The sequence below is a fragment of the Delftia sp. genome, from assembly GCF_059499305.1.
In genome coordinates this window covers 1-57671 of record NZ_JCABYI010000001.1, presented here as the reverse complement: position 1 = coordinate 57671, position 57671 = coordinate 1, and the positions used below count along the sequence as shown (strand labels likewise).

Genomic DNA, 57671 nt, shown 5'->3' with positions numbered 1-57671 from the left:
TGGTGCTGTCGCGTGACATCGCTTCGCTGGGTATCTACCCCGCTGTCGACCCGCTGGACTCCACCAGCCGCCAGCTGGACCCCCAGGTCGTGGGTGAAGAGCACTACAAGGTGGCCCGCGAAGTGCAGGGCACGCTGCAGCGCTACAAGGAACTGCGCGACATCATCGCCATTCTGGGCATGGACGAGCTGGCTCCCGAAGACAAGCTGACCGTGGCCCGCGCCCGCAAGATCCAGCGTTTCCTGTCGCAGCCTTTCCACGTGGCCGAAGTGTTCACTGGCGCTCCCGGCAAGTACGTGTCGCTGGCTGAAACCATCCGTGGTTTCAAGATGATCTGCGCCGGCGAGTGCGATCACCTGCCCGAGCAGGCCTTCTACATGGTTGGCACCATCGACGAAGCCTTCGAGAAGGCCAAGAAGCTGGCGGCTTGAGCCTGCGGCACCCCCTGAGCGACTGCGTCGCCTCCCCCTCTCTACCCGCTTTGCGGGGGAGGGGGACGACACCCTCGCCGAGGGGCGGCCCTTGCTCGGTGTCCCCGATCTGGGCCCTGCCGGTTCCAAGTTCCAGTCCTACCTTTTCTGAGGAGCAAAGATGAACACCATCCACGTTGATGTGGTCAGTGCCGAAGAGTCCATCTTCTCCGGTGAAGCGCGCTTTGTCGCCCTGCCCGGTGAATCCGGCGAACTGGGCATTTTTCCCCGCCACACTCCGCTGATCACGCGCATCAAGCCCGGCTCGGTGCGTATCGAGATGGCTGACGGCAGCGAAGAATTCGTCTTCGTGGCCGGCGGCATCCTGGAAGTGCAGCCCAACTGCGTGACCGTGCTGTCCGACACCGCCATCCGCGGTGCCGACCTGGACGCCGAGAAGGCCGAGAAGGCCAAGCTCGAAGCCGAGGAAGCGCTGAAGAACGCCAAGAGCGAAGTCGATCTGGCGCGTGCCCAGTCCGAGCTGGCCGTCATGGCCGCCCAGATCGCGGCCCTGCGCAAGTTCCGCCAAAAGCGCTGAGCCCTCCCGGGACCAGTCGCAAGAAAGCCGCCCTCGGGCGGCTTTTTTCATGGTGCGCAGGCGTCTCAGTCGCCGCAGCGGGCCTGGTAGACGTAGGTCACGGCGTTGTCCTTGGGGTCGACCGTGCGCGACTTGTGCGTCACGGCCTTGGCTGGCACGGGGCACAGCGCGCGGATCTGCTGCTCGCATCGCTTGGGGTCGTCCTCGCGCAGCTTGCAGCTGAGCACATAGTCGTACTCTTGCGAGTCATCGAGGACGGGGCTTGCGCAGGCGCTCAGGGCCAGCACGGCGGCCAGCAGGCCCAGGCGGGCCAGGGTGTTCTTCATGGTGTGGATGCTCCTTGATGAAATGGCGTGACGCTATCACAGCCTCCGTGCCCGCGATAGCTCGATGAAGGGGGGCGCTCGGTCTGAGGGCCGTTTTGCCTCAGTGCCGCTGTATCACGACGGTATCGGGAAGATTGTCGCCACCTTCGTGCACAGGCTGCAACGGGTCACGCGGGAAGTTGGTTTCCAGCAGCAGGCTCACGCGCTCCAGGGCTGCTGTCATGCCCATGGCATAGTGGCCGCCCTGGAAAGCGGCCTGCATGTCACTGATCAGCGTCTGCCACTGCTGCGCAGGCAGGGTGCGCGCCAGGGCGCGGTCGGCGACGATCTCGATGGCGTGGTCGGCCAGCAGCAGATAGATCAGGGCGCCGTTGTTGTGCTCGGTATCCCAGACGCGCAGCTTGCCGAACAGCGTGATGGCGCGCTCGCGCGGCGTGGCATCGCGCCAGATGTAGCTGGGCGGCAGGCCGGGCTCGACGCAGATACGGATCTGTCCTGTATGGCGCTGCTCGCTCATGGTGATCAGGCGCTCCAGCTCCGCCAGGGTCTCGGGTGGGAGTGCACGCCGCAGCTGCCCTTCGGCCCAATGGTGGCGCAGCAGCCGGACCAGACGCTGAACAAAGCCTGTGATTGCAGCCGCCATCTCACCAACTCCCCGAGGCGCCGCCGCCCCCAAAACTGCCGCCTCCCCCGGAGCTGAAGCCTCCGCCGCCACTGCTTCGTCCGCCGCCTCCGCCAAAACCACCGCCGTAGCCACCCCCTCCGCCCCATCCACCGCCACCCCTGCCGGAGCGGCCGCTGCCCAGCAAGGTGAACAGCAGAGCGACGATGCCCGCTCCGCCAGCCACCAGCAGACTGGTGGTCACCACATAGGCGGCAATGCCGGCGCCTGTGCCTGCCAGCACCGAGGCCAGGGGCCGGCCCAGCATCGAGCGCAGGATGGGGCCCGCGATGACCACACCGAAAAAGAAGAACAGCATCAGGTCTTCCATGTCGAAGCCACGGTCCGGGCTTTTGGAGGAAGGGGCATTGGGGGAGGGGGCCGGCAGCTGCTCGCCCGCAATGCGTGCCGCCACCTGGTCCAGCGCAGCGGCAATGCCGCCTGCATAGTCGCCCTGGCGAAAGCGCGGGGTCATCTGCTGGTCGATGATGCGAGCGGCCGCCAGGTCGGGGATGGCGCCTTCCAGCGCGCGGGCCACTTCCAGCCGCATGCGCCTGTCGTTCTTGGCAATCACCATCAACAGCCCGTCGCCCACGTCGCGGCGGCCTATCTTCCAGTCGCTGGCCACGCGCCAGGCATAGGCGGCGATGTCCTCGGGCGCCGTGGTGGCCACCATCAGCACAACGACCTGCGAGCCCGACTTCTGTTCAATGCTGCGCAGCCTGTCTTCAATGGCCCGTGCCTCGTCGGGCGACAGCGTGCCCGTCTGGTCGATGAGCCGGGCCGTCAGCGGGGGGACGGGTTGCGGAGCCTGCGCCAGCGCGCTGCCTGGCAGCAACAACGCTGCCAGGAGCAGGGCGCAAAGCATGCGCCAGAGCGGCGCCAGGGATGTGGTCACGGTTTACTTGTTGCCGAAGTCCACCGTGGGCGGGCGAGAGATTTCGGCCTCGTTCTGCACGCTGAAGGTGGGCTTGGGCTCATAGCTGAAGACCTTGGCTGTCAGATTGGTCGGAAAGCTGCGCGCCAGCACGTTGTAGGACTGCACGGCCTGGATGTACTGGTTGCGCGCCACGGTGATGCGGTTCTCCGTGCCCTCCAGCGTGACGCGCAGGTCACGGAAGCCTTGATTGGCCTGCAACTGGGGGTAGCGCTCGGCCACCACCATCAGCCGGGACAGCGCACTGGACAGCTCACCCTGCGCCTGCTGGAACTTGTTGAAAGCCTCGGGGTTGTTGACCAGCTCGGGCGTGGCCTGGATGGAGGTGGCCTTGGCGCGTGCCTCCACCACCTTGGTCAGGGTCTCCTGCTCGAAATTGGCCTCGCCCTTGACCGAGGCCACGATGTTGGGCACCAGGTCGGCACGGCGCTGGTACTGGTTGAGCACCTCGCTCCAGGCCGACTTGGTCTGTTCGTCAAGGCGCTGGAAATCGTTGTAGCCGCAGCCGGTCAGTACCAGAACGGTGGCAAGTGTGGCGATTAGACGTTTCATGAGATGACAACCTGAAAGCGACAATGGAAGACAGTATCGTGCACGATGCTGCGCATCGCTGGCGATTGTGCTGCGCACCTGGCCCGCCGCCCTGTAGGGCAAAGGCCATTCGCAGCGACTGGGACAAGGACTGCAAACGGGCTCTATGCATCAATTCAACGCGGCGCGCTGGCTGCCCGGTGGCCACGCACAGACCATCTGGCCGGCGCTGTTCGCGCACCGTCGGCCGGCCGGCCATGCGGCACCCCGGTGGCGGTGGGAGCGCTGGGATACCCCGGATGGCGACTTCATCGATGTCGCCTTCGGCGGTGCTCCCACTCTGCCTGCCGATGCGCCATGGCTGGTGCTTTTCCATGGCCTTGAAGGCTCGGCGAACAGCCACTATGCCCAGGCCATGGCCTGTGTGGCCGAACAGCGTGGCTGGCACATGGCCGTGCCGCACTTTCGCGGCTGCAGCGGCGAGGTCAACCGGGCGCCGCGCGCCTATCACTCGGGCGATGTGCAGGAGGTGGACTGGATACTGCGCCGCCTGCGCGAGCGGTCTTCTCGCCCGCTGCATGCGGTCGGTGTCTCCCTGGGCGGCAATGCGCTGGCACGCTGGGCGGGCGTGCAGGCGGACAAGGCTGCCGAGGTGGTGCAGGCCCTGGCGGCGGTGAGTGCGCCGCTGGACCTGGCCGCTGGGGGAACGGCGTTGGGGAAAGGGCTGAACCGCTGGATCTACACGCGCATGTTCCTGCGCACCCTGGTGCCCAAGGCGCTGCTCAAGTGGGCGCAGTTTCCCGGTCTCTTCGATCGTGATGCCGTGCTGCGTGCACGTGATCTGAGAGAGTTTGACGATGCGTTCACTGCGCCGGTCCACGGCTTTCGTGATGCGCAGGACTATTGGCATCGGGCGGCGGCCAAACCGCTGCTGGGCAGCATTGCCGTGCCTGCACTGCTGCTCAATGCGCTGGACGATCCCTTTGTCCCTTCGTGCAGCCTGCCGGCGCCAGGCGAAGTCGGCCCGCGGGTTACGCTGTGGCATCCGCCGCTCGGCGGTCATGTGGGTTTTGCACAGGGGCGTTGGCCGGGACATGTACTGGCCATGCCGCAGGCCGTCACGCAGTGGCTGGCACACAGCGAAAAAGGATGAATGCAATGGACGATATCGTGAAGCAGGCCATGGCCAAATGGCCCCATGTGCCTGCCTGCAGCGGCTGGCTGGGGCTGGACGAGCGCGGGCGCTGGTATCTGCGCGATGAACAGGCCCAGGCCAGCGGCGCTTTCGACAGCGGAATCCCGGGAGCCAAGGGCGCGGAGGTGCGCAACGAAAAGCTGGCGGACTTCATCGCCCGCAACTACCTGGCCGAGCCCGATGGTCGATGGTTCTTCCAGAACGGTCCCCAGCGCGTGTATGTGGAGCTGGAGAATGCTCCCTGGATATGGCGGTTGCGCTGGGATGGCGAGGGCCTGCAGATGCACAGCCATACAGGAGCCGAACTGGATGCCGGGGCCATCACCGAAGCGCTGATGGACGAGACGGGGCGCCTGTACCTGGCGACGCCTTCCGGCCTGGGCCTGGTCCATACGCAGGACATGATCGATGCCGCGGCTGCGCTGGAGGCGGGCGCGTTGCCGGCCTGTGAAGAGGTGCGGGCCGAGGCGTTGCCGCAGCGCTACGGTTTCGTGCGCAGTCCTGCGCGGGCATGAAAAAACCGGCCGAAGCCGGTTGGTTCCAGAAGTCCCGCGTGTTGCTCAATTGGCGGGGGCTGCTGCGCCTTCTGCGGCAGGGGCCTTGGGTTCTTCGAACTTGCCGCCCGCCGCGTTGGCCATGTAGACCACGCCGCGTGCAATTTCGGTGTCGTTGAAGTCGCCGCCACCCTGAGGGGCCATGGCGCCCTTGCCCTTGAGTGCCGAGTGCACCAGGCCTTCCAGTCCCTGTGCAAGGCGAGGGCCCCAGGCCGCAGCATCCTCGAACTTGGGTGCTCCTGCAGCGCCCGTGGCGTGGCAAGCGGCGCACTGGCCCTTGTAGACCTCTTCGCCCGCGCGCAGGGGGCGGTTGGCATCACGGATCTCCACAAGGCCGATCTTCTGCAGGCGCTGAGCCTTGGCCATTTCGGTCTGGGAAGCGCCGGCACCGGACTTGTCGGCCGAACTCACGTACTGCACGAGGCCGATGATCACGAACACCGGAACCACGAACGAGAAAAACACCGCTATCAGCAGTTGCCTGGGATTCTTGATCGGGCCCGTATGGGCTTCTTCGGTGTGGGTTGCGCTCATGAAGTCCTCTTGTGTTGTGGGGGCGTGAGTCAACAACAAATTATATCGACGGCCCTCTTGCAGACACTGCGCGCAGACCCGGGTTGACCTGGGACGCACATATGCCATGAGATGGATCAAGCAATTGGCAAATGCTTGCCGCACTGAATGACAAAGAGGCGTTCACCTTGCGGTGAACGCCTCTTTGCGGTTGGCGCGGCAGATGCGGTTATTGCTGCGCGGGAGTTTGCGTGGTTGCAGCCGCTGTCGCCGTCCTGTCGGTCCAGCCGCCGCCCAGGGCCTTGTACAGCTCGATCTGATTGAGCAGTTGCGCCAGGCGCACGCTCACGGTGGATTGCTCCAGCGCGAACAGGGTGCGCTGTGCGTCCAGCAGGTCCAGGTAGCTGGCCACGCCGTTGCTGTAGCGCAGGTCGGACAGCTTCAGGCGTGCCTGCTCGGCTTCGAGCTGGGCGCGCTGGGCCATGATCTGGTCACGCAGCGTGCCTTGGCTGTCCAGTGCGTCGGAGACTTCGCGGAAGGCGCTCTGGATGGATTTCTCGTACTGCGCAATGGCCACTTCGCGATCGACCTTGGCCGCAGCCAGATTGGCCGAGTTGCGGCCCGCATCGAAGATGGGCAGCAGGGCCGAGGGCGCCAGGGTGAAACCCCAGCTGCCGCTCTTGAACAGGCCCGACAGCTCGTTGCTGGCCGTGCCGAACTGCCCGGTCAGCGTGATACGCGGGAAGAAGGCCGCACGCGCCGCGCCGATGTTGGCATTGGCGCTGATCAGTTGCTGCTCGGCCTGGCGGATGTCGGGGCGCTGCGTGAGCAGGTCAGACGGCAGGCCGGCCGGCACGGCAGGCAGGTCGGCCGTGTCGCGCAGGCCCTGGCTGGAGCCCAGGCTGGCGACCACGTCCGCAGGCAGCGCCTGGCCCAGCAGCAGCACCAGGGCGTTCTCGTCCAGGGCACGCTGGCGCTGCTGCTGCGCCAGGGTGGCGCGCGCAGCTTCGGTCAGCGAGACGGCCTGGCGGTAGTCCAGCTCGGAGGCCACGCCCGTGTCGAAGCGCAGCTTGGTCAGCTTGATCGACTCTTCGCGCGTCTGCAGCGTGTCGCGCGAGATCTTCAGCAACTGCTCGTCGGCCAGCAGCGTGTACCAGCCGCTGGCCACGGCGGCCACCAGGCTGGTCTGCGCGGCGCGGCGCGCTTCCTCGGTGGCCAGGTACTGGGCCAGGGCCGCTTCCTTCAGGCTGCCGATGCGCCCGAAGAAGTCCAGCTCCCAGGAGGTCACGGCCAGGCCGACCTGGTAGCTGTTGACGTACTTGGTGCCGGAGCCCGTGGTATTCGGGGCGCGGCTGGCGTTGACGCCTGCACCGACCGTCGGGAACTGGTCGGCGCGCGTGATCCGGTACTGCGCCTGGGCGCGCTCGATATTGAGCGCGGCCACGCGCAGGTCGCGGTTGTTGTCCAGCGCGGTGCGCACCAGTTGCTGCAGGCGTGCGTCCTGGAAGAAATCCTGCCAGGGCAGCTGTGCGGCAGCCGTTCCGCCTTCTGCCGCAGCAGTGGCGTTCGCACGGGTGTATTGGGCCGCGACCGGAGCGGCAGGGCGCTCGTAGGTGGGGATGAGCGAGCATCCCGCCAGGAGCACGGCGGTGGCGATGGCCACCGGGGTACTGCGATTAATCATGGCTCAAGGCCTCCTTGCCGGCCGGTGTGGACGGCGGGTTGTGCGTTTTGATCTTGCCCTTGAACAGCTTGCGCACCACGACGAAGAAGGTGGGCACGAACAGCACGGCCAGCACGGTGCCGGTGATCATGCCGCCGAGCACGCCGGTGCCGATGGCACGCTGGCTGGCGGAGCTGGCGCCGGAGGCGATCACCAGAGGCACCACGCCCAGGCCGAAGGCCAGCGAGGTCATGATGATGGGCCGGAACCGCAGGTGTGCGGCTTCCAGCGCGGCCTCGATCAGGCCCTTGCCTTCGGCCTGCAGGTCCTTGGCGAACTCCACGATCAGGATGGCGTTCTTTGCCGACAGGCCGATCACCGTCACCAGTCCGATCTGGAAGTACACGTCGTTGGAATAGTTGCGCAGCAAGGTGGCGAGCACCACGCCCAGCAGACCCAGCGGCACGACCAGAATCACCGACAGCGGAATCGACCAGCTCTCGTACAGAGCGGCCAGGCACAGGAACACGGCCAGGATGGCGAAGGCGTACAGGAAGATGGCTTGCGAGCCCGCCAGCTTTTCCTCACGCGACTGGCCGGTCCACTCGAAGCCGAAGCCTTCGGGCAGCTTGGCAGCCAGCTTTTCCATCTCGTCCATGGCATCGCCCGAGCTGAAGCCCGGAGCAGCCGAGCCTTCGATGCGCACGGCCGGGTAGCCGTTGTAGCGCACCGTCTGCTGCGCGCCCTTGACCCACTTGGTGGTCGCGAACGTGGACAGCGGCACCGGATCGCCCTTGGCATTGCGCGCGTTCAGGCGCAGCAGATCGTCGGGCTGCATGCGGGCCGGAGCGTCGGCCTGCACGATCACGCGCTGCAGACGACCCTGGTTGGGGAAGTCATTGACGTAGGACGAGCCCAGTGCCGTGGACAGCGCCGCATTGATCGAGGTGAAGTCCACGCCCAGTGCGTTGGCCTTGTCGCGGTCGATCTCGATGCGCAGCTGCGGCGCGTCTTCCAGGCCGTCGGGACGCACGCCGGCCAGCACCTTGCTCTGCCCGGCCATGCCCAGCAGCATGTTGCGCGCATTGATCAGCGCATCGTGGCCGTGGCCGGCACGGTCCTGCAGGCGGAACGAGAAGCCCACGGCATTGCCCAGTTCGGGAATGGGCGGCGGGTTCACGGCGAACACGAAGGCGTCGCGTATGCCCGCCGTCATGCCCATGATGCGGCCCGTCATGGCATCCACCGTGGAGTCCGCTCCCTTGCGTTCAGACCAGTCCTTGAGCGGCACGAAGGCGAGGGCGGCGTTCTGGCCCTGGCCGGAGAAGCTGAAGCCCAGCACGCTGACCATGTTGGCCACTTCGGGCTGCGGCAGCACGGCCTCCTCGACCTGCTTCATGACTTCCAGCGTGCGCTCCTTGGCGGCGCCAGGAGGCAGTTGCACGTTGACGATGAAGTAGCCCTGGTCCTCGGTCGGCAGGAACGAGGTCGGCAGGCCACGGAACACCACCACGGCACCGGCGATCACGGCCAGGTACACGCCGATCATCAGCACCGAGCGCTTGAGCAGGCGAGCCACCCAGCCTTCATAGGACTTGGCCGAGCGTGCGAACGTGCGGTTGAACCAGCCGAAGAAGCCTTTCTTCTCGTGGTTGTGGCCGGCCTCCACGGGCTTGAGCAGCGTTGCGCACAGAGCCGGTGTCAGCGTCAGCGCCATGAAGGCCGAGAAGCTGATGGAGGCGACCATCACGATGGAGAACTGCCGGTAGATATTGCCGGTGGACCCCGCGAAGAAAGCCAGCGGTATGAACACCGCGATCAGCACCAGCGTAATGCCCACGATGGCGCCCGAGATCTGGCCCATGGCCTTGATCGCGGCCTCGCGCGGCGGCAGGCCTTCCTCGCTCATGATGCGCTCGACGTTCTCCACGACCACGATGGCGTCGTCCACCACGATGCCGATGACCAGCACCATGCCGAACATGGCCAGCACGTTGATCGAGAAGCCCACGGCCTGCATGACCGCGAAGGTGCCCAGCAGTGCAATGGGCACCACGATGGTCGGGATCAGCGTGTAGCGCCAGTTCTGCAGGAACAGGTACATCACCAGGAACACCAGCACGATGGCTTCCAGCAGCGTGTGGGCCACCTTCTCGATGGAGATGCTCACGAATTTGGAGCTGTCGTAGGGAATGGAGTAATTCACGCCCTTGGGGAAGAACTTCTTCAGTTCCTCCATGCGTGCATGCACGGCCTTGGCCGTGGCCAGCGCATTGCCGCTGGGCGTCAGCTGCACGCCGATACCCACGGCATCCTTGCCGTTCAGGCGGGCGGAGGTCGCGTAGGCCTGGCCGCCGATCTCGATGGTGGCCACGTCCTTGAGTCGCACGGTGGAGCCATCGGCATTGGCGCGCAGCACGATGTTCTCGAACTGGCTGATCGAAGACAGCTGGCCCATCACCGTCACCGTGGCGGCGATCTTCTGGCCCGTGATGTTGGGCAGGTCGCCGATGGCGCCGCTGGCCACCTGGGCGTTCTGGCTGCGGATGGCGGCTGTCACGTCCTCGGCCGAGAGCTTGTAGCCCTGCAGCTTGGCGGGATCGAACCAGATGCGCATCGCCTTTTCCGTGCCGAACAGCTGTGCCTGGCCCACGCCTGCCACACGCTGGATTTCGGGAACGATGTTGCGCGAGGCATAGTCGCCCAGGGCCACCGTGTCATAGGCCTTGGCGTCCTCGGACGACAGCATGATGAACAGCAGGAAGTTGGACGACGCCTTGTCCACGCGAACGCCCTGCTGCGTCACCGAAGCAGGCAGGCGCGGCGTGGCGCGCGAGAGGCGGTTTTGCACGTCCACCTGCGCCAGGTCCACGTTGGTGCCGGCCTCGAAGCTGATGGTGATGCTGCCCGTGCCGTCGGCCTGGGCCACAGACTCCATGTAGACCAGGCCGGGCGAGCCGTTCATCTCGCGCTCGATCACGGACAGCACGCTGTCTTCGAGCACCTTCGCGGACGCGCCTGGATAGGCCGTGTTGATGACGATGGCCGGAGGGGCCACCTTGGGGTATTGAGCGATCGGGAGCTTGGTCAGCGCGATACCACCGAGGACGATGATGAACAGCGCGACGACCCATGCAAAGATCGGTCTGTCGATAAAGAACTTGGCCATTGCTGAGCCCCTTGATTACTTCTTGTCTGCCTGGTCCGCAGGCTTGGCATCGGCTGCGGCTTGCGGGGCTGGCGCTGCCGTGCCGGCCGGCTTCTGGGCGCCTGCGGCCTCGGGCTGCCACGGTACGGGCTTGACCGGCGTGCCGGGTGGCAGCATCTGCAGCTTCTGGAAGCCGTCGACCATCACCTTCTCGCCCGCCTGCAGGCCTTCGCTGACCAGCCATTGGTTGTTCTGGGCCGTGGTCACCTTCACTTGGCGCTTGGTGATCTTGCCGTCGTCGCTGACCACGCTCACGGTGTCGCCGGTCTCGGTGCGCGTCACCGCCTGCTGGGGCACGGCAATGGCGTTGGACGCCTGGGCCTGCTCCATGCGCACGCGCACATACATGCCGGGCAGCAGCAATCCCTTGGGATTGGGCACCTCGGCACGCAGCGTGACCTGGCCGGTGGAGCTGTCCACGGTCAGGTCGGTGAACAGCAGCTTGCCCTTGAGTTCGTAGGCCGTGCCATCGTCCAGGCGCACCTCGACGCTGGCGGCTTCGGCGCCATCGGCCTTCTTGAGCTTGCCCTGCTCCATCGCGCGGCGCAGCCGGAAGGCTTCGCTGGACGACTGGGTGAAATTCACATAGACCGGATTGATCTGCTGGACCACGGCCAGCGGGGTCGCCTCGCCCTGGCCGACCAGCGCGCCTTCGGTCACCAGAGACTGGCCGATGCGGCCAGAAATGGGGGCGGTGACGCTGGTATAGCCAAGATTGATCTCGGCGGTCCGCACGGAGGCCTTGCCGGCCGCGACGTCAGCCTGGGCTTGCTTGTAGGCAGCCTCTGCATTGACGAAGTCCTGCTTGCTGATCGCGTTGGCGGCAACCAGCGGGCGGTAGCGTTCCAGTTGCGCCAGTGCCTGGGCCTGGTTGGCCTCGGCACGGGCCTGCGTGGCCTTGGCACTTTGCAGCGTCGCCTGGTAGGGCGCCGGATCGATGCGGTACAGCACCTGGCCGGCCTTCACGTCGCTGCCTTCCTTGAACAGGCGCTCCTGCACGATGCCGGCGCTGCGGGCCCGGATCTGGGCCACGCGGCGCGCGTCCACGCGGCCGGGCAACTCGGTCACAAGTCCCACATCGGCGGGGGTGGCCACCACCACACCTACAGGGACGGCGGGCATCTGCTGCTGTGCGGCAGCTTGTTCTTCGGGCTTTTTCCCGCAGGCGGCCATGGCCATTGCGGCGGTGACGGCCAGGGCCACGGTGGTGAGGCGCAGACTGTTGTAAGGGGACGGAGCGGCTGACACATTGCTGCGTGTGCTGGGCATGATGGGTCCTTGTGCTGAATCAAATAACGATGTTGACGTTCCGGTCAGCGCTATCCGGAACGCCCGTGTCCACGGGCAAGTCGCGGATTATACATACATACATGAATGTATAATGACCGCAGTTGCTGCAAGGCGGCGCGAAGCATGGCGTAGCGTGGCATGGCCGGGCTCAACGATGGAAGGAAATACATCTTGGCACGACGAACGAAAGAAGATGCGTTTGCAACGCGCAACAGTCTGCTGGACGCTGCGGAGCAAGTGTTCTACGAGCAGGGTGTCGCCCGGGCCTCGCTCAACGAGATTGCCCAGCGAGCCGGCGCCACGCGCGGTGCGGTCTACTGGCATTTCAAGGACAAGCTGGATCTCTTCTATGCCATGCTGGATCGCGTCACGCTCCCGCTGGAGCAGGCCGCTCAGGGCGACTGCGAAGATGACTCCGAATGCGATGCGCTGGAATATGTGCGGCGCCTGATGGCGGTGGTCTTCGGGCGCATTGCGGATGACGACAGCACGCGGCGCGTCTTCGAGATCCTGTTGCTCAAGGTGGAGTACGTGGGCGAACTCATGCCGGTGCAGGAGCGCAATCGTGCGGCACTGGACTCCTTTTCGTCCCGGCTGGAGTTGGCGCTGTGTGCCGCTGCCGAAAGCCATGCGGTCACCATGCCCATGTCGGCGCACCAGGCATCGATCGCACTGTGCGCCATGTTTGACGGGCTGCTGCAGAGCTGGCTGCTGGGGCGGGCTTTCGATCTCAAGCAAGTGGGTGCCCAGGCGGTGGATGTCTGCCTGCGCGGGCTGGGCTTCACGGTTTCGGAGGCTCCTGCCCAATGAGCGGGCGGGGCCGCGGGGCTTGTACGCGGTAGTGCAAAGTCATGCGACAATCATCGGCTTGTGCAGGGCAGCGATGCCTTGAGCGGCTGTAGCTCAGTGGATAGAGTATTGGCCTCCGAAGCCAAGGGTCGTGGGTTCGATCCCCGCCAGCCGCGCCACATTTTTCTTGGATCGCCCCGGTGGCCTGAGAAAAAATGCACTGAATTTTTTCAGACGAAAAAAACGGTGCTAGAATTCAAATCTCTTCGGAGGGGTGCCCGAGTGGCTAAAGGGGGCAGACTGTAAATCTGTTGGCTTACGCCTACACTGGTTCGAATCCAGTCCCCTCCACCAGTAATGGTGAAGAAGAGAAGTCATCTGAAAAGGTGGCAGCGTGCAGTCAATCTGTGCGGGAGTAGTTCAATGGTAGAACCCTAGCCTTCCAAGCTAATGACGCGGGTTCGATTCCCGTCTCCCGCTCCAGTTTGCAAGCAAAGTTTTTTGAGGTTGCTTCGGCGGCTTCAAGGCCCATGTGGCTCAGTGGTAGAGCACTCCCTTGGTAAGGGAGAGGTCGGCAGTTCGATCCTGCCCATGGGCACCATTCTCTCTGGTGCGCTCGCTAGATGGGGTTGCGCCAAATCCTGTTGTAGTGATTTAGATTTTTTTCGGAGTCGGAAAAATGGCTAAAGAAAAATTCGAGCGTACCAAGCCCCACGTCAACGTGGGCACCATCGGTCACGTGGACCACGGCAAGACGACCCTGACGGCTGCCATCGCCACCGTTCTGTCCAAGAAGTTCGGCGGCGAAGCCAAGGCTTACGACCAGATCGACGCAGCACCTGAAGAAAAGGCCCGCGGCATCACGATCAACACCGCCCACGTCGAGTACGAAACGGCCAACCGCCACTACGCTCACGTTGACTGCCCCGGCCACGCCGACTACGTCAAGAACATGATCACCGGCGCTGCTCAGATGGACGGCGCTATCCTGGTGTGCTCGGCCGCTGACGGCCCGATGCCCCAGACCCGCGAGCACATCCTGCTGGCTCGTCAGGTGGGCGTGCCCTACATCATCGTGTTCCTGAACAAGTGCGACATGGTGGACGACGAAGAGCTGCTGGAGCTGGTCGAAATGGAAGTGCGCGAGCTGCTGGCCAAGTACGACTTCCCCGGCGACGACACCCCCATCATCCGCGGCTCGGCCAAGCTGGCCCTGGAAGGTGACGCAAGCGACAAGGGCGAGCCCGCCATCCTGCGTCTGGCTGAAGCCCTGGACACCTACATCCCCACGCCCGAGCGCGCTGTGGACGGTGCCTTCGCAATGCCCGTGGAAGACGTGTTCTCGATCTCCGGCCGTGGCACCGTGGTGACCGGTCGCGTTGAGCGCGGCATCATCAAGGTCGGCGAAGAAATCGAAATCGTCGGTATCCGCGACACCCAGAAGACCATCGTCACCGGCGTGGAAATGTTCCGCAAGCTGCTGGACCAAGGCCAGGCTGGCGACAACGTGGGCCTGCTGCTGCGCGGCACCAAGCGTGAAGACGTGGAACGCGGCCAAGTGCTGTGCAAGCCCGGCTCCATCAAGCCCCACACCCACTTCACGGCTGAGGTGTACGTGCTGTCCAAGGACGAAGGTGGTCGCCACACTCCGTTCTTCAACAACTACCGTCCCCAGTTCTATTTCCGCACGACCGACGTGACCGGCTCCATCGAGCTGCCCGCCGACAAGGAAATGGTGATGCCTGGCGATAACGTGTCGATCACCGTCAAGCTGATCGCCCCCATCGCCATGGAAGAAGGTCTGCGCTTCGCTATCCGCGAAGGCGGCCGTACCGTGGGCGCTGGCGTGGTTGCCAAGATCATTGCCTAACTGATTCGTAGGGGTATAGCTCAATTGGCAGAGCGTCGGTCTCCAAAACCGAAGGTTGTAGGTTCGATTCCTACTGCCCCTGCCACCTGATGGTGGAATCGCAACGAGCCCGCCCCAAAGCGGGCTTCGGTGTCTTGGCGTTGCGCAAAAAATGCGCATTAGAAATGGATTATGGCCACTACTCAGGTTGAAACGGTCAGCTCCGGAGCTGACAAAGCCAAGCTTGCCGCAGTCGCGGCTTTAGTCGTTGCTGCGATCGCAGGTTTCTATCTGCTGAGCAAGCAAGGGCCCATCGTTCAGTGGCTGGTGCTGCTGGTCGGTCTGGCTGCGGCTGCTGGCACGTTCCTTGTTTCCGAGCCCGGAAAGCGTTTCGTCAGCTTTGCGCAGGATGCCTGGCGCGAAGTCAAGAAGGTCGTCTGGCCGACGCGCAAGGAGACCATGCAGATGACCTTGTACGTCTTCGGCTTTGTGGTCATCATGGCCTTGTTCCTGTGGTTCACGGACAAGACGCTGGAGTGGGTCCTGTATGACCTGATTTTGGGCTGGAGGAAGTAATGGATGCTGTCGAAACAGGTGTGAACGACGGAGGGGCAACGCCTGCCAATCCGGATCTGCGCTGGTACATCGTCCATGCCTACTCCGGCATGGAAAAGGCCGTGGAGCGCAACATCATCGAGCGCATCGCGCGTTCGGACATGCAGTCCAAGTTCGGCCGCATCCTGGTTCCCACCGAGGAAGTGGTGGAGATGAAGAACGGCCAGCGCCGTACCACCGAACGCCGCTTGTTCCCTGGCTACGTGTTCGTCGAGATGGTCATGGACGACGACACCTGGCACCTGGTCAAGCACACCAGCAAGGTGACGGGTTTCGTGGGTGGTGCCAAGAACCGCCCAGCACCGATCTCCGAAGAGGAAGTGCGCAAGATCGTCAGCCAGATGCAGGAAGGCACGGACAAGCCGCGCCACAAGATCGAATTCATGCCCGGCGAACTGGTGCGTGTCAAGGAAGGTCCGTTCACGGACTTCAATGGCTCGGTCGAAGAGGTCAACTACGAAAAGAGCCGCCTGCGCGTCTCGGTGATGATCTTCGGTCGCTCTACGCCGGTCGAGCTTGAATTTGCCCAGGTTGAAAAAACCTGAGTTACCGCTTACAATCTCTGGCTCTGCATTTTTAGGCTCGGTGCAGGGCGTGTCAGCAAGAGTCTTTTAACCCCCGGGGAGCTGCCGGCTGCAACTATTGTTGGTTGGGCCGGCGGCGCTATACCCGCAAGGAGCATTCAATGGCGAAGAAAATCGTCGGCTTCATCAAGCTGCAAGTGCCAGCTGGTAAGGCCAATCCCTCTCCTCCGATCGGTCCTGCGCTGGGTCAGCGCGGCCTCAACATCATGGAATTCTGCAAGGCGTTCAACGCCCAGACCCAAGGTGTCGAGCCCGGCCTGCCCCTGCCCGTGGTCATCACGGCCTTTGCCGACAAGAGCTTCACCTTCATCATCAAGACGCCTCCGGCGACTGTGCTGATCAAGAAGGCCATCAAGCTGGACAAGGGCTCCTCCAACCCCCTGAAGAACAAGGTCGGCAAGATCACCCGCGCTCAGCTGGAAGAGATCGCCAACACCAAGCTGAAGGACATGAACGCTGCTGACGTCGACGCCGCCGTGCGTACGCTGGCTGGTTCGGCCCGTTCGATGGGCGTGATTGTGGAGGGCGTGTAAATGGCCAAGTTGACCAAGAAGCAAAAGGCTCTCCAGGGCAAGGTGGAGTCCACCAAGCTGTACGCTTTCGCCGACGCCGTGGCGCTGGTGAAGGAAGCCGCCACCGCCAAGTTCGATGAATCCATCGACGTGGCCGTGCAACTGGGCGTGGACGCCAAGAAGTCTGACCAAGTGGTTCGTGGCGCCGTCGTGCTGCCCCACGGCACTGGCAAGACCGCCCGCGTGGCCGTGTTCGCCCAAGGCGCCAAGGCTGAAGAAGCCAAGGCTGCTGGCGCCGACGTGGTCGGCATGGACGACCTGGCTGCCCGCGTGAAGGCTGGCGACATGCCCTTCGACGTGGTCATCGCTGCCCCCGACGCCATGCGCGTCGTCGGTACGCTGGGTCAGATCCTGGGCCCGCGCGGCCTGATGCCCAACCCCAAGGTGGGTACGGTGACTCCCGATGTGGCCACGGCCGTGAAGAACGCCAAGGCTGGTCAGGTGCAATACCGCGTCGACAAGGCCGGCATCATCCACGCCACCATCGGCCGCCGCTCGTTCGACAACGAGAAGCTGCAAGGCAACCTGGCTGCGCTGATCGACGCCCTGAACAAGTCCAAGCCCGCCTCGAGCAAGGGCCTGTACCTGCGCAAGGTGGCTGTTTCGTCGACCATGGGTGTGGGCGTTCGCGTCGACACGCAAACCATCTCGGCCTGATAGCCAAGAAATCTTGAGGCGGCTTGCGGGCTGCCTCAGTGGTGGGCCGGCGCAGCGATGCGCCGGGTCATCCAAGACCGTTGGTGTGCCTTGCGGCACTTAAACCTCAGGGGCCAACGCAGATGGCGATCCCGCTGCAGATGGATGCATTTCCAAAACAGTTGGTCGCTGCAACAAGAGCGCGCATGAGGGGCCTGCCCCGAGTGTGCATTTGAAGGAGTAGACCTTGAGTCTTAATCGCAGTGAGAAAGAAGCGGTCATCAATGAAGTGACCAGCCTCGCCGCAAAAGCTCAAACGCTTGTGATCGCGGAATACCGCGGCATCACGGTCGCCGACATGACCAAACTGCGCGTTGACGCCCGCAGCAAGGGTGTGAGCCTGAGCGTGTTGAAGAACACGCTGGCCCGCCGTGCTGTGGCTGGCAGCCAGTTCGACGTTGTCGCCGACCAGATGACCGGCCCTCTGATCTATGGCTTCTCTGAAGACGCAGTGGCTGCCGCCAAGGTGGTGGCCGACTTCGCGAAAACCAACGACAAGCTGGTGATCCGCGGTGGTGCGTTTGCAGGCAAGGCCCTGGACGTGAACGGTGTGAAGCAACTGGCGAACATCCCCTCGAAGGAAGTTCTGCTGGCACAACTGTGTGGCTTGCTGATGTCGCCTATCTCGCGTACGGCCGTTGTGCTGGGCGCCCTGGCGGCAAAGAAGAGCGAAGGCTCTGCCGAAGAACCGGCAGCCGAAGCAGTCGCAGCCTGAGCGCGCGGCAGTTAACCAATATTGTTAGGAAATCAAAATGGCATTCGATAAAGACGCATTTCTGACCGCGCTCGACGGCATGACGGTCCTGGAACTCAATGACCTGGTGAAGGCCATTGAAGAGAAGTTCGGCGTGAGCGCTGCCGCCATGGCCGCTCCCGCTGCTGGTGGCGCTGCTGGCGGCGCTGCTGCTGCAGAAGAAAAGACCGAGTTCAACGTTGTGCTGACCGAAGCCGGCGCGAACAAGGTTTCCGTCATCAAGGCCGTGCGTGAAATCACCGGCCTGGGTCTGAAGGAAGCCAAGGACCTGGTCGACGGCGCTCCCAAGAACGTCAAGGAAGGCGTTGCCAAGGCTGACGCTGAAGCCGCTGTGAAGAAGCTGGTGGAAGCCGGTGCCAAGGCTGAACTGAAGTAATTCAGTCCCCTCAAGGGCTGGAGGCTCCGAAAAAGGGCCTCCAGCCTTTGGCGCTTGTGGAGAGCGTATCCATAGAGCACACTAGAAAGCGGTCTGGAGCAGCCTGTTTTCTAGTGTCTTCTGACAACCCGACAGCAGAAGATGCCTTGGTTCGGGCGATGTGCAACGCATCGCCGTCAGCCATGGTTGGTAGTGGCCAACCGCCAAGCCCGCAGGGAGCTTTCCATGTGGGGCAGTCGTCGCAGACCCAGGACTCATGTCTTTGCCCGGAGATCTCATGGCCTATTCTTACACCGAACGCAAGCGAATCCGCAAAAGCTTCGGGAGCCGCGACAGCGTGCTCGAAGTGCCTTACCTGCTGCAGATGCAAAAAGATGCATATACCGCATTCTTGCAGGCAGATGTAGCCCCCAAAAAACGCACCATCGAAGGCCTGCAAGCGGCCTTCAACTCTGCCTTCCCCATCGTCTCCCACAACGGTTTTGTGGAGATGAAGTTCGTCGAGTACAACCTCGCCAAGCCTGCTTTCGATGTGCGCGAGTGCCAGACCCGTGGTCTGACCTTCGCCTCTGCCGTGCGCGCCAAGGTTCAGCTGATCATCTATGACCGTGAGTCTTCGACCTCGCAGTCCAAGGTGGTCAAGGAAGTCAAGGAGCAAGAGGTCTACATGGGCGAAGTGCCCCTGATGACCGACAAGGGCTCGTTCATCATCAACGGTACCGAGCGCGTCATCGTCTCGCAGCTGCACCGCTCGCCTGGCGTGTTCTTCGAACACGACAAGGGCAAGACCCACAGCTCGGGCAAGCTGCTGTTCTCGGCACGCATCATTCCTTACCGCGGCTCGTGGCTGGACTTCGAGTTCGACCCCAAGGACCTGCTGTTCTTCCGCGTCGACCGTCGTCGCAAGATGCCCGTGTCCATTCTGCTGAAGGCCATCGGCCTGACGCCGGAATCGATCCTGGCCAATTTCTTCGTCAACGACAACTTCCGCCTCATGGATTCGGGCGCGCAGATGGAGTTCGTCCCCGAGCGCCTGCGCGGCGAGGTCGCGCGCTTCGACATCACCGACAAGTCGGGCAAGGTCGTGGTCGCCAAGGACAAGCGCGTCACTGCTCGCCACACGCGTGAGCTGGAGCAGTCGGGCACCAAGTTCATCAGCGTCCCCGAAGATTTCCTGATCGGCCGCGTGGTCGCCAAGAACATCGTCGATCCGGACACTGGCGAGATCATCGCCAAGGCCAACGAAGAGCTGACCGAGTCCCTGCTCAAGAAGCTGCGCAGCGCCGGCATCCAGGATCTGCAGTGCATCTACACGAACGAGCTGGACCAGGGCGCCTACATTTCGCAGACCCTGCGCACCGACGAAACCGTCGATGAGTTCGCTGCGCGCGTGGCCATCTACCGCATGATGCGCCCCGGCGAGCCGCCGACCGAGGACGCCGTGCAGGCCCTGTTCCAGCGCCTGTTCTACAACCCCGACACCTACGATCTTTCGCGCGTGGGCCGGATGAAGTTCAACGCCAAGGTCGGCCGCGATGGCGCCACCGGCCCCATGGTGCTGTCCAACGAGGACATCCTGGCCGTGGTCAAGATCCTGGTGGATCTGCGCAACGGCAAGGGCGAGGTCGATGACATCGACCACCTGGGCAACCGCCGCGTGCGTTGCGTGGGCGAACTGGCCGAGAACCAGTACCGCACGGGCCTGGCACGTATCGAGAAGGCCGTGAAGGAGCGTCTGGGTCAGGCCGAGCAAGAGCCGCTGATGCCCCATGACCTGATCAACAGCAAGCCGATTTCGGCCGCCCTGAAGGAATTCTTCGGTGCGTCGCAGCTGTCGCAGTTCATGGACCAGACCAATCCTCTGGCCGAAATCACGCACAAGCGTCGCGTCTCGGCCCTGGGCCCGGGCGGTCTGACGCGCGAGCGCGCAGGCTTCGAAGTGCGCGACGTGCACGTGACCCACTACGGCCGCGTCTGCCCTATCGAAACGCCTGAAGGCCCGAACATCGGCCTGATCAATTCGCTGGCCCTGTACGCCCGCCTGAACGAGTACGGCTTCATCGAGACGCCTTACCGTCGCGTGGCCGACGGCAAGGTCACGATGGAGATCGATTACCTGTCGGCCATCGAGGAAGGCAAGTACATCATCGCCCAGGCCAATGCCGAGCTGGATGCCGAAGGCCGCCTGATCGGCGACCTGGTGTCGGCGCGCGAAAAGGGTGATTCGACCCTGGTGTCGGCCGAGCGCGTTCAGTACATGGACGTGTCGCCCGCACAGATCGTGTCGGTGGCTGCCTCGCTGATTCCGTTCCTGGAGCACGATGACGCGAACCGCGCATTGATGGGCGCCAACATGTCGCGTCAGGCCGTGCCTGTGCTGCGTCCCGAAAAGCCCATGGTGGGCACGGGCATCGAGCGCGTGGCGGCAGTGGACTCCGGCACCGTGGTGACGGCAACCCGCGGCGGTATCGTGGACTATGTCGATGCAACGCGCATCGTGGTCCGCGTGAACGATGCGGAAGCCGTGGCCGGCGAAGTCGGCGTGGACATCTACAACCTCATCAAGTACCAGCGTTCCAACCAGAACACCAACATCCACCAGCGTCCCATCGTCAAGCGTGGCGACAAGCTGGCCAAGGGTGACGTGGTGGCCGACGGCGCATCGACCGACCTGGGCGAAATCGCCATCGGTCAGAACATGCTGATCGCCTTCATGCCCTGGAACGGCTACAACTTCGAGGATTCGATCCTGATCAACGAGCGCGTGGTGGCCGAAGACCGCTACACCTCGATCCATATCGAAGAACTCGTGGTGATGGCCCGCGACACCAAGCTCGGTGCAGAGGAAATCACGCGCGACATCCCGAACCTGTCCGAGCAGCAGCTCAACCGCCTGGACGAGTCCGGCATCATCTACGTGGGTGCGGAAGTGCAGCCCGGCGATGTGCTGGTCGGCAAGGTCACGCCCAAGGGCGAGACCACGCTGACGCCTGAAGAGAAGCTGCTGCGCGCCATCTTCGGCGAGAAGGCTTCCGACGTGAAGGACACCTCGCTGCGCGTGGACCAGGGCTCGCAAGGCACCGTGATCGACGTGCAGGTCTTCACCCGTGAAGGCATCCAGCGCGACAAGCGTGCCCAGCAGATCATCGACGATGAACTCAAGCGCTACCGCCTGGACCTGAACGACCAGCTGCGCATCGTCGAGGCCGACGCCTTCGACCGTATCGAGAAGCTGCTCAATGGCCGCGTGGCCAACGGCGGCCCGCAAAAGCTGGCCAAGGGCGCCAAGATCGACAAGGCCTACCTGGACGGCGTGGAGAAGTTCCACTGGTTCGACATCCGTCCTGCAGAGGACGAGGTCGCCACCCAGCTCGAGTCCATCAAGAACTCGCTGGAGCAGACGCGCCACAGCTTCGACCTGGCTTTCGAAGAAAAGCGCAAGAAGCTCACCCAGGGCGACGAGCTGCCCGCTGGCGTGCTCAAGATGGTCAAGGTCTACCTGGCCGTCAAGCGCCGCCTGCAGCCCGGCGACAAGATGGCCGGCCGCCACGGCAACAAGGGCGTGGTCTCCAAGATCGTTCCGGTTGAGGACATGCCCTACATGGCCGACGGCTCCACTGCCGACATCGTGCTGAACCCGCTGGGCGTGCCTTCGCGCATGAACATCGGCCAGGTGCTGGAAGTGCATCTGGGCTGGGCCGGCAAGGGCCTGGGCCAGCGCATCGGCGACATGCTGCAGCAGGAAGCCCGTGCGGCCGAAATCCGTGCCTTCATGGAAGAGATCTACAACTCGCGCGGCCGCAAGGAAGACCTGGCCCAGCTCGATGACAACGAGATCGTGTCCATGGCGCAGGCGCTGACTACGGGCGTGCCGTTTGCCACGCCGGTGTTCGACGGCGCTTCCGAGCAGGAAATCCAGGACATGCTGCATCTGGCATATCCGGAAGAGCTGAAGGAGCGCAAGGGCCTGACCGAAAGCCGCACGCAGGCCTACCTGTATGACGGCCGCACCGGTGACCGCTTCGAGCGTCCGACCACCATCGGCTACATGCACTACCTGAAGCTGCACCACTTGGTCGACGACAAGATGCACGCCCGCTCCACGGGTCCGTACTCTCTGGTGACGCAGCAGCCCCTGGGCGGCAAGGCCCAGTTCGGCGGCCAGCGTTTCGGGGAAATGGAAGTGTGGGCGCTGGAAGCCTACGGCGCCGCCTATGTGCTGCAGGAAATGCTGACCGTGAAGTCCGACGACGTGGTGGGCCGTACCAAGGTGTACGAATCCATCGTCAAGGGCGAGCACGCCATCGAGGCAGGCATGCCCGAGTCGTTCAACGTGCTGGTCAAGGAAATCCGCTCCCTGGGCCTCGACATCGAGCTTGAGCGTTCTTAAATATTGAAAAGGGAAAGAGTCTTATGAAATCTCTACTCGACCTGTTCAAGCAATTCACGCCCGATGAGCATTTCGATGCCATCAAGATCGGTCTGGCTTCTCCCGAGAAGATCCGTTCCTGGTCCTTCGGCGAGGTGAAGAAGCCCGAGACCATCAACTACCGCACGTTCAAGCCCGAGCGCGATGGTCTGTTCTGCGCCAAGATCTTTGGCCCCATCAAGGACTACGAGTGCCTGTGCGGCAAGTACAAGCGCCTCAAGCACCGCGGCGTGATCTGCGAGAAGTGCGGCGTCGAAGTGACCCAGACCAAGGTGCGCCGCGAGCGCATGGGCCACATCGACCTGGCTGCGCCCTGCGCCCACATCTGGTTCCTGAAGTCGCTGCCGTCGCGTCTGGGCCTGGTGCTCGACATGACGCTGCGCGACATCGAGCGCGTGCTGTACTTCGAAGCCTACGTGGTGACCGACCCCGGCATGACCCCGCTGAAGAAGTTCAGCATCATGACCGAGGACGATTACGAGGCCAAGCGCACCGAGTACGGTGACGAGTTCGAAGCCAAGATGGGCGCCGAAGGCATCAAGGACCTGCTCGAAGGCATCGACATCGACGTCGAGACCGAGCGCCTGCGCGGCGACCTGACCGGCTCCGAAGTCAAGGTCAAGAAGAACGCCAAGCGCCTGAAGCTGCTGGAAGCGTTCAAGAAGTCCGGCATCAAGCCGGGCTGGATGGTCATGGAAGTGCTGCCCGTGCTGCCCCCGGACCTGCGTCCGCTGGTGCCGCTGGACGGCGGCCGCTTCGCAACGTCCGACCTGAACGACCTGTATCGCCGCGTCATCAACCGCAACTCGCGTCTGCGCCGCCTGCTGGAGCTGAAGGCTCCGGAAATCATCGCGCGCAACGAAAAGCGCATGCTGCAGGAAGCAGTGGACTCGCTGCTGGACAACGGCCGCCGTGGCAAGGCCATGACGGGCGCCAACAAGCGTGCCCTGAAGTCGCTGGCCGACATGATCAAGGGCAAGAGCGGCCGTTTCCGCCAGAACTTGCTGGGCAAGCGCGTGGACTACTCGGGCCGTTCCGTGATCACGGTGGGTCCGTACCTCAAGCTGCACCAGTGCGGTCTGCCCAAGCTGATGGCGCTGGAACTGTTCAAGCCCTTCATCTTCGCGCAGCTCGAGCAGCGCGGCATCGCCACCACCATCAAGGCGGCGAAGAAGGAAGTGGAATCCGGCACGCCCGTGGTGTGGGACATCCTCGAAGAGGTCATCAAGGAGCACCCGGTCATGCTGAACCGTGCTCCCACGCTGCACCGCCTGGGCATCCAGGCCTTCGAGCCCATCCTGATCGAAGGCAAGGCCATCCAGCTGCACCCGCTCGTCTGCGCGGCCTTCAACGCCGACTTCGACGGTGACCAGATGGCCGTCCACGTTCCGCTGTCGGTGGAAGCACAGATGGAAGCCCGCACGCTGATGCTGGCCTCCAACAACGTGCTGTTCCCCGCATCGGGCGAGCCCTCCATCGTTCCTTCGCAGGACGTGGTGCTGGGTCTGTACCACGCGACGCGCGAGCGCATCAACGGCAAGGGCGAGGGCATGGTCTTCGCCGACATCGGCGAAGTGCAGCGCGCGCTGGACGCCGAGCAGGTCGAGCTGGCCGCCAAGATCAGCGTTCGCCTGACCGAGTGGACGAAGAACAAGGACTCCGGCGAGTTCGAGCCTTCGACCAGCCTGGTGGAAACCACCGTGGGCCGCGCCCTGATGTCCGAGATCCTTCCCAAGGGCCTGCCGTTCAGCCACATGAACAAGGCGCTCAAGAAGAAGGAGATCTCCAAGCTCATCAATGCCTCGTTCCGCAAGTGCGGTCTGAAGGCCACGGTGGTGTTTGCCGACAAGCTGCTGCAAAACGGCTTCCGCCTGTCCACGCACGCCGGCATCTCGATCGCCATCGGCGACATGCTGGTGCCGCCGCAAAAGGCCGAGATCATCGGCCGTGCCGAAGCCGAGGTGAAGGAGATCGAACAGCAGTACGTCTCCGGTCTCGTGACCGCTGGCGAGCGCTACAACAAGGTGGTGGACATCTGGGGCAAGGCCGGCGACGAAGTCTCCAAGGTCATGATGGCCCAGCTGGCCAAGGAAAAGGTCATCGACCGCCACGGCAACGAAGTCGAGCAGGAATCGTTCAACGCCATCTACATGATGGCCGACTCCGGTGCCCGCGGCTCGGCCGCGCAGATCCGCCAGCTGGCCGGCATGCGTGGCCTGATGGCCAAGCCTGACGGCTCCATCATCGAGACGCCCATTACGGCGAACTTCCGTGAAGGCCTGAACGTTCTGCAGTACTTCATCTCCACCCACGGCGCCCGAAAGGGTCTGGCCGACACGGCGTTGAAGACGGCCAACTCCGGCTACCTGACGCGTCGTCTGGTGGACGTGACGCAGGATCTGGTGGTCAACGAGGACGATTGCGGCACGAGCAATGGCGCACTGATGCGCGCCATCGTCGAAGGCGGTGAAGTCATCGAATCGCTGCGCGACCGCGTGCTGGGCCGTACCACGGCCGAGGACGTCGTGCATCCCGAGACGCTGGCCGTGCTGCTGCCCGCAGGCACGCTGCTCAACGAAGACGTGATCGACGAGCTGGAGTCGCAAGGCGTGGACGAGATCAAGGTCCGCACCGCGCTGACCTGCGAAACCCGCTACGGCCTGTGCGCCAAGTGCTACGGCCGCGACCTGGGCCGCGGCGGCCTGATCAACCTCGGCGAAGCCGTGGGTGTGATCGCCGCCCAGTCCATCGGCGAGCCCGGCACGCAGCTGACCATGCGTACCTTCCACATCGGTGGTGCCGCTTCGCGCGCTGCCATCGCCTCGAGCGTGGAAGCCAAGTCCAACGGCTCCATCAGCTTCAACAGCACGATGCGCTACGTCAGCAACACCAAGGGTGAGCTGGTCGTGATTTCGCGTTCGGGCGAAATCGTCATCAGCGACAACGGCCGCGAGCGTGAGCGCCACAAGGTGCCCTACGGTGCCGTGCTGACCGTCAGGCCCGACCAGCAGGTCAAGGCCGGTCTGATCCTGGCCAACTGGGATCCGCTGACCCGACCCATCATTACCGAGTACGCCGGCCAGGTGCGCTTCGAGAATGTGGAAGAGGGCCTGACCGTGGCCAAGCAGGTCGATGAAGTGACCGGCCTGTCCACGCTGGTGGTGATCGATCCCAAGCGCCGTGGCTCTGCCAAGGTCGTGCGTCCCCAGGTCAAGCTGATCGATGCCAACAACCAGGAAGTCAAGATCCCCGGCACCGACCACTCGGTGACGATCGGCTTCCAGGTCGGCGCGCTGATCCAGGTGCGTGACGGCCAGGACGTGGGCCCCGGCGAAGTGCTGGCCCGTATCCCTGTCGAAGGCCAGAAGACCCGCGACATTACCGGCGGTCTGCCCCGCGTGGCCGAGCTGTTCGAAGCCCGCACGCCCAAGGACAAGGGCACGCTGGCCGAGATGACCGGCACCATTTCCTTCGGCAAGGAAACCAAGGGCAAGGTGCGCATGCAGATCACCGATCTGGATGGCAAGGTCTGGGAAGAACTCGTGCCCAAGGAAAAGAACATCCTGGTGCACGAAGGCCAGGTGGTCAACAAGGGTGAGTCCATCGTCGACGGCCCGGCCGATCCGCAGGACATCCTGCGCCTGCTGGGCATCGAGGAGCTGTCGCGCTACATCGTCGATGAAGTGCAGGACGTCTACCGCCTGCAGGGTGTGAAGATCAACGACAAGCACATCGAGGTGATCGTTCGCCAGATGCTGCGCCGCGTCGTGGTCGAGAACACCGGCGACTCGACCTACATCGCTGGCGAGCAGGTCGAGCGTTCGGAGATCCTCAATACCAACGAGGCGCTGCAGCGCGAAGGCAAGATCCCTGCCACGTACTCCAACGTGCTGCTGGGTATTACCAAGGCATCGCTGTCGACCGACTCCTTCATCTCTGCCGCGTCGTTCCAGGAAACGACCCGCGTGCTCACCGAGGCTGCCATCATGGGCAAGCGCGACGAGCTGCGTGGCCTGAAGGAAAACGTCATCGTGGGTCGCCTGATCCCCGCTGGTACGGGTCTGGCATACCACCAGGCGCGCAAGGCCAAGGACGCCATGGACGACGCAGAGCGCCGCGCCATCGCCGACGCCGAAGCGGCCGAACTGGCCGGTGTGATGGCTGACGACGACGCTGGCGTGGCTGCCGTCGCCGGTGACGCTTCCGCTGACTGATAGGCGGTGTCACCCCCTGAGCGGCTGTGCCGCTTCCCCCTCTCTCGCTACGCGGGAGGGGGACGACGCCCTCGCTGCGGGGGCGGCCCTTGCTCGGCGTCCCTCTTGTTGGGACATGCTGTCTCTTAGAGCAGTGCATGGCGCAAGTGCTTGATGATGTGACGCTCCCGGCCTGCCCTGCGCAGGCGGGAGCGTTTTTCTTTGGGAATAACCAGAGTTCGGCCGGACCAGCTTCCGGCCGGGCCATTGCAGACGATGTGGTCCTTGTCTCTTGAATGGATGCTGCTGGCACTGCTGGTGTTCTGGGCCGTCGGCGCATACAACCGGCTGGCCCGGCTGCGCAGCGGCTGCGTGCAGCAGTTCGGTACGCTCGATGCATACCTGGGCCAGTGGCATGCCATGCTGCAGGCCTTCGAGGCACAGCCCAAGGGCGAAGGCCAAAGCCCCGCCCTTGTGCATGCCCAGGCCGCGCTGCACCAGACCGCCGCGCAGTTGCAGGCGGCGCTGGTCGATGCCCGTGGCCGGCCGCTGCGCGAGAGCGCGCTGGCCTCGCTGGAGCATGCCTGCTCGGCGCTGGAGGTGGCCTGGCAGGCCATGACCAAGGTCGCCGTTGACACCGGCACCGGCGCCGCTGGCACTGGCGCTGCGCCATCAGATACCCCGTCGCCGGACCCCGATCCGCTGCAGCCCTGGCAGCAGCGCTGGACCGAGCACCAGGTGCGCAACCGCCTGGGACTGCAGCAATTCAACGCCGCGGCCGAGCGCTACAACGCCGCCATCGCGCAATATCCGGCCAGGGTGCTGGCCTGGCTGCTGGGCTTTCGCCCGGTGCGCAGCCTGCTGGTCGAACCTGCGCCCAGCAAGGTGCAGGAAAGTGGAACATGAACCAACGCACGCATTCTTCCCCGCGCCGCGCTGCGGCGCCCTCGCAGGCGCATGCCGCACCGGCCGCACCTCCTCTTTGGCAGCAGCTCGACGCCGTCGCCCAATGCCTGCAGGCCGTGCTCGAAGGCCAGTCCAGCCGCAGCGTGCTGGCGCGTGTGCCGCAGCCGCTGCGTCCCGGCGTGCAGGCCCTGCTGTTCCAGGTGCTGCGCCAGCTGGGCCGTGCCCAGGCGCTGCAAAAGCAGTTGGCCTCGCGCAACCCGCCGCCGCGCGTCAGCGCATTGCTGAACACCGCCCTGGCCCTGGCCTGGGATGAATCTCGCGCGCCATACCCGCCGTTCACCCTGGTCAACCAGGCCGTGGAAGCAGCCAAGCAAGGGCCGACCCGCGCGCAGTCCGGCTTTGTCAACGCCTGCCTGCGCCGCTTTCTGCGCGAGCGCGATGCCCTGGTCGCCGCCACCGAAGCCCAGCCGCAGGCGGTCTGGAACCATCCCGCCTGGTGGATTGCCCGCCTGCGCAAGGACCATCCCGATCACTGGCAGGCCATCCTGCAGGCCAACAACGAGCAGCCTCCGATGACGCTGCGCGTCAATCGCCAAAGGGCAGACCGCGCGCAGTACCAGGCGGCGCTGCAGGCCATGGACGTGCCATCGCTTGCCGTGGCCGACAGCGGCCTGCAACTGCAGCAGGCCTTGCCCGTGCAATCCCTGCCGGGCTTCGACCAGGGCCTGGCCTCCGTGCAGGATGCGGCGGCGCAACTGGCCGCACCGCTGCTGCTGCAAGGGCTGGAGCAGCCCGCCGGCCGAGCGTTGCGGGTACTTGATGCCTGCGCCGCCCCCGGTGGCAAGACGGCCCACCTGCTGGAATACGCAGCGCCGCAGACCCTGCAGGTCACGGCGCTGGAGATAGACGCCGAGCGCGCCGCGCGCATCGAGGACACGCTGGGAAGGCTGCAGTTGCAGGCGCAAGTGGTCGTGGCCGATGCGTCCCAGCCTGCGCAGTGGTTCGAGGCGCAATGCGGTGGCCAGCTGTTCGACGCCATCTTGCTGGACGCGCCCTGCACGGCCTCGGGCATCGTGCGGCGCCAGCCCGACGTGCGCTGGCTGCGCCGCGAAAGCGATGTGCACCAGCTGGCCCAGATCCAGTCCCGGCTGCTCGACACCCTGTGGCCCCTGCTGCAGCCTGGCGGGCGCCTGCTGTACTGCACCTGCTCGGTCTTCAGGCAAGAGGGCGAGGCACAGGTTCAAGCGTTTGTTGCACGCAACAGTGAGGCGCGAACACTGCCGGCGCCGGGGCATTTAATCCCGGGCAAGGACTACAAAGCCGGCATGCTGGCTGACAATGCTTTGGGTGACCACGACGGCTTCTTCTACGCCTTGCTGCAAAAGACGCGCTGACCCCCGTCCCCGGACCAGGTCGCCAGCCTGGCTGCGCCTGCTGGCGCGGCTGGCCGGGGCACTTGTGCTGGCCGCCGTGCTGGCCGGCCTGGGCCTGCAGGCCAGGGCCGATGCGCTGACCGCCGAGATCGGATCCATGCAGCTCGAGCGCTCCGACGATGGTCTGCTGCTGTCCGCCAATCTCCAGTTCGAGTTGCCCTACCAGATCGACGACGCGCTGCGTCAGGGCATTCCCATGTACTTCGTGGCCGAGGCCCAGGTCCAGCGTGAGCGCTGGTACTGGTCCGATCAGCAACTGGCCACCGCCAGCCGCCACTACCGCCTCAGCCACCAGCCGCTGACACGCCGCTGGCGCCTGCACATCTCCAATACCCCCTTCTCCAGCGCCGGGCTGGGGCTGGCCCTGGGCCAGACCTTCGAGACCCTGGAAGATGCGCTGTCCTCCATGCGGCGCATCTCGCGCTGGAAAATCATGGACACGGCACCCACGCAGTCGGGTGTCTCGGTGCAGCTGCGCTTTCGCATCGACCTGTCCCAGCTGCCAAGGCCGTTGCAGATCGGTGCGCTGGGCCGCTCTGGCTGGAACCTGCAGCTGTCGCGCGCCCAGATGCTGGAAGACGCGCCATGAACCGGGACACCGACGCCGACGAACGCATGGCCCTGCCGGCCTCGGCCGGCCTGTCGCGCGGCACGCGCTGGGCCGTGGGCGTGGGCGCCGGCCTCATGGGGCTGGTCGGCGTGCTGCTGCTGTTCCTGCTGACCCTGGCCACCAACAACCGGCTGGACTACGAGCGCAACTACAACTGGCTGTTCGCCGCCAACGTGGTCGTGGCCGGCCTGCTGCTGGCCATCCTGGTCTGGGGCGGCATCCGCCTGGCCATACGCCTGCAGCGGGGGCGCTTCGGCAGCCGCCTGCTGCTCAAGCTGGCCGGCATCTTCACGCTGGTGGGACTGGTGCCGGGCCTGCTGATCTACATCGTTTCCTACCAGTTCGTCTCGCGCTCCATCGAGAGCTGGTTCGACGTGCAGGTCGAGGGTGCGCTGTCGGCAGGCGTGAGCCTGGCCAGCTCCACGCTGGAGACCGTGGCCAACGACATGGCCAACAACACGCGTACCGCAGGCGCCCAGCTGTCCCAGGTCTCCGATGCGGGCGCCGCGCTGATCCTGGAGCGCGTGCGCGACCAGTTGGGGGCCACCGATGTCGTGCTGTGGAGCGCCTCCGAAATCGCCGTCGTGGGTCCGGCGCCGGTGCCGCGCAGTGGCGAGCTGGCTGGCTTGCGCGCGGTTGCCAGCGCAGGTCAATCGCGCTTCAACCTGCAGCCCGAACGCCCCAGCGCGCAAATGCTGCGCTCGCTGCGCGAGCAGCGCGCCGTGGCCAGCATCGAAGGACTGGACGACGACGGCACGGCCCAGCCGGGTGCCACAGCGCCGAATGCCCAGGTTCGCACGCTGGCCGTGGTTCCCAACCCCAGCGTGGGACTGCTGACCGAGCCGCGTTATTTGCAGGCCACCATTGCGCTGCCGCAGGCGCTGGTGACCAACGCCCTTGCCGTGCAGGCCGCCAACCGCGAATACCAGGAACGCGCGCTGGCACGCGGCGGCCTGCAGCGCATGTACATAGGCACGCTCACGCTCAGCCTGTTCCTGGCGGTCTTCGGCGCCGTGGTGCTGGCCATCGTGCTGGGCAACCAGCTGGCCAGGCCGCTGCTGCTGCTGGCCCAGGGCATGCGCGACGTGGCGCGCGGCGACCTGCGGCCCAAGCCGGCGCTGCAGACGCGCGACGAGATCGGCGGGCTCACGCGCTCCTTCGCGCTCATGACCCAGCAACTGGCCGATGCGCGCGCCGAGGCCAACCGCAGCATGGGCCAGCTCGATGCCGCACGCGGCAACCTGCAGACCATCCTCGACAACCTCACATCGGGCGTCATCGTGCTGGACGCGCGGGGCGCCATCGTCCTGAGCAATCCCGGGGCCACGCGCATACTGCGCGCGCCCATGGCCGTCCATGAAGGACGGGCGCTGTCCCAGGTGCCGGGGCTGGAGCAGTTCGGCGAAGTCGTGCAGGAGCAGTTCGCGCTCTTCCTGGGCGAGCAGGGGCGCGATCGCTGGCAACTGGTGCATGAGCTGCATGCCTCCACCGATGGCGGCGTCATCCAGCACACCACCACCCTGGTCATGCGCGGTGCGGAACTGCCCGATGCGCAGCGGCTGCTGGTCTTCGACGACATCTCCGAGATCGTCTCGGCCCAGCGCGCCCAGGCCTGGGGCGAGGTGGCGCGCCGCGTGGCCCATGAGATCAAGAACCCGCTCACGCCCATCCAGCTGTCGGCCGAGCGCATGGTCATGCGGCTGACCGACAAGCTGCAGCCGGCTGACCAGGCGCTGCTGGCCAAGTCCGTCAAGACCATCGTCGATCAGGTCGGCGCCATGAAGCGCCTGGTCGATGAATTCCGCGACTACGCGCGCCTGCCTGCCGCCAATCTGCAGTCGCTGGACCTCAACGCGCTGGTGACCGACGTGCTGCAGCTGTACGGTGAAGAGAACGCCGAAGTGCGCGTGGAGTGTGTGCTGGACCCGCAATGCCCGCCGATTTCCGGCGATGGCCAGCAGCTGCGTCAGGTCATTCACAATCTTTTGCAGAATGCCCAGGACGCCACGGCCCAGCGTGCGCAGGAAAGCGGCCAGCCCCCCGGCCCCGTGACCATAGAGACGCGCTGGAACGAGTCCACGCGCCGCGTGCGCCTGAGCATCAGCGACAGCGGCACGGGCTTCGCGGCCAACATCCTTCAACGGGCCTTCGAGCCCTATGTCACGACCAAGGCGCGGGGCACCGGACTGGGCCTGGCCGTGGTCAAGAAAATCGCAGACGAGCATGGCGCCCGCATCGACCTGGGCAACAGGGACGACGGCGGGGTGATTCAAGGTGCGCAAGTGTCGCTATCATTTGCGCCTGAGCGTACAGGATAGGCCTGACGCCCCCCGCGCCTCAGCACATAGGCTTAAGACACATGGCAAACATACTGGTGGTCGACGACGAACTGGGGATCCGGGATTTGTTGTCGGAAATCCTCAACGACGAAGGTCATAGTGTGGACGTGGCCGAGAACGCCGGCCAGGCGCGCACGGCGCGCGCCTCCAACACCTACGACCTCGTGCTGCTCGACATCTGGATGCCCGACACCGATGGCGTATCGCTGCTCAAGGAATGGGCCTCGGCGGGCCAGCTGACCATGCCGGTCATCATGATGAGCGGCCACGCCACCATCGAGACGGCGGTGGAGGCCACGCGCATCGGTGCGCTGTCCTTCCTGGAAAAGCCCATCACCATGCAGAAGCTGCTCAAGGCGGTGGAGCAGGGCCTGGCGCGCAATGCCGCCAGCCAGGCGCCGGCTGCAGCGCCTGCCGCAGTGGCCGAGCCCGCCGACATCGCAGCCGTCGTCACGCCTGCGGCCAGCCGTGTGCCGGTGGACAACAACGTGCCGCATGCACACCAGGGTTTCGATCTGGACCGCCCCCTGCGCGAGGCGCGCGACGGTTTCGAGAAGGCCTACTTCGAGTTCCACCTGGCGCGCGAAGGCGGCTCCATGACCCGCGTGGCCGAGAAGACCGGCCTGGAGCGCACCCACCTGTACCGCAAGCTGCGCCAGCTGGGCGTGGACCTGGGCCGCAACAAGCGCGGATAGATTTTTTGAAGGAATTTTGGCTTTTTCGTTTTTGGGTCAAAAAATCCTGCATATAATCTAGTTCTCGGCCCGGTAGCTCAGTCGGTAGAGCAGAGGATTGAAAATCCTTGTGTCGGCGGTTCGATTCCGTCCCAGGCCACCAGATACAGTGAAAAAGATTACGGACTGCTTCGCAAGAAGCAGTCCGTTTTTCTTTGTGGCTCAGGCAATGCGTGATCCTGCCTGTGCGGCGGCTGCGGCCGCGTTCAGTCGTTCGCGCTCGCAATCGTCACCAGCAGCACGCAGCCCTGGTCGCCGCGCGCGTGCACATCGTGCAGCTCGCCGGCAGGCACCAGCACCACCGAGCCGGCCACCAGCCGCAGGCTGGCCAGGCGCGTGGCAATGCCGGCCTCGCCCGCCAGGCAGTGGATGGTGGCCTCGCCGGGGACCTGATGGCTGGGCAGGGCATGGCCGGGCGGCAGCACCAGGCGCAGCAGCTGCAGCTTCGGCGTTCGGATCAGGCTGGTGCTGATGGGCATGCCGTCGCGGGCGTGCAGGGCGATGACCTCCAGTGGCTTTGCGTGTTCGAGTGCCATGCTTGGCTCCTGCTTGATATGGGTCAGAAGGTGGTTGCGCCGCCGCCTCGCCGGTGCACTTGAAGATGTACGCTGGATGCATCTTATGCAGGCGCAGCGGGCCGGAAGGAGTGCACATCATGGCGCAATGGATGGAGCTGGAAGAACCCCTGAGAACCCGGGAGCCGGCGCCGCAATGGACGGCATTCCTCGAATTGGGATTTCGGCCGCTGTACCTGCTGGGCTGCCTCTGGGCCGCGCTGTCGGTGGCGCTGTGGGTCCATGCTCCGCAGTGGATCGCGGGGCGCATGCCCGGCGTGTTCTGGCATGCGCACGAGATGCTGTGGGCCTTCGTGGCCACCATCGCCGTAGGCTTTCTGTTCACGGCGGGCAGCAACTGGACGGGACGCAACCCGCTGCAGGGCCGGGCGCTGGGCGCGCTGTGCCTGCTGTGGCTGACCGCCCGTGCGGGCTTTCTGCTGCCCGGGCCGCAGGCCTTTGCCGTGGCTGCGCTGTGCGAGACCGCCTTCTTCGCCTGGGCCGCGCTGGCGCTGGGCCGCGCCATCCATGCCGCGCGCAGCCGGCGCAACTACGGTCTGCCCCTGCTGCTGGCCGGCCTGGGCGCGGCCGATGCGCTGTACCTGTGGTCCATCTGGCAGGGCGACTACGGCGCGCTGATGCAGCGCTTCAACGCAGGCCTGCTGTGCATGGCCGTGATTGCGCTGCTGATCGCGCGGCGCGTGATCCCCTTCTTCGCCATGCGCGCCGTGTCCGGCCTGCAGATCCCCATGCACACGGCCAGCGGCCAGTGGCAACTGGGTGCGGGCGTGGTGGCCATCGCCTGCCTGCTGGCGGGCTGGTGGCCGGGCCTGGCCGCCGGCCTGGCCGTGGCGGGCGTGATCGCCCTGTGGCAGGTGCTGGCCTGGAAGCCCCAGGCCGTGCGCCGCGTGCCGCTGCTGTGGATTCTCTACCTGGGCCACGCGGCGCTGGGTGCGGGCCTGCTGGTGGCCGGCGCGCATGCGGCCGGATGGGTGCTGCGCCCCGCCTGGCCCGTGCATGTGATCGGTGCGGGCAGCTTTGCCCTGCTCATCATCGGCATGTGCACACGGACGTCGATGGGCCACTTGGGCCTGCCGCTGCGCACCGACCGCAGCATGGTCGCCGCCTATGCCCTGGTCATTGCCGCTGCCGTGCTGCGCCTGGCGGCCCTGCTGCCCACGGCGCTGTCGCTGGCGGCGCTGCATGCCTCGGCCGCTGCCTGGGTATGGGCCTTTGCGCTGTACCTGTGGCGTTTCGCCCCGCTGCTGGTGCGCCCGCGTGCCGACCGGCAGGCATGATCGCAGGCCTGCCATGCGCCTGACCCTGATGACCGACTACGCGCTGCGCCTGCTCATGCATGTGGCGCGCCACCCCGGGCGGCTGTGCACGATTGCCGAGATCGCCCAGGCCCATGCCATCTCCGAAGCCCACCTCATGAAGGTCACGCATCAGTTGGCGCTGCGCGGCTGGATCGTCACCGTGCGCGGCAAGGGCGGCGGCATGCGCCTGGCCCATGCTCCGGCCGACATCGGCCTGGGCGACGTGGTGCGCGGCATGGAGCCGGACCTTGCCATCGTCGAATGCTTCACGGGCAACAGCCCGCCGGCCTGCACGCTTGCGCAGGACTGCCGGCTGGCCGGCGTGCTGGGCGGTGCGCTGGACAGCTTCATGGCCCATCTGGACGGCTTCACGCTGGCCGATCTGCTGCCGGCTCCCGCATCCCTGCCGCTGCCCCTGCCGTTGCCGCACAGGAGCCGCGCATGAGCTACGGACTGCTGCTGACCCTGCACCTGCTGGCGGCCATTGCCTTTGCAGGCACGGTGTTCTTCGAAGTCGTGCTGCTGGCCGGGGCGCGCCGCCACCTGCCCGCCATCGTGGCGCGCGCCACCGAGCAGGCGCTGGGCGACCGAGCGGTGGCCGTCATGCCCTGGGTGCTGCTGGTGCTGTACGGCGCGGGGCTGGGTCTGGGCTGGCAGCATCGCGCGGCACTGGCTGCAGCCTTTGCCGCTCCGCTGGCCAGCAGCTTCGGCCTGCTGCTGGCGCTCAAGATCGGGCTGGCGCTCAGCGTGTTCGGACATTTCCTGGCAGCCATGTGGTGGCGCCGGCGCGGTGTGCTGGGCGGGCGCCGCTCGCACCGCCTGCACCTGAGCGTGTTCTGCCACGTGCTGGCTATCGTGCTGCTGGCCAAGGCCATGTTCTACCTGCATTGGTAATGGACCCGCGCGGTCCCGGCCCGTGTCAACCGCGTTAAGCTCGCTGCTCGCATGGCTTGGAGCACGGGAGCGCAGAGGTGGCATCGCATTGGCAGCCGGGCTTGATCGCCCTGCACGGTAATCAGACGGAGGTGCTGGCCGATACGGTGCTGGCATGGCTGGCTGCGCACCCGCTGGACGTGCTGGAGCCGGAGGTGGTGCTGGTGCAGAGCAACGGCATGGCCGAGTGGTTCAAGATGCGCATGGCCGAGCAGCTGGGCGTGTGCGCCGCCGCGCGCGTGGAACTGCCCGCGCGCTTTGTCTGGCGCAGCTACCGCCAGGTGCTGGGCCGCCAGGCCGTGCCGCGCGAATCGCCGCTGGACAAGACACCCATGACCTGGCGGCTCATGCGCCTGCTGCCGCAGTGCCTGCATGACCCGGCCTTCGCCCCCATTGCAGGCTTTCTGCGCCCTGGCGAGCCCGAGCGGCTGCTGCAGTTGGCCCAGCGCCTGGCCGACCTTTTTGACCAATACCAGATCTACCGCGCCGACTGGCTGGATGCCTGGGAGGCAGGCAGCGACCTGCTGCCCATGCCTTTGCGTCCCGCAGTTCCCGAGATGCCTGTGCCCGAGGGCCAGCTGTGGCAGCCGCGCCTGTGGCGCGCCGTGCTGGCCGAGCTGGACGAGGACCAGCGCGGCGCCACGCGCGCGCGCCTGCAGGGCCGGGTGCTGGCCGCGCTGCAGTCCGGCGAGCCGCCGGCCGCGCCGCTGGCGCGCCGCGTGGTGGTGTTCGGCATCAGCCAGCTACCGCTGAGCCTGCTGGAGTTCCTGGCCGCCATTGCCCGCCACAGCCAGGTGCTGCTGGCCGTGCCCAATCCCTGCCGCTTCCATTGGGCCGACGCCATCGACGGGCGCGAGCTGCTGCGCATGGCGCGGCGCCGCCAGCCGCTGCGCGGCGGCCGCGACTTGGCGCAGCTGCCGCTGGAGGCCATGCATGCCCACGCCCATCCGCTGCTGGCCGCCTGGGGTCGTCAAAGCCGCGACTATGTGCGCCAGCTCGACGCCTTCGACACCACGGGTGCCGCCGCGCAGCTGCAGATGCCGCGCGTGGACCTGTTCGACGAAACCGATGCCGAGGACCTGCGCACCGCGCCGCTGCTGGCCCAGGTACAGCAGCGCATCCGCGACCTGGTGCCGCTGGCCGAGCACCCGCCGCTGGAGGTGGCGCGGGCCGACCGCTCCATCGTGTTCCACAGCGCGCACAGCGTGGTGCGCGAGCTGGAGGTGCTGCACGATCAACTGCTGCAGATGCTGGCCCGGCCGACCGATCCCGGGCAGCCGGGGCAGGCACCGCTGGCACCGCGTGACGTCGTAGTCATGCTGCCGTCCATAGAGACCGCCGCGCCCTCGATACGCGCCGTGTTCGGCCAGTACGGCAGGCATGATCCGCGCCACATTCCCTTTGACATCGCCGACCTGGGCGCACGCGCCAGCAGCCCGCTGGCCGTGGCCCTGCAATGGCTGCTGCGCCTGCCGCAGCAGCGCTGTCGGCTCAGCGAGCTGTGCGACCTGCTGGACGTCCCAGCGATTGCCGCGCGCATGGGTCTGGCGGCCGACGACCTGCCCCAGCTCACGCGCTGGATGGCCGGGGCCGGCATCCGCTGGGGACTCAATGCGCCGCAGCGCGGCGCCCTGGGCCTGCAGGCCTGCGGCGAGCACAACAGCGCCTGGTTCGGCCTGCAGCGCATGCTGCTGGGCTATGCCAGCGGCGTGGCGCAGGACGGCCAGGCCTTTGGCGGCATCGAGCCCTATGACGAGGTGGGCGGCCTGTCGGCCGAGCTGGCCGGCGTGCTGGCCGCGCTGCTGGAGCGCATGCTGGCGTGGTGGCGCGAGGCCGAGCAGCCCGCCATGCCCGAGGCCTGGGCGCAGCGCTTTCGCGCGCTGCTGCAGGACTTCTTCAAGGCGCAGGACGATGAGGACGAGGCCATGCTGGCCGCACTGGACGCCGCCCTCACGGACTGGCAGCGCGCCTGCGAGCAGGCCGGCTATGCGCAGGCCGTGGAACTGGGCGTGGCCCAGGAGGCCTGGATGCAGGCGCTGGAGCAGCCCTCGCTGTCGCAGCGCTTTCGCGCCGGTGGCGTGACCTTTTGCACGCTGATGCCCATGCGCGCCATTCCCTTCGAGGTGGTCTGCCTGCTGGGCATGAACGATGGCGACTATCCGCGCCGCGCCACGCGCAGCGACTTCGACCTGATGGCGCTGCCCGGCCAGCAGCGCCCCGGCGACCGCGCGCGCCGCGACGATGACCGCCAGCTCATGCTCGAAGCCCTGCTGTCCGCGCGCCGCGCGCTCTACATCAGCTGGACCGGCCACCATGTGCGCGACAACAGCGAGCAGCCGCCCTCGGTCCTGGTCTCCCAGCTGCGCGACTACCTGGAGGCCGGCTGGCGCGGCGAAGGCGGCCAGCCGCTGCTGGCGCAGCGCACGCAGCAGCACCCGCTGCAGCCCTTCAGCCGCCGCTATTTCGAAGAAGGTTCGCCCTGGACCACGTATGCGCGCGAATGGCGGGCCGCGCATGCGCAGTCTGACGGCACGGACGCGTTGCCTCCGCTGCCCGCGCAGCCGCGCCCGCCCTTTGTCCCGGACGCCTCGGCGCCGCTGACGCTGGCCCGGCTCACCGATTTCCTGCGCCACCCGGCGCGCGCCTACCTGCGCCAGCGCCTGCAGGTGCGCTTCGAGCAGGAGGACAACCCGGTCGTGGACGAGGAACTGTTCCAGCTCGACGGCCTGACCGAATACCTGCTGGTGCAGCAGTTGCAGCAGCAGGTGGCGGCCGGCCTTTCCGAGCCCGGGCAGGCGCCCCAGGCCATGGAAGACAGTGTGCGCGCCGCCGTGGCGCGCCTCACGCGCTCGGGGCGGCTGCCGCTGGCGGGGCTGGGCGCGCGCGGCGCGCGGGCGCTGCAGTCCTCGGTCACGCCTTCGCTGCGGGCCTGGCGCCAGCAACTGGATCGGTATGCCCATCCCGCGCCGCGCAGGCGGCTGCTGATCGAGGACGATGGCCTGGTGTTCGACGACTGGATCGACGGGCTGCGCCAGTCCTGCGAAACCGAAGAGTCCCCCGATGCGGACGACGCACAGTGCTGGCTGCTGCTGGACCCGCGCAACCTGCTCAATGCCAAGGGCAGGCCCCATGCCGACAAGCTCATGCCGGTCTACCTGCGCAGCCTGGCGCTGGCCGCCAGCGGCTCGCAGGCCGAGTTGCGCGTGGTGGCGCGCGACGGCCTGGTGCAGGTCCTGCCCATGGACCCTTCCGACGCGCTGGCACGGCTGCGTGCATTGATGGCCCTGTGGCGCGAAGGCCAGAACGGCCCGCTGCCCCTGCCGCTGCGCAGCGGCCTGGCCATGGCCGAAGGCTTTCCCGCTGCGGCACAGCAGGCCTATGAGGGTGGTCATCTGGTCAGCGGCGAAGGCGAGGACCCGTCCTGGGCACGCTGCTATCCCGATTTCGAGGCCTTGGCCGCCGATGGGCGCTTCGAGGCCCTGGCCCATGCCGCCCACGCGCCGCTGCTCGACTGGGTGGCCGCGCAGGTGCAGGTCCAGCCCTACCAGGCGGATGCACCATGAGCACCAGCGAAGTGACCGGCGGCGTGACCAGCCATGTGCTCGACGCACAGCGTTTTCCGCTGTGGGGCAGCCGCCTGATCGAGGCCAGCGCCGGCACCGGCAAGACCTGGACCATCGCCGCGCTCTACCTGCGACTGGTGCTGGGGCATGGCGAGGGCAGCCTGGACGGCATCAGCAGTACGGCCTTCGAGCGCCCGCTGATGCCGCCCGACATCCTCGTCATGACCTTCACGCGCGCGGCCACGCGCGAGCTGTCCGACCGCATACGCAAGCGCCTGATCGAGGCCGTGCAGTGCTTTCGTGGCGAGGCCGAACCTGCGCCCCACGACGCCTTCCTGCACGCGCTGCGCGAGGCCTACCCTGAAGGCGCGGCCCGCGAGCGCGCGGCCTGGCGCCTGGCCATGGCCGCCGAATGCATGGACGACGCGGCCATCCACACCATCGACGCCTGGTGCCAGCGCATGCTGCGCGAGCATGCCTTCGACAGCGGCAACCTCTTCGACGAAACGCTGGAGCCCGACGAAAGCCAGCGACAGACCGAGGCCGCGCAGGACTACTGGCGCCAGCAGTGCTACCCGCTGTCCGACGAACTGCTGGACGAGGCCCTGAAGATCTGGCCCCACGTCGATGCCCTGGTCGAAGACATGCGTGCCCTGCTGCGCGAGCCCCCCGTGCTCGGTGCGGGCGAGGGCAGCCTGGCCGACTGCCTGCAGCGCGCCATGGAACAGCGCCGCAGCCGCCTGCTGGCCCTGGCAGCCGGCTGGGACGACAAGGCCCAGCGCCTGCAGCGGTGGTTGGATGGACAGCTCGACGGGCAGGGCGCGTTGTGGGACAAGCGCAAGCTGCAGCCCGCGCGCTACACCGGCTGGCTGGCCGCGCTGGCTGACTGGTCGCGCGCCCCGCTGGACGGTCCGCTGGCGCTGACCGAGGCCGCGCGCCACCGCCTCAGCCCCGAAGGCCTGGCCGAGGCCTTCAAGGGGGCGGCCGGCGATGTGCTCATGCCGCTGGAGCTGGCCGAGCTGCAGGCGCTGCTGGTGCAGCTGGAGCAATTGCCGCCCGTCAGCGTGGCCGTGCGCCTGCATGCGGCCGCGCGCGTGGCGCAGCGGCTGGCTCACCTCAAGCGCCAGGCCGGCAGCTTCGGCTTTGCCGACATGCTGCAGCGCCTGGACACGGCCCTGGCCGGCGACAACGGCGCCGTGCTGCGTGAGCGCATCCTGGCCCAGTACCCGGTGGCGCTGATCGATGAATTCCAGGACACCTCGCCGCTGCAGTACCGCCTGTTCGACCAGATCTACCGCACGGCGGCCAACGACCCGCACAGCGCCCTGCTGCTGATCGGCGACCCCAAGCAGTCCATCTACGGCTTTCGCGGCGCCGACATCCACAGCTACCTGCAGGCGCGCCGCGCCACCGAGGGGCGCCACTACGTGCTGGGCACCAACTACCGCTCCACCGAGGCGCTGGTGGGCGCCGTCAACCATTGGTTCGCGCAGGCCGAGCAGCGCCCGGGCGAGGGCGCCTTCATGTTCCGGCGCGGCAGCCACAACCCGCTGCCGTTCGAGCCCGTGGCCGCCCAGGGGCGCAGCGAGCAACTGCACACGCGCGACGGCGCCATGCCCGCCCTCACCGTGGCCTGGAGCGCGGGCCGTGACGAGGACACCGGCATCCCCCTGCCTTTGTCGGCCGACGAGGTACGGCGGCGCTTTGCGGCCCATTGCGCCGAGCAGATCGTGCAGTGGCTGGCCGACCCGCAGGCCGGCTTTGTGCAGCCCGATGGCCGCCTTGTGCGCCTGCGGCCTGCCGACATCGCCGTGCTGGTGCGCACGGGCCGAGAGGCGGCCACCGTGCGCCGCGAACTGCAGGCACGCGCCGTGGCCTCGGTCTACCTGTCGGACCAGGATTCGGTGTTCGCCAGCGACGAGGCCCATGACCTGCTGTACTGGCTGCGCGCCGTCGCCGCGCCGCTGGATGCCCAGGCCGTGCGCGCGGGCCTGGCCACGCGGCTCATCGGCCTGTCGCTGGACGAGCTGGCCTGGCTGGCCGCCGACGAGGAAGCCTTTGACGCGCGTAGCGAGCAGCTGCGCGAACTGCACAGCATCTGGCTGCGCCTGGGCGTGCTGGCCATGCTGCGCCAGACCCTGTACCGGCTGGACCTGCCCGCGCGCTGGCTGCAGGACCCGGCCCTGGGCGGCGAGCGGCGCCTGACCAACTACCTGCACCTGGCCGAGCTGCTGCAGACCGCCAGCGCCCAGCTGGAGGGCGAGCAGGCCCTCATCCGCTGGCTGGCCACCCAGATCGAGGCGCCGGGCAGCGGCAGCGAAGAGCAGGTGGTGCGCCTGGAAAGCGATGCCGACCTGGTCAAGATCGTCACTGTGCACAAGAGCAAGGGCCTGGAGTACCCGCTGGTCTGCCTGCCGTTCGCAGGCAGCTTCCGCCCCATGGAGCGGGCCAGGACGCCGTTCCTGACCCTGTCCGCGCAGGAGGGGGTGGAAGACGATGCCGCCCCGGCCCGCCGATTGCTGCTGGACTTCAGCGACGAAGACCTGGCCCAGGCCGACCGCGAGCGGCTGCGCGAGGACCTGCGCCTGTTCTACGTGGCGCTCACCCGCCCGCGCCATGCGCTGTGGCTGGGCTTGGCCCCGCTCAGGCGCGGCAACGGCAAGGCCTGCGTGAACGAGCAGGGCGCCGCCGGCTACCTGCTGGGCGGCACCGAGCCGCGCTCGGCCCAGGGCTGGCTTGACGGCCTGCGACAGCTGTGCGGAGAAGACCCGCACATGGCCTGGCGCGATCTGGACGCCGAGCCGCTGCAGCGCACGCGCTGGCAGCCGCCGGACGCTGCCACGCCGCTGCACGATGCCCGGCCCTACGACGCGCGCTTCGACACGCGCTGGGGCATCGGCAGCTTCTCTGCCCTGGTGCGTGCCATGGCCGCGCCCAGCCTGCCCGTGCTGCCCGTGGCCGTGCAGCGCCCGGCCGAGGATGAGCAGGCGCTGGAGCCTCCGCCATCGCCGGAACTGGCGGACATCGCCGGCCTGGCGGGCCTGCAGCCCCTGCAGAATGGACCGGCCGGCGGGCCTGCGGTCTGGCACCGCTTTTTGCGCGGCCCCGTGGTCGGCAACTTCGTGCACGACCAGCTGGAATGGCTGGGCGGCGAAGACTTTGCCCTGCCCGTGGACGGCCAGGGTGCGCTCGCTGATCGCCTGGTGCGCCGCTGCGAGCGCGCGGGCCGGGGCGAGCAGGCGCGTGACCTGCTGGCCTGGCTCACGGCCGTGGTCCACCAGCCGCTGGCGCCGCTGGATGTGACGCTGGCCACGCTGGGGCCGCAACTGTCCGAGATGGAGTTCTGGCTGCCCGCGCGCCAGCTGCCGGCCGAGCGCATCGACCAGCTGTGCCGGCGCTTCATCCTGCCGGGGCAGGAGCGGCCCGCGCTGCCCCAGCGCTCGCTGCACGGCATGCTCATGGGCTTTGCCGACCTGGTGTTCTGCCACGAGGGCCGCTACTGGGTGCTTGACTACAAGAGCAACCACCTGGGCCCGGACGGCGCCGCCTACGGCCAGGAGGCCTTGGCCCGCGCCATGCTCCACCACCGCTACGACGTGCAGGCCGCCCTCTACCTGCTGGCCCTGCACCGGCTGCTGCGCAGCCGGCTGGGCACGGCCTACGAGCCGCAGCGCCAGCTGGGCGGTGCGCTGTACTACTTTCTGCGCGGCATCGATGGCCCGGCCGGTGGCATGCATGCCATGGCGCCCGAGCTGCCCTTGCTTGATGCGCTCGATGAACTGCTCGGTCCCGGCCGCGCCAACGCGGAGGAACTGCCATGAGCCCGCGCCCCCGTTCGCGCACCATCGATACGGCCACGCTGGACCTGTTCGATGAACGGCCGGGCGGCGACTCGCTGGGCGGCAAACCGCCGGGCTCCGTGCCGCCAGACACCAATGAAGTGCTGGCCCTGCTGCGCCGCTGGGCCGACGCGGGCCTGCTGCGCCGGCTGGATGCGGCGCTGGCCTCCTTCGTCGCCGGGCAGGATGCGCAGGCCGGGCCCGCCTTGCTGGTGGCCGCCGCGCTGCTGGCGCAGATGGAGGGGCGCGGCCACAGCTGCCTGCCCCTGGCGCCGCTGGCCGGCCACCCCAACGACGTGCTGGCCTGGCCGGCCGATGCGCTGCCCGCGCAGCAGGCCCTGTGGCAGATGCTGCCTGCGCGCCTGTCCGGCTGGGTTGCGGCGCTGAGCGCCAGCCCCGTGGTGCGCGTGGTGCACGGGGAGCAGGTAGATGGACAGGGTGGCAGCGAGGACCTCGGCCAGCCCCTGGTGCTGGCCGGCGCAGACGGCCCCGCGCCGCTGCTGTACCTGCGCCGCTACTGGGACTACGAACGCGCCGTGGCCGCCCACGTCATCCAGCGCACGGCGGCGCAGGCCGTGGCCGGACAGCCGCTGGACGAAGCCCAGGCCCGGCGCTGGCTGGACCGGCTGTTCCCGCCTGTGGCGGACGGTGGCCCCGTGGACTGGCAGAAGCTGGCCTGCGCGCTGGCGCTGCGCGGCCGGCTGTCGGTGATCACGGGCGGCCCCGGCACCGGCAAGACCTATACCGCCGCACGGCTGCTGGCCCTGCTGTTTGCCACGGCGCCCGACGCCGGCCAGCTGCGCGTGGCCCTGGCCGCCCCCACGGGCAAGGCGGCCGCGCGCCTGAAGCAATCGATCGACGGGGCCTTGCTGCAATTGCAGGGCAGCATGGGCGGCGAGATCGACTTGGCGGGCCTGGTGCAGCGCATGGGTGCGGCGCGCACCCTGCACTCCATGCTGGGCGCGCGGCCCGATACGCGGCACTGGGGATTCCATGCAGGGCGGCAGCTGGACGTGGACGTGCTCATCGTCGATGAGGCCTCCATGGTCCACCTGGAGATGATGGCGGCGCTGCTGGAGGCACTGCCGGCCGGCGCCCGCCTGGTGCTGCTGGGCGACAAGGACCAACTGGCTTCGGTGGAGGCGGGCGCCGTGCTGGGCGACCTGTGCCGCGATGCCCAGGCCGGGCGCTACCTGCCCGACACGCTGGACTACGCACTGCGCGTGGCCGGCCAGCGGCTGCCGCCGCAGTTCGCGGCGCCCGACGGCGATCGTGCGCCAGCGCTGGCGCAGCACACCGTCATGCTGCGCGAGAGCCGGCGCTTCGGGGGCCCCATCGGCCAGCTGGCACACGCCGTGAATGCCGGTGAGGCGGTGAAGGCCCAGGCCCTGCTCGATGCCGGCACGCAAGCCGGCGCAGGTTCCGAGCTGTGGGAACGCCATGGCGGCGGCGTGCACGCCGTGACCGAACTGGCCGTGCACGGGCGCGGCGGTCTTGCCAGCTATGCCCTCTATGCCCAGGCGCTGCAGGGCCGGCCGGATGCGGCCGGCGCCGACGAGGCAGCGCACCGCGCCTGGGTGGTCGATGTGCTGCAGGCCTTCGAGCGCTTCCGGCTGCTGTGCGCCGTGCGCGAGGGGGACTGGGGCGTGTCCGGCCTCAACCGGGCGGTGGAGCAGGCCCTGGAAGCGCAGGGCGCGATCCGCCGCAGCGGCGAATGGTATGCGGGCCGGCCCGTCATGGTCACGCGCAACGATGCGCAGCTGGGCGTGTTCAACGGCGACATCGGCATTGCGCTGCCGGGAGCGCACCAGGGGCAGCCAGGGCAACTGCTGCGCGTCTACTTCCTGCAGGGCGACGAATTGCGCTCGGTCGGCGTCAGCCGCATGGCCCATGTGGAGACCGCCTTCGCCATGACGGTGCACAAAAGCCAGGGCTCGGAGTTCGAGCACACCGCCCTGGTGCTGCCCTCGCGCGGCGGCAGCGTGCTGGGGCGCGAGCTGGTCTACACCGGCATCACGCGCGCCCGCCAGGCCTTCTCGCTGTTCTCCGAGGTGCCGGGCCTGCTGGCCTCGGCCGTTGGCAGCCCCACGCAGCGCGCCAGCGGGCTGCTGCGCTGGCTGCAGGAGTGAGTGAAGGCCCCGCGCCTCAGGCCGGGGTCTTGTCGCTGGCGTAGCGGGCCATCATCAGCGCCGTATTGGTCTTGCGGTCGGCATTGACCTGCTGCACCGTGGGCCGCTCGGCCATGCGTGCCAGGTACTCGCGCACGGGCAGGTCGGCCAGAACGTCGCGCCCGCCAACGATCTTGCTGGCCGCGCTGACCAGGGGCAGGTGGACGATGGCGCAGCAGTCGGCCAGCGTGAAGCTGTCGCCCGCCACAAAGGGTGAGAAACGCGCGAGTTTGGCGAAGGCCGCCACGTTCTTGTCGAGCTGGGCCAGCGTGCGCTCCCGGGTGGAGTCGCTGACCTGGCCGCCGAAGAAGGCCTGCGGGTAGAGGATGCGCGCCACCAGCTCCAGGTGCAGGTCCAGGTACACGCACAGCTCGCGCACCTTGGCGGCCTCGAAGGCGTCGGCCGGCAGCAGGGCCGGCGAGGGCGACAGCGTCTCCACGTACTCGACCATGGCGGCCGACTCGCACAGGCCCCGGCCGTCGTCGATGCGCAGGTAGGGCACCTTGCCCAGCGGAGAAAGCGCCATGTCGGTCTCTCCCAGCCAGGCCAGTTCCTCGTTGAAGGGAAGCTGCTTTTCCAGCAGGGCCAGCTTGACCTTGTTGTAGTAGTTGCTGGCCGCGAATCCGCACAGGGTGAGCATGGGTGTCTCCTAGGGTGTTGGTGAGGGCTGGGGGATGCGCCTGCGATGGTAGGGGCGGGCAGGGCCTGGCGGGGTCACGGACATGACGTCCTGGGGCAGACCCCTAGAATGACGCCATGCCGCTTCGCCTGCCCTCCACCTTGGCTGCCTGCGCCCGCTGGGCGCTGGGCCTGTGGCTGTGCGTGGCGCTGGCATCGGCGTTTGCGCCGCTGGCGCGTGCCTCGGGCTGGGAGCGCCTGTGCTCGGCCGCTGGCGAATCGGTCTGGATGCCCTCGCCAGCCGGTCAGGACGATGCCCTTGCCGGCAGCCACGGCATCGACTGCCCGCTGTGCCTGCCCCCGCTGGCGCCGCCGCCCGCCCGGTGCAGTGCGGCCCCGGCACCGCTGGTGGCAGATGCGCAGCCACGGGCGCACCCGGCCTCCGTCCACAGCGTGGCCATGCCGGCCCTGCCCCAGGCCCGCGCACCGCCCCGGTGACTCCCGGATTCACTCCCGCTTCCTTCGCTTGGCCAACCCTTTTTGCAAGGCACGAAGACCGTGCCGCAATGCATTGAAATTTCTGGAGAAACCGTGATGACACTGCGTCAATGGACCACCCCTTTCCTGATCGCCGCCTCCCTGTCCATGGGCCTGGCCCATGCCCATGCCGATGCGGCCCATGTCAAGGCCGACGCCGCCTGGGCGCGTGCCAGCGTGCCGGGCCAGCAGGCCACGGGCGCCTTCATGCGCCTGACGGCCGAGGAGCCGCTGCGCCTGGTGGGCGTGGAGTCGCCCGCCGCCGGCGTGGCCGAGGTGCATGAAATGAAGATGGAAGGCGATGTGATGCGCATGCGCGCCATCGACGGCCTGGACCTGCCCAAGGGCGTGGCCGTGGACCTGAAGCCCGGCGGCTACCACGTCATGCTGCAGCAGCTCAAGAGCCCGCTGCTCAAGGACAGTCAGGTACCCATCACCCTGGTGTTCAAGGACGCCAAGGGCGAGACCTCGCGCCTGAGCCTGCAGGTCCCCGTGCGCGCCATGGCGCCCGGCGCAGGTGCGGCATCGGCTGCGCAGGGCGGCGCGCATGGCGGACACGGCGGACATGCCGGCCACTCCCACTGAGCTTTTTGTCATCCACCGGGTTTGTGCGCAGCGGGCCGTGCATGACTTGCGATGGACTTGGCGTGTGCCTGGGTTAAGCTGAGCGCATGGCCGGTGTGCTTCACCGGCATGTTCTTCCAACCCAGTCCTAGCGAGTGCTGCCATGAGTGATGCGTCCTCCTTCGGTTTCGGCAAGTTCATCCCCGGTTTCGACTTCCTGCAGGGCCTGGCCCAGAGTGCAGGATCGGCCACCGCCCGGCCCCTGGGGCGCCTGCCCGAATGGGTGGCGCCCACGGTGAGCATCGAAGAGGTGGACAAGCGCATCACCGAACTCAAAGCCGTGCAGTTCTGGCTCGACCAGAACGGCAAGGCGCTGGCCGCCACCATCCAGGCCCTGGAAGTGCAGCGCATGACGCTGTCCACCTTGCAGGGCATGAACGTCAGCATGGGCGAGCTGGCGCAGGCCTTCCAGTTCCCTGCAGCCGCAACCGCCGCGGCCACCGCTGCGGCCAAGGGCGCCGCCAGCGCGGGGCAGGGCGACCTTTCGGACTGGCCCATGTCCTCGGCCGCCAGCCGGGCGAGCAAGAAGGAAAAGCCGCAGCCCGAGCCCGCACAGGCCGCTGCCGCGCCGCCTGCAGCCCCCGAGGCGGGCAAGGCCGCCGACAGACCCGCAGCCGCGGAGACTGCGGCGCCCAAGGACGAGTCCGCCCAGGCCGCCGCCATGGGCCAGGCCATGCAGTGGTGGGGCGCGTTGACCCAGCAATTCCAGCAGATCGCCGCCAAGGCCATGGCCGAGCCCATGGCCCCGGAGGCCGTGGCGGCCGCCCAGCGCGCCACCGGCATGGCCGGTGACCTGGCCAAGGCCACCATGGACCGCATGGCGGCACAGGCCAGCGCCTTTGCTGCGCAGGCGGGCAAGGCGGCGGCGGTCTCCCCTGCCAAGGCGGCGTCCGCAAAGCCGGCGGCCAAGGCTGCGGCGCAGGCCGAAGCCCCCAGGACCGCTGCCAAGGCTCCCGCCAAAGCGGCTGCCAGGAAAACCGCTGCAAAGGCTGGAGCCAAGGCGCCGGCCGCCAGCAAGCCGGCAGCCAAGAGCCGGCCGGCGCGTTGACCGATCGGGCCGGACCCATGGATGCGCAAGGCCCCAGCCACCCGCAAGCCGGGTGCTGGCGGGGCTAGAAAGAAGGTTGGTATGTCGTTGTTTCCTGTAGGCCATGCCAGCCATTCCGACTGGCGCGCCGCGGCCGACGCGGTGCTGCAGCAGCTGCGCTTGCAGATGGCCGGGCCCGGCCACGCGCAGCGGCCCCGTCTGGGACTGGTGTACCTGTCCCATGCGCATGCCGCCCACGCACGGCCGCTGCTGCAGCATCTGGCCAGGGCCCTGCCCCATGTGGCGGACTGGGCCGGCTGCTCGGCCGGCGGCGTTCTGGCCATGTCGCATGAGTACCTGTCAGGAACCGCGCTCGCGGTGATGCTGCTGGATGTACCGGCCGCCCACTACCGCCTGTATTCGGGCCTGGCGCCCCTGCATGCGCCTGGCGGCGAGGCCGGCTTCACGGCCCATTCGGCCCTGGTCCATGCCGCAGGCGGCCAGCCCGAGCTGGCCGAGCTGCTGTACGAGCTGTCCGAGCGCACCGAGTCCGGCCTGCTGTTCGGCGGCGTGGGCGATGACGGGGAAGATGGCGTGGAGGGCGTGCAGATCGCCTGCCGTACCGAGGATCTGCATGCGCAGCATGCGGACGCGCGCGGCATTTTTCGTGGCGGCTTTTCAGGCGTGGCCTTCGGTGCCGGCGTGCCCTGCATCACGGGCATGGCCCAGGGCTGCGTGCCGCTGGGCGAGGGGCTGGAGATCACCGAGGCGCGCGGCGCCCTGGTCACCGGGCTCGATGGCGATCCGGCCCTGCAGCGCCTGCTGCAGCTGCTGGGCGTGGAGCTGGAAGGCAGCGACTGGCAGCCCGCGCTGACCACGGTCCGCACCACGCTGGCGGCCATTGCGCCGCCGGGCCGGGGCCTGGCCCACGGCGTGCTGACCGAAGAGGCCCAGGTGCTGACCCTGGTTGGCCTGGACCCGCTGCGCCAGGGCGTGGCCCTGTCATCGGCCGTGGAGGCCGGGCATTCGGTGATCTTCTGCCGCCGCCAGGCCCAGGTCGCGCGCCAGGAACTGCTGCAACTGGGCGCTGCGCTGCGCGATGCGGCGGAGCCCGAGGAGGCGGCGCCCGAAGGCGAGGCACAGCCCCGCATCCGTGGCGCCATCTACATCAGTTGCCGGGGCCGCGGCGGCGGCCTGTTCGGCGGCCCCGATGCCGAACTGCGCACCCTGCGCCACGCACTGGGCGATGTGCCATTGATCGGCTTCGTTGCCGAAGCCGAGATCATGGACGCCCGCCTGCACCGCTTCGCCGGGGTGCTGACGGTGTTCACTGCCTAGGCGTCGTACACGTCGTACACGTCGTACACGCCGTCCGCACCTCAGACCGCGCGCGGGCGCACCGTGCCTGCGCTGCGATCCGGGTCCATGGCTGCGGCTCCCAGAAAATCGAAATCCACGGCCGGCCGCCTGCCGCTGACCAGGTCGGCCAGCGCCATGCCGGAGCCGCAGGCATGGGTCCAGCCCAGCGTGCCGTGGCCGGTGTTCAGGAACAGGTTGGCGATGGGCGAGCGTCCGATCAGCGGCACATTGCTGGGCGTGGCGGGGCGCAGGCCGCTCCAGAACTGGGCGCGGCCGGTATCGCCGGCGCCGGGGAACAGCTGCTGCACGCGCCGCACGATGGCCTCGCAGCGCACGGGGTCCAGGTTGCGGTCGTAGCCGTTGAACTCGGCCGTGCCCGCAATGCGCAGGCGGTCGCCTTGCGCGCCCGTGTAGCGCGAGAACACCAGCTTGAACTCGTCGTCCGTGAGGCTGACCTGATAGGCCTTGGCGGGGTCCAGCACCGGCAGGGTCACGGAGTAGCCCTTGGCCGGGTAGATGGGCAGGCGCAACCCCAGCGGCTGGGCCAGCAGCGGGCTGAACGAGCCCATGGCCAGCACATAGGCGTCGCCCTGGATGCGTTCATAGCGGCCATCGGCATTGGTCACCTCCACATGGTCGATATGGCGGCTGGCGCCCGCACCCGTGGTGCGCAGCGCCGTCACGTGGTGGCTCTGGCGGAACTGCACGCCCGTGGCGGCGGCGATGCGCGCCAGCTCGCGTGTGAAGAGGTTGGCGTCGCCTGATTCATCCTCGGCCGTATAGGTGGCGCCCGCTATCTGCCCGCGCACATGGGCCAGGGCCGGCTCCAGGCGCACGGCTTCGTCGGCATCGATCAGGCGGCGGTCGCAGCCCAGGGCCTGCATCTGCTCGGTGGGCTTGAGCGCGCCCTCGAACTCGCGGGCGTTCGTATAGAAGTGCAGGATGCCCTGCGTGCGCTGCTCGTACTGGATGCCGGTGTCGGCACGCAGCTGCTGCAGGGCCTCGCGGCTGTAGGTGCCCAGGCGAACGATCTGCTGGATGTTGTGGCGCGTGCGCGCGGGCGTGCAGTTGCGCAGGAAGGACAGGCCCCAGAGCCACTGGCGCATGTCGGCGCGCAGGCGGAAGAGCAGGGGGGCGTCCTGCCGGCCCAGCCAGCCCAGCAACTTCAGCGGTGCGCCGGGGTTGGCCCAGGGCTCCGCGTGGCTGACCGAGATCTGCCCGCCGTTGGCGAAGCTGGTTTCGGCGCCGGGCGCGGCCTGGCGGTCGATGACGGTCACTTCATGACCGAGGGATTGCAGATAGTAGGCCGACGTGGTGCCGATCAGGCCGGCTCCGAGAACGATGACGCGCATGACGATGCCCTTTCAAAGGCATGTGCCGGGTCACGCGAAAGCTGGCCGCTATGGTCTGGATAGCAGGCAGCCGGCGTCCGTCGTGACGCAGCTGCCGCTCCCCCTGTCCTTGGTACCTGAGAGATTCACCACCATCCATGGGAACGGGGCTTGCTCCTTCGGTGCGCCGCACATTGCGTGCGGCGGCTCTCCAGACGGCATGTTGTGTTTGCAGTACGGAACCTGAGCGTGTATGGGAGTTTGCGCCTTCGGTGAGGCTCGGCACCGTGGCGCCCGCCTGCTCTCCTGCAGGGGCGATTCTATGGGGCTTGCGCAGCCAGCTCCAGTCGTATTGGGGATACCACCAGTTACCTGTATGTGGTGTGGCTGATTCAGGGTATTCCCTAGATCGCTCAAGCGCCTCCCTCGTAGCGCTGGTACGAGTCTCTGGCTTCATGTAAAAAAACTATTGAAATAGAAAAAAACATGATTTAGCCTATCGATATGTGCAGTGGTTTGTCAGTGCATGTTCTGGTCGATTGGACCTGCATGGGTTAACCATGGGTTGTATATATGTCTGATAGGCGACTTACCGTTGCACAGGTGCGGGTCCATGGAAACTGGTCCGTCACTGAAAAAATACAAGCACGGTGAATATGGTTTGTCGAGGGAGGAATGTTTTGCGTCGCAAACCCGACTGAAGGTGTGTCCGCTCAATGGGCAGTGGAGCAGCGCGCAAGCGTTGATGGAAATCCGCCTTTTTTTGATTGACGCGCAGGATCTGCGCGAAAAATTTTGCTTCCAAACTCACCGGCTGCAAGGTGAGTTGTGGGCTCGTGATTCAAATAGAACTATCCGAGGTACGGCGATGCAAATGCGCTGGGTACAACTGATGGCCATTGCCATTGGGAAAATCATTTTCCTGTCATATCTCCTTGAGAGAACGGGGAATATCATGCATGCTCTCAATCGCCTGCCTGGTTCGGCATTTTTTCGCAAGTGGCGTGCAGCGAAGTGCCTTTTCTCTTTGCTGCTGCTTTCATGCGCGGGTATCTCATCCACGGCACTGGCGGCGACCATCGTCTTCACGGTCACCGACAACAGCGACGCTCCCAATGCCAATGCAACGACACCAACCACCTGTGTCAGCACGCTGGGGGGCACCTTTGCTGGCGCATGTACGCTGCGAGCGGCCATTCAGGCAGCCAACTACACGCTGCAAACGCTGGATCCGAGTGCCGATGTTTCCATCGTCTTTGCGCCGACACTGACCACGTCGGTACGGACCATACAGAGCGGGACATCCAAGGATGCGGCGGGAAACCTCCATCCGTATGTCGACAATCAGACGGTTTACGTGCGCTGTGCCAATACATTCATCAGCGGAGCCCAGTCCGGCGCCGTGACGGGAGCCACCAATGCCTGTGGTCAAACCCAGATGATCAGCGGCGGCGATACGGGCACCACCACTGGTGCCGGTGGTGCCTGGTACTGGCTCAAAGGCACCGTGCCAGCCGGCACGGGCTCGTTGACCATCGATTTCGGGGGAGTCATACAAGTCCAGAACTGGGCGGACTCCCCCTGGGAAACTTTTTATCTTGGTGGGAAGAACATCACGCTCACCAATTCGCCCAATATGACCTGTGGCGAAGCGGTATTCGTCGTTGGCTCCACGGCGAACAATATCACCATTGATCGCGTCGGCCTGGTGAATGTGGCTCCAACCCCTGCTGGAGAGGGGACGCCGTTCAACTGCGAGCTGTACGCGGAGATTCATCAAGGCGCACAAAACGTATTCTTTACCAATAGCACGATCAATTCCGCGATATGGAATGGAAATTACGGCAATAACAAGGGCTCGGCCATTTCCGTTGCCGCAAGCAACGGTACAGGAGGCACGGTTTCCAACATTGTTGTCGATAATTTCACGGTAACGAATCTGCCCAACCCTATCGGGGGAATGCAGCTCGAGCAGTTCTTCCAGGTCATGTCGAACATGACCGTCAACGGATTGACGATCAAAGATTCGAATATCGCACTGAGCCCGACTGGTGGAAATGCGCCCAGGGCCGTGGTGTCGGTTGATGGAACGATCAACCTGGACAATGGAACTGGTCTTGCCGTGACGGGTAATACCTTCTCGCTGCCTATTGCCGCCTATACCACTTCATCGCCAATGCATGTGTCGGCACCAACGTTGAATATGGCAGCCTCAGGCACGACGCAGGTAGTGACGGTGACCGATAACAACTTCACTGGCGGCGGGGACGGGGTGAATATTGGTGGTACGGGTACGGCACCAGGGTTGATTGGCAACAACAAGATGACAAGCCAGTCGAGAAGTGCCATTCGTGTCACTGCGCGTGATTTCTTCAAGATTTCTCAGAACACGCTGTTTTCCGTGCCTGTGGCTGCAAACTCAGGTATCAGCTTGCAGACGACGGCCAATGGACAAACCGGATGGACCCCGACCCTTGGCGTTGGCGCCAGTGACACCGCCGCCTGCACCTGGACATTCAATATCACGGCAAATGCCAATGCGAGCGAGCCGGCACCGTATACGGTGGAAGCCTTTTGGTCGCCGACCGGCGCGGGCGTCAACGATGCGCAGGTCTATCTGGGCTCAGGGACCATGGCCGGAGCCTCGGGAACGCTGACCGTTCCTTCGTATCTCAGCGGCCAGGTGCGAGTCACAGTGACGGACAGCAATTCCGGTGGAGCACAAACCTCACAGCTTTCAACGGCGGCAAACGTCACCGGTTTTCCCTGTGCCCTGAAATCCGGCGTTCTGGCGACGACCAACAATCAACCTGTCGGCAGCAGCGACTTGCTGGAGGTCTACATTGTTGATGGCCAAGGCAATGCCTGGACGGGGGGCAGTGACACCGTCACCTTCGCAGCGCCGCCTGCAGGTGTCACGTTCAATGGCGGCTCCGCCGCAGTCAGCTGCACGACCGACTCCAGCGGAAAGTGCGCGTCTCCCATCAATGCCAGCAGCAGTGTCGCCGGAACATTCACGACACCCGTGACCTTGTCGTCGTCAGTCGCTGGTGCCACGTTCTCCAATCTTCCATTGGGTGGAAGTCCGGTATCTGGCGCAGTGACCTATCAGCCTTCGCCGGTTGCTTACAGCTTCACCGGACTGCCGGCCAGCACGACCGGTTCTGAAATCGCCGCGAGTCCGCCATCGATTGTGGCCAACGGCGTCTCCACCAGCACCTTGGCCGTGCAGTTGAAGGATGCTTTAGGCAACCTTGTCACCACCTGTACCGATACGGTGGCCTTCACCCTCAATGCGGGGACGCAAGGCGTTCCTGCCGTCAGCGTCACGGGCTGCAGTGCCGGCATGTACACGGGGACGGTGACATCGCCGGTGCTGGTCGGCAGCGGAACCTTCGGGTTCACCATCAACGGGTCTGCGGCTGTTGCCACCGCAACGATCTCCTATGCGGCCGCAACGCCGAGCACGAGTGCATCGACGATAGTCGCCACTCCGGCATCGATCGTGGCCAACGGCAGCTCCACCAGCGTGCTGCGCGTGCAACTGGTCGATGCCAGCAGCAATCCGATCAACACGTGCACGAACACGGTGGCGTTCACCCTGAACGGCGGAACGCAGGGAACGCCGAGTGTGGGCGCGGCCTCGTGTACTGCCGGCATCTATACGGGCACCGTCACATCGCCCACGGCGGTCGGCAGCGGGATCTTCGGATTCACCATCAACGGCTCTGCCGCAGTTGCTACGGCTTCAGTGAGCTACACGGCGGGTCCGCCAAGTACCAGCGCCTCGACCATCGTTGCGAGTCCGACCTCGATCATTGCCAATGGCACTGCAACCAGCACATTGACGGCGCAGCTCAAGGATGCGTCAGGCAATTCGATTTCGACCTGTGCCAACACGGTGGCCTTCACGCTGAACGGCGGAACACAGGGCTCGCCTGCGGTCGGCGCGGGGTCGTGCAGCGCAGGGGTGTACACGGCCACCGTCACGGCACCTACCGCAGTCGGCAGCGGCACCTTTGGCTTCACCATCAATGGCTCGGCCGCCACGGCTACGGCTGTGGTGAACTACACGGCCGGCCCGCCCAGCAATGGCGCGAATGGAAACCTGATCAGTGCCAGTCCGCTCAGCGTTGTCGCAGACAACACTGCCACGAGCTCGATCAGCGTGGCCCTGCGCGATGCCAATGGCAATCCCGCCACGGATACGGTGGCGCACACGATTGTCTTCACCAAAACGGGCGTGGGCACGACCACGCCGGCCGCACCCACGTGCACGATCGCGGCCAACGCCAATCCGGCCACCTGCTCCGTGACGGTGAAATCGGCCACGGTTGGCACCGCAAGCTTCACGGCAACGGACAACGGAACGGCCGTGAGCAATGGCAGTCCGGTATCGGTCAACTTCATTGCCGGGCCGCCCAGCAATACAGCCAGTGGCAATCTGCTCAGTGCCACGCCGCTCTCGGTGATGGCCGACGGTACGAGTACCAGCACGGTGACCGTCGCACTGCAGGACGCCAATGGCAATGCAACCGTCGATACGGTTGCCCACACCATCGGCTTTGTCCATACCGGCGCCGGCACGCCGTCGGCAACTTCCTGCACGATTGCGGCCAATGCGAATCCAGCGCGCTGCTCCATCACGGTGACATCCACCGTCGCGGGTGCGGCGAGCTTCACAGCCACGGACAACAACGGCACCACCACCCAGAGCGTGGCCAATGGCAGTCCGGCCGTGATCAACTTCACGGCCAATGCCGCCGACCCCGCCAGGTCGGGGGTGCGTACCGTCAGCAGTCCGGCCACGGCCAATGGCTCGGCGACAGATGTGCTTGAAGCGTTTGTGGGAGATGTCAACGGCAATCCGGTGGCCGGAAGCGTTGTCACGTTCTCTCCCACCGCAAACATCACTTTCAGCGGTACCTGCACCACCAATGCGGCCGGTACTTGCCAGGTCACCGCCAGGACAACCGTCGCGGGCTCCTACACTTCCGGCGCAAGCATCGCGGGGGGCGCATTGAGCGGCAGCGGCGTCAGCTCCGGCGGCAATACGTACGGCGCTACGGCTGCCTATGTCTTTACGGCAGGTGCCGTCGATCCCGCCAATTCGACCATGTCGGTCGATGTGAACAACCAGGCAGCCGGCGGCGGCCAGGACGTCGTTTCCGTGGTCACCAAGGATGCGTTCGGCAATCCGGTCACCGGCGTTGCCGTGAACTTCAGCGTGACGCCTGCCGGAGCGGCACCTGCCACCGCCAGTTGCACGACTGCGGGTGCGGCGGCGACCTGCTCGGTGTCGTTCACCAGCGTGACCGCATCGACTTACTCGGCTGCCGCCACGGTGGGTGCAACTGCCATCGGCAACAGCCCGCAATCGATGGCCTTTGTCGCCGGCAATGCCTCGGCAAGCAATTCGGGCCTGCGTGTCGTGAGCGACAACGCGGCGGCAAATGGCACGGCAACCGATGTGGTGGAAGCATATGTGCGCGATGCCGGTGGCAATCCCAAGGGCGGCGAGGTCGTCACCTTTGCCGGTACCCCCGGCGTGAAGCTGAACGGTGGCGCGGACGGCGCGTCAGCCACTTGCACCACTGGAACAAGCGGCACAACTCTGGGCATCTGCTCGATCACTGCCACCAGCACAGCGAGTGGGACCTACAGCATTGCCACCAGCATTCCTGCCGGAACCCTGGGTGGCACGTTCACCGTGGGAGCAAACGCGTATTCGCCAAGCGCCGCACAAATTCATTTTGTAAGCGTGGTGAACCTCAGTGTCACCAAGGCCAACCCTGGCAGCTTGGCTGTGGGTACGCCCTTCAACTATGCGTTCTCCGTGTCCAATGCCGCCAGTGCCTTCGGTCCTGCCAACAGCGTGACCATCAAGGACCTGGTGCCTGCGGGCATCAGCATCACGGGTGTGCCGACCGGCGCGAACGTGGCCAGCGCGACCTGCACGCCCAACACCTTCCCGTTTGCGGGTAACGGCAGCTCCGTGCTGACTTGTACGGTGAACTTCACGACCTCGGTCGCAGCCGGTGGCACCACCAGCTTCAATCTGCCGGCTGTGCCGACGGCGGTGGGTTCGAGCACGAACACGGCTTCCTACGATCCGTCCGGCGGCATCAGCCCCGTCAATCCGACGGCGGGTTGCACGACAGACTGCGCTTCCACACCGGTGACTCCGGTCACGCCTGGCACGCCAGCGCTGACGGTCACCAAGGCCAACCCTGGCAGTCTGGCCGTGGGCACGGCGTTCAACTACGCCTTCACGGTAGCGAATGCGGCCGGTGCCTTCGGCCCTGCCACCAGCGTGACCATCAAGGACCTGGTGCCTGCGGGGATCAGCATCACGGGTGTGCCGACTGGTGCCAATGTGGCCAGCGCGACCTGCACGCCCAACACCTTCCCGTTTGCGGGTAATGGCAGCGCCGTGCTGACTTGTACGGTGAGCTTCACCACGCCGGTGGCGGCCGGTGGCACCACCAGCTTCAATCTGCCGGCTGTGCCGACGGCGGTGGGTTCGAGCACCAACACGGCTTCCTACGATCCGTCGGGTGGCATCAATCCCGTCAATCCAACGGCAGGGTGCACAACAGACTGCGCTTCCACGCCGGTGACTCCGGTCACGCCTGGCACGCCTGCGCTGACGGTCACCAAGGCCAACCCGGGTAGCTTGGCTGTGGGCACGCCTTTCAACTACGCCTTCACGGTAGCGAATTCGGCTGGTGCCTTCGGCCCTGCCACCAGCGTGACCATCAAGGATCTGGTGCCTGCGGGGATCAGCATCACGGGTGTGCCGACTGGTGCCAATGTGGCCAGCGCGACCTGCACGCCCAACACCTTCCCGTTTGCGGGTAATGGCAGCGCCGTGCTGACTTGTACGGTGAGCTTCACCACGCCGGTGGCGGCCGGTGGCACCACCAGCTTCAATCTGCCGGCTGTTCCGACGGCGGTGGGCTCGAGCACGAACACGGCCTCCTACGATCCGTCGGGTGGCATCAATCCCGTCAATCCAACGGCAGGGTGCACAA

Annotated in this window: 40 protein-coding genes, 6 tRNA genes, 1 pseudogene and 1 riboswitch (1 of these 48 running past the window's edge); of the genes and pseudogenes, 36 read left to right on the top strand and 11 right to left on the bottom strand. The window is 66.3% G+C overall.

What is annotated here, in order from left to right:
* Nucleotides 1-431, top strand: the 3' end of a protein-coding gene (gene atpD / locus AC5I49_RS00235; RefSeq protein ID WP_012202357.1) for a F0F1 ATP synthase subunit beta. The gene continues 979 nt to the left of window position 1, outside the view; the window shows 431 of its 1410 coding nt (coding positions 980-1410); the start codon falls outside the window, past its left edge; the stop codon is at nucleotides 429-431.
* A gap of 160 nt (nucleotides 432-591) precedes the next feature.
* Entirely contained in the window at nucleotides 592-1008 is a 417-nt protein-coding gene (locus tag AC5I49_RS00230; RefSeq protein WP_012202358.1) for a F0F1 ATP synthase subunit epsilon, read from the top strand.
* A 65-nt stretch (nucleotides 1009-1073) separates the two neighbouring features.
* Here the strand turns inward: AC5I49_RS00230 and AC5I49_RS00225 are convergent, their stop codons facing one another.
* The 4 genes from AC5I49_RS00225 to AC5I49_RS00210 all read right to left on the bottom strand — a co-directional run bounded on the left by AC5I49_RS00225 (nucleotide 1074) and on the right by AC5I49_RS00210 (nucleotide 3484).
* A complete protein-coding gene (locus tag AC5I49_RS00225; protein WP_016448494.1) occupies nucleotides 1074-1334 on the bottom strand; it encodes a hypothetical protein in 261 nt (86 codons plus the stop codon).
* 100 nt (nucleotides 1335-1434) lie between these two features.
* Complete coding sequence (locus AC5I49_RS00220; protein ID WP_016448493.1) at nucleotides 1435-1977, bottom strand: TPM domain-containing protein; 543 nt, start codon at nucleotides 1975-1977, stop codon at nucleotides 1435-1437.
* A 1-nt stretch (nucleotide 1978) separates the two neighbouring features.
* Nucleotides 1979-2863 carry a TPM domain-containing protein gene (locus AC5I49_RS00215; RefSeq protein WP_016453560.1) on the bottom strand — a complete coding sequence of 295 codons (885 nt, stop codon included), beginning with the start codon at nucleotides 2861-2863 and terminating at the stop codon, nucleotides 1979-1981.
* Between the two features lie 33 nt (nucleotides 2864-2896).
* Nucleotides 2897-3484 carry a LemA family protein gene (locus tag AC5I49_RS00210; protein ID WP_016448491.1) on the bottom strand — a complete coding sequence of 196 codons (588 nt, stop codon included), beginning with the start codon at nucleotides 3482-3484 and terminating at the stop codon, nucleotides 2897-2899.
* A gap of 145 nt (nucleotides 3485-3629) precedes the next feature.
* Between AC5I49_RS00210 and AC5I49_RS00205 the strand changes: the two genes are divergently transcribed.
* Together AC5I49_RS00205 and AC5I49_RS00200 are read left to right on the top strand one after the other, a co-directional pair.
* Nucleotides 3630-4616 carry a YheT family hydrolase gene (locus tag AC5I49_RS00205; protein ID WP_495788680.1) on the top strand — a complete coding sequence of 329 codons (987 nt, stop codon included), beginning with the start codon at nucleotides 3630-3632 and terminating at the stop codon, nucleotides 4614-4616.
* Nucleotides 4617-4621: 5 nt separating this feature from the next.
* On the top strand, nucleotides 4622-5173 hold the full coding sequence (locus AC5I49_RS00200) for a DUF2946 family protein (protein ID WP_016448489.1): 552 nt from the start codon (nucleotides 4622-4624) through the stop codon (nucleotides 5171-5173).
* Nucleotides 5174-5224: 51 nt separating this feature from the next.
* Here AC5I49_RS00200 and AC5I49_RS00195 read toward each other — a convergent pair.
* The 4 genes and pseudogenes from AC5I49_RS00195 to AC5I49_RS00180 form a co-directional block, all read right to left on the bottom strand.
* Nucleotides 5225-5746, bottom strand: a pseudogene (locus AC5I49_RS00195) (c-type cytochrome); the annotation flags it as partial.
* Nucleotides 5747-5954: 208 nt separating this feature from the next.
* Complete coding sequence (locus AC5I49_RS00190) at nucleotides 5955-7409, bottom strand: efflux transporter outer membrane subunit (protein ID WP_046987756.1); 1455 nt, start codon at nucleotides 7407-7409, stop codon at nucleotides 5955-5957.
* Entirely contained in the window at nucleotides 7402-10557 is a 3156-nt protein-coding gene (locus tag AC5I49_RS00185; protein WP_016448486.1) for an efflux RND transporter permease subunit, read from the bottom strand. Before AC5I49_RS00185 ends, AC5I49_RS00190 begins: the two co-directional genes overlap by 8 nt.
* 15 nt (nucleotides 10558-10572) lie before the next feature.
* A complete protein-coding gene (locus AC5I49_RS00180; RefSeq protein ID WP_016448485.1) occupies nucleotides 10573-11865 on the bottom strand; it encodes an efflux RND transporter periplasmic adaptor subunit in 1293 nt (430 codons plus the stop codon).
* A gap of 192 nt (nucleotides 11866-12057) precedes the next feature.
* Here AC5I49_RS00180 and AC5I49_RS00175 point away from each other — a divergent pair, with 192 nt between their 5' ends.
* From AC5I49_RS00175 to AC5I49_RS00075, 21 genes are all read left to right on the top strand, one after another.
* Nucleotides 12058-12696 carry a TetR family transcriptional regulator gene (locus tag AC5I49_RS00175; protein ID WP_026061988.1) on the top strand — a complete coding sequence of 213 codons (639 nt, stop codon included), beginning with the start codon at nucleotides 12058-12060 and terminating at the stop codon, nucleotides 12694-12696.
* A gap of 82 nt (nucleotides 12697-12778) precedes the next feature.
* Nucleotides 12779-12854 (top strand) — tRNA-Arg (locus tag AC5I49_RS00170).
* 89 nt (nucleotides 12855-12943) lie between these two features.
* A tRNA-Tyr gene (locus AC5I49_RS00165) sits at nucleotides 12944-13029 on the top strand.
* 55 nt (nucleotides 13030-13084) lie between these two features.
* Nucleotides 13085-13158, top strand: a tRNA-Gly gene (locus tag AC5I49_RS00160).
* Between the two features lie 43 nt (nucleotides 13159-13201).
* A tRNA-Thr gene (locus AC5I49_RS00155) sits at nucleotides 13202-13276 on the top strand.
* A gap of 78 nt (nucleotides 13277-13354) precedes the next feature.
* Nucleotides 13355-14545, top strand: a complete 1191-nt coding sequence (gene tuf / locus AC5I49_RS00150; RefSeq protein WP_016448514.1) for an elongation factor Tu — start codon at nucleotides 13355-13357, stop codon at nucleotides 14543-14545.
* Between the two features lie 9 nt (nucleotides 14546-14554).
* Nucleotides 14555-14630: transfer RNA gene (locus AC5I49_RS00145), tRNA-Trp, on the top strand.
* A gap of 86 nt (nucleotides 14631-14716) precedes the next feature.
* Nucleotides 14717-15100, top strand: a complete 384-nt coding sequence (gene secE, locus AC5I49_RS00140) for a preprotein translocase subunit SecE (protein WP_012202436.1) — start codon at nucleotides 14717-14719, stop codon at nucleotides 15098-15100.
* Nucleotides 15100-15684: a transcription termination/antitermination protein NusG gene (gene nusG / locus AC5I49_RS00135; RefSeq protein WP_016450388.1), complete on the top strand. Its 585-nt coding sequence runs from the start codon at nucleotides 15100-15102 to the stop codon at nucleotides 15682-15684. The genes secE and nusG overlap by 1 nt, the downstream gene beginning before the upstream one ends.
* A 140-nt stretch (nucleotides 15685-15824) precedes the next feature.
* The gene (rplK, locus tag AC5I49_RS00130) at nucleotides 15825-16256 is read left to right on the top strand and encodes a 50S ribosomal protein L11 (protein ID WP_012202438.1); all 432 of its coding nucleotides are present in this window, start codon (nucleotides 15825-15827) and stop codon (nucleotides 16254-16256) included.
* Entirely contained in the window at nucleotides 16257-16952 is a 696-nt protein-coding gene (gene rplA, locus AC5I49_RS00125) for a 50S ribosomal protein L1 (RefSeq protein WP_016450389.1), read from the top strand. It begins immediately after the preceding gene.
* Nucleotides 16953-17178: 226 nt separating this feature from the next.
* Complete coding sequence (rplJ, locus tag AC5I49_RS00120) at nucleotides 17179-17706, top strand: 50S ribosomal protein L10 (RefSeq protein ID WP_016450390.1); 528 nt, start codon at nucleotides 17179-17181, stop codon at nucleotides 17704-17706.
* A 37-nt stretch (nucleotides 17707-17743) separates the two neighbouring features.
* On the top strand, nucleotides 17744-18121 hold the full coding sequence (gene rplL / locus AC5I49_RS00115) for a 50S ribosomal protein L7/L12 (protein ID WP_012202441.1): 378 nt from the start codon (nucleotides 17744-17746) through the stop codon (nucleotides 18119-18121).
* Nucleotides 18122-18398: 277 nt separating this feature from the next.
* The gene (rpoB, locus tag AC5I49_RS00110; RefSeq protein WP_016450391.1) at nucleotides 18399-22511 is read left to right on the top strand and encodes a DNA-directed RNA polymerase subunit beta; all 4113 of its coding nucleotides are present in this window, start codon (nucleotides 18399-18401) and stop codon (nucleotides 22509-22511) included.
* A gap of 23 nt (nucleotides 22512-22534) precedes the next feature.
* Nucleotides 22535-26764 carry a DNA-directed RNA polymerase subunit beta' gene (gene rpoC, locus AC5I49_RS00105; RefSeq protein ID WP_016450392.1) on the top strand — a complete coding sequence of 1410 codons (4230 nt, stop codon included), beginning with the start codon at nucleotides 22535-22537 and terminating at the stop codon, nucleotides 26762-26764.
* 255 nt (nucleotides 26765-27019) lie between these two features.
* Entirely contained in the window at nucleotides 27020-27649 is a 630-nt protein-coding gene (locus AC5I49_RS00100) for a LemA protein (protein WP_495788679.1), read from the top strand.
* On the top strand, nucleotides 27646-29043 hold the full coding sequence (rsmB, locus tag AC5I49_RS00095) for a 16S rRNA (cytosine(967)-C(5))-methyltransferase RsmB (protein WP_047219498.1): 1398 nt from the start codon (nucleotides 27646-27648) through the stop codon (nucleotides 29041-29043). The genes AC5I49_RS00100 and rsmB overlap by 4 nt, the downstream gene beginning before the upstream one ends.
* Nucleotides 28988-29671, top strand: a complete 684-nt coding sequence (locus tag AC5I49_RS00090; RefSeq protein WP_016450395.1) for a DUF4390 domain-containing protein — start codon at nucleotides 28988-28990, stop codon at nucleotides 29669-29671. The genes rsmB and AC5I49_RS00090 overlap by 56 nt, the downstream gene beginning before the upstream one ends.
* Entirely contained in the window at nucleotides 29668-32010 is a 2343-nt protein-coding gene (locus AC5I49_RS00085) for a sensor histidine kinase (protein WP_310044609.1), read from the top strand. The genes AC5I49_RS00090 and AC5I49_RS00085 overlap by 4 nt, the downstream gene beginning before the upstream one ends.
* A gap of 41 nt (nucleotides 32011-32051) precedes the next feature.
* Entirely contained in the window at nucleotides 32052-32726 is a 675-nt protein-coding gene (locus AC5I49_RS00080) for a response regulator (protein WP_016450397.1), read from the top strand.
* 66 nt (nucleotides 32727-32792) lie between these two features.
* Nucleotides 32793-32868, top strand: a tRNA-Phe gene (locus AC5I49_RS00075).
* A 103-nt stretch (nucleotides 32869-32971) separates the two neighbouring features.
* On the opposite strand, the gene AC5I49_RS00070 is transcribed toward AC5I49_RS00075, so the two are convergent.
* Complete coding sequence (locus tag AC5I49_RS00070; RefSeq protein ID WP_310044612.1) at nucleotides 32972-33301, bottom strand: cupin domain-containing protein; 330 nt, start codon at nucleotides 33299-33301, stop codon at nucleotides 32972-32974.
* A 119-nt stretch (nucleotides 33302-33420) separates the two neighbouring features.
* Between AC5I49_RS00070 and AC5I49_RS00065 the strand changes: the two genes are divergently transcribed.
* The 6 genes from AC5I49_RS00065 (at nucleotide 33421) to recD (ending at nucleotide 45102) form a co-directional block, all read left to right on the top strand.
* Nucleotides 33421-34617 carry an NnrS family protein gene (locus tag AC5I49_RS00065; protein ID WP_473210256.1) on the top strand — a complete coding sequence of 399 codons (1197 nt, stop codon included), beginning with the start codon at nucleotides 33421-33423 and terminating at the stop codon, nucleotides 34615-34617.
* Between the two features lie 13 nt (nucleotides 34618-34630).
* Nucleotides 34631-35083 (top strand): RrF2 family transcriptional regulator, encoded by a 453-nt coding sequence (locus tag AC5I49_RS00060; RefSeq protein WP_043792217.1) that lies wholly within the window; start codon nucleotides 34631-34633, stop codon nucleotides 35081-35083.
* Entirely contained in the window at nucleotides 35080-35532 is a 453-nt protein-coding gene (locus AC5I49_RS00055; protein ID WP_016453547.1) for a CopD family copper resistance protein, read from the top strand. Before AC5I49_RS00060 ends, AC5I49_RS00055 begins: the two co-directional genes overlap by 4 nt.
* 77 nt (nucleotides 35533-35609) lie before the next feature.
* On the top strand, nucleotides 35610-39134 hold the full coding sequence (recC, locus tag AC5I49_RS00050; protein ID WP_495788678.1) for an exodeoxyribonuclease V subunit gamma: 3525 nt from the start codon (nucleotides 35610-35612) through the stop codon (nucleotides 39132-39134).
* On the top strand, nucleotides 39131-42955 hold the full coding sequence (recB, locus tag AC5I49_RS00045; RefSeq protein WP_495788677.1) for an exodeoxyribonuclease V subunit beta: 3825 nt from the start codon (nucleotides 39131-39133) through the stop codon (nucleotides 42953-42955). Before recC ends, recB begins: the two co-directional genes overlap by 4 nt.
* Nucleotides 42952-45102 carry an exodeoxyribonuclease V subunit alpha gene (gene recD, locus AC5I49_RS00040; protein WP_495788676.1) on the top strand — a complete coding sequence of 717 codons (2151 nt, stop codon included), beginning with the start codon at nucleotides 42952-42954 and terminating at the stop codon, nucleotides 45100-45102. The genes recB and recD overlap by 4 nt, the downstream gene beginning before the upstream one ends.
* A gap of 16 nt (nucleotides 45103-45118) precedes the next feature.
* Here the strand turns inward: recD and AC5I49_RS00035 are convergent, their stop codons facing one another.
* Nucleotides 45119-45781, bottom strand: coding sequence for a glutathione S-transferase family protein (locus AC5I49_RS00035; RefSeq protein ID WP_016450404.1), 663 nt, complete (start codon nucleotides 45779-45781; stop codon nucleotides 45119-45121).
* Nucleotides 45782-45897: 116 nt separating this feature from the next.
* Between AC5I49_RS00035 and AC5I49_RS00030 the strand changes: the two genes are divergently transcribed.
* The 4 genes from AC5I49_RS00030 (at nucleotide 45898) to AC5I49_RS00015 (ending at nucleotide 49285) form a co-directional block, all read left to right on the top strand.
* Complete coding sequence (locus AC5I49_RS00030; protein WP_495788675.1) at nucleotides 45898-46257, top strand: hypothetical protein; 360 nt, start codon at nucleotides 45898-45900, stop codon at nucleotides 46255-46257.
* Between the two features lie 96 nt (nucleotides 46258-46353).
* Nucleotides 46354-46881, top strand: a complete 528-nt coding sequence (locus tag AC5I49_RS00025) for a copper chaperone PCu(A)C (protein WP_016450406.1) — start codon at nucleotides 46354-46356, stop codon at nucleotides 46879-46881.
* Between the two features lie 142 nt (nucleotides 46882-47023).
* Nucleotides 47024-47968 (top strand): PhaM family polyhydroxyalkanoate granule multifunctional regulatory protein, encoded by a 945-nt coding sequence (locus AC5I49_RS00020; protein ID WP_495788674.1) that lies wholly within the window; start codon nucleotides 47024-47026, stop codon nucleotides 47966-47968.
* 81 nt (nucleotides 47969-48049) lie between these two features.
* The gene (locus AC5I49_RS00015; RefSeq protein WP_016450408.1) at nucleotides 48050-49285 is read left to right on the top strand and encodes an FIST signal transduction protein; all 1236 of its coding nucleotides are present in this window, start codon (nucleotides 48050-48052) and stop codon (nucleotides 49283-49285) included.
* A 41-nt stretch (nucleotides 49286-49326) separates the two neighbouring features.
* On the opposite strand, the gene AC5I49_RS00010 is transcribed toward AC5I49_RS00015, so the two are convergent.
* Entirely contained in the window at nucleotides 49327-50658 is a 1332-nt protein-coding gene (locus tag AC5I49_RS00010; protein WP_495788673.1) for a D-amino acid dehydrogenase, read from the bottom strand.
* A 93-nt stretch (nucleotides 50659-50751) separates the two neighbouring features.
* A riboswitch (glycine riboswitch) is annotated at nucleotides 50752-50862 on the bottom strand.
* A gap of 388 nt (nucleotides 50863-51250) precedes the next feature.
* Between AC5I49_RS00010 and AC5I49_RS00005 the strand changes: the two genes are divergently transcribed.
* On the top strand, nucleotides 51251-57671 hold a 6421-nt coding region (locus AC5I49_RS00005), incomplete at its 3' end, for a beta strand repeat-containing protein (protein ID WP_495788672.1).

Bases quoted from the DNA above. Each gene is read 5' to 3' on its own strand.
- AC5I49_RS00230 (WP_012202358.1), top strand. From the start codon at position 592: ATGAACACCATCCACGTTGATGTGGTCAGTGCCGAAGAGTCCATCTTC.
- AC5I49_RS00225 (WP_016448494.1), bottom strand. From the start codon at position 1,334: ATGAAGAACACCCTGGCCCGCCTGGGCCTGCTGGCCGCCGTGCTGGCC.
- AC5I49_RS00220 (WP_016448493.1), bottom strand. From the start codon at position 1,977: ATGGCGGCTGCAATCACAGGCTTTGTTCAGCGTCTGGTCCGGCTGCTG.
- AC5I49_RS00215 (WP_016453560.1), bottom strand. From the start codon at position 2,863: ATGCTTTGCGCCCTGCTCCTGGCAGCGTTGTTGCTGCCAGGCAGCGCG.
- AC5I49_RS00210 (WP_016448491.1), bottom strand. From the start codon at position 3,484: ATGAAACGTCTAATCGCCACACTTGCCACCGTTCTGGTACTGACCGGC.
- AC5I49_RS00205 (WP_495788680.1), top strand. From the start codon at position 3,630: ATGCATCAATTCAACGCGGCGCGCTGGCTGCCCGGTGGCCACGCACAG.
- AC5I49_RS00200 (WP_016448489.1), top strand. From the start codon at position 4,622: ATGGACGATATCGTGAAGCAGGCCATGGCCAAATGGCCCCATGTGCCT.
- AC5I49_RS00190 (WP_046987756.1), bottom strand. From the start codon at position 7,409: ATGATTAATCGCAGTACCCCGGTGGCCATCGCCACCGCCGTGCTCCTG.
- AC5I49_RS00185 (WP_016448486.1), bottom strand. From the start codon at position 10,557: ATGGCCAAGTTCTTTATCGACAGACCGATCTTTGCATGGGTCGTCGCG.
- AC5I49_RS00180 (WP_016448485.1), bottom strand. From the start codon at position 11,865: ATGCCCAGCACACGCAGCAATGTGTCAGCCGCTCCGTCCCCTTACAAC.
- tuf (WP_016448514.1), top strand. From the start codon at position 13,355: ATGGCTAAAGAAAAATTCGAGCGTACCAAGCCCCACGTCAACGTGGGC.
- secE (WP_012202436.1), top strand. From the start codon at position 14,717: ATGGCCACTACTCAGGTTGAAACGGTCAGCTCCGGAGCTGACAAAGCC.
- nusG (WP_016450388.1), top strand. From the start codon at position 15,100: ATGGATGCTGTCGAAACAGGTGTGAACGACGGAGGGGCAACGCCTGCC.
- rplK (WP_012202438.1), top strand. From the start codon at position 15,825: ATGGCGAAGAAAATCGTCGGCTTCATCAAGCTGCAAGTGCCAGCTGGT.
- rplA (WP_016450389.1), top strand. From the start codon at position 16,257: ATGGCCAAGTTGACCAAGAAGCAAAAGGCTCTCCAGGGCAAGGTGGAG.
- rplL (WP_012202441.1), top strand. From the start codon at position 17,744: ATGGCATTCGATAAAGACGCATTTCTGACCGCGCTCGACGGCATGACG.
- rpoB (WP_016450391.1), top strand. From the start codon at position 18,399: ATGGCCTATTCTTACACCGAACGCAAGCGAATCCGCAAAAGCTTCGGG.
- rpoC (WP_016450392.1), top strand. From the start codon at position 22,535: ATGAAATCTCTACTCGACCTGTTCAAGCAATTCACGCCCGATGAGCAT.
- AC5I49_RS00100 (WP_495788679.1), top strand. From the start codon at position 27,020: ATGTGGTCCTTGTCTCTTGAATGGATGCTGCTGGCACTGCTGGTGTTC.
- rsmB (WP_047219498.1), top strand. From the start codon at position 27,646: ATGAACCAACGCACGCATTCTTCCCCGCGCCGCGCTGCGGCGCCCTCG.
- AC5I49_RS00090 (WP_016450395.1), top strand. From the start codon at position 28,988: ATGCTTTGGGTGACCACGACGGCTTCTTCTACGCCTTGCTGCAAAAGA.
- AC5I49_RS00085 (WP_310044609.1), top strand. From the start codon at position 29,668: ATGAACCGGGACACCGACGCCGACGAACGCATGGCCCTGCCGGCCTCG.
- AC5I49_RS00080 (WP_016450397.1), top strand. From the start codon at position 32,052: ATGGCAAACATACTGGTGGTCGACGACGAACTGGGGATCCGGGATTTG.
- AC5I49_RS00070 (WP_310044612.1), bottom strand. From the start codon at position 33,301: ATGGCACTCGAACACGCAAAGCCACTGGAGGTCATCGCCCTGCACGCC.
- AC5I49_RS00065 (WP_473210256.1), top strand. From the start codon at position 33,421: ATGGCGCAATGGATGGAGCTGGAAGAACCCCTGAGAACCCGGGAGCCG.
- AC5I49_RS00060 (WP_043792217.1), top strand. From the start codon at position 34,631: ATGCGCCTGACCCTGATGACCGACTACGCGCTGCGCCTGCTCATGCAT.
- AC5I49_RS00055 (WP_016453547.1), top strand. From the start codon at position 35,080: ATGAGCTACGGACTGCTGCTGACCCTGCACCTGCTGGCGGCCATTGCC.
- recB (WP_495788677.1), top strand. From the start codon at position 39,131: ATGAGCACCAGCGAAGTGACCGGCGGCGTGACCAGCCATGTGCTCGAC.
- recD (WP_495788676.1), top strand. From the start codon at position 42,952: ATGAGCCCGCGCCCCCGTTCGCGCACCATCGATACGGCCACGCTGGAC.
- AC5I49_RS00035 (WP_016450404.1), bottom strand. From the start codon at position 45,781: ATGCTCACCCTGTGCGGATTCGCGGCCAGCAACTACTACAACAAGGTC.
- AC5I49_RS00030 (WP_495788675.1), top strand. From the start codon at position 45,898: ATGCCGCTTCGCCTGCCCTCCACCTTGGCTGCCTGCGCCCGCTGGGCG.
- AC5I49_RS00025 (WP_016450406.1), top strand. From the start codon at position 46,354: ATGACACTGCGTCAATGGACCACCCCTTTCCTGATCGCCGCCTCCCTG.
- AC5I49_RS00020 (WP_495788674.1), top strand. From the start codon at position 47,024: ATGAGTGATGCGTCCTCCTTCGGTTTCGGCAAGTTCATCCCCGGTTTC.
- AC5I49_RS00015 (WP_016450408.1), top strand. From the start codon at position 48,050: ATGTCGTTGTTTCCTGTAGGCCATGCCAGCCATTCCGACTGGCGCGCC.
- AC5I49_RS00010 (WP_495788673.1), bottom strand. From the start codon at position 50,658: ATGCGCGTCATCGTTCTCGGAGCCGGCCTGATCGGCACCACGTCGGCC.